Annotated in this window: 53 protein-coding genes, 3 pseudogenes and 1 other annotated feature (2 of these 57 cut by a window edge); of the genes and pseudogenes, 10 read left to right on the top strand and 46 right to left on the bottom strand. The window is 38.6% G+C overall.

Features of this window, described 5'->3' with window-relative positions:
* The 5 genes from dnaK to OS139_RS04660 all read right to left on the bottom strand — a co-directional run.
* Window positions 1–171 carry the beginning of a molecular chaperone DnaK gene (gene dnaK, locus OS139_RS04680; protein WP_002292134.1) on the bottom strand. 1,659 nt of this gene lie to the left of the window's left edge, so the window shows 171 of its 1,830 coding nt (coding positions 1–171); its start codon is at window positions 169–171; its stop codon lies off the left edge, out of view.
* 50 nt (window positions 172–221) lie between these two features.
* Window positions 222–785, bottom strand: coding sequence for a nucleotide exchange factor GrpE (gene grpE / locus OS139_RS04675; protein ID WP_002296525.1), 564 nt, complete (start codon window positions 783–785; stop codon window positions 222–224).
* A gap of 93 nt (window positions 786–878) precedes the next feature.
* On the bottom strand, window positions 879–1,922 hold the full coding sequence (gene hrcA / locus OS139_RS04670; RefSeq protein WP_002289532.1) for a heat-inducible transcriptional repressor HrcA: 1,044 nt from the start codon (window positions 1,920–1,922) through the stop codon (window positions 879–881).
* A 233-nt stretch (window positions 1,923–2,155) separates the two neighbouring features.
* Window positions 2,156–3,322, bottom strand: coding sequence for a radical SAM family heme chaperone HemW (hemW, locus tag OS139_RS04665; protein ID WP_002331458.1), 1,167 nt, complete (start codon window positions 3,320–3,322; stop codon window positions 2,156–2,158).
* 15 nt (window positions 3,323–3,337) lie between these two features.
* Window positions 3,338–3,565, bottom strand: a complete 228-nt coding sequence (locus tag OS139_RS04660; protein ID WP_002331459.1) for a hypothetical protein — start codon at window positions 3,563–3,565, stop codon at window positions 3,338–3,340.
* A gap of 483 nt (window positions 3,566–4,048) precedes the next feature.
* Between OS139_RS04660 and OS139_RS04655 the strand changes: the two genes are divergently transcribed.
* Both OS139_RS04655 and OS139_RS04650 read left to right on the top strand, forming a co-directional pair.
* A complete protein-coding gene (locus OS139_RS04655) occupies window positions 4,049–4,639 on the top strand; it encodes a type 1 glutamine amidotransferase family protein (protein ID WP_002331460.1) in 591 nt (196 codons plus the stop codon).
* A gap of 189 nt (window positions 4,640–4,828) precedes the next feature.
* Window positions 4,829–5,542, top strand: coding sequence for a hypothetical protein (locus OS139_RS04650; protein ID WP_325066814.1), 714 nt, complete (start codon window positions 4,829–4,831; stop codon window positions 5,540–5,542).
* A gap of 114 nt (window positions 5,543–5,656) precedes the next feature.
* Here the strand turns inward: OS139_RS04650 and OS139_RS04645 are convergent, their stop codons facing one another.
* Together OS139_RS04645 and OS139_RS04640 are read right to left on the bottom strand one after the other, a co-directional pair.
* Window positions 5,657–6,667 carry a S66 family peptidase gene (locus OS139_RS04645; RefSeq protein ID WP_002331462.1) on the bottom strand — a complete coding sequence of 337 codons (1,011 nt, stop codon included), beginning with the start codon at window positions 6,665–6,667 and terminating at the stop codon, window positions 5,657–5,659.
* A 36-nt stretch (window positions 6,668–6,703) separates the two neighbouring features.
* Window positions 6,704–7,186 (bottom strand): YbaK/EbsC family protein, encoded by a 483-nt coding sequence (locus tag OS139_RS04640; protein ID WP_002294466.1) that lies wholly within the window; start codon window positions 7,184–7,186, stop codon window positions 6,704–6,706.
* A 149-nt stretch (window positions 7,187–7,335) separates the two neighbouring features.
* On the opposite strand from OS139_RS04640, the gene OS139_RS04635 reads away from it, so the two are divergent.
* Together OS139_RS04635 and OS139_RS04630 are read left to right on the top strand one after the other, a co-directional pair.
* Window positions 7,336–7,704, top strand: a complete 369-nt coding sequence (locus OS139_RS04635; RefSeq protein WP_002294467.1) for an iron chaperone — start codon at window positions 7,336–7,338, stop codon at window positions 7,702–7,704.
* Window positions 7,705–8,168: 464 nt separating this feature from the next.
* Complete coding sequence (locus OS139_RS04630) at window positions 8,169–8,621, top strand: helix-turn-helix domain-containing protein (RefSeq protein WP_002296526.1); 453 nt, start codon at window positions 8,169–8,171, stop codon at window positions 8,619–8,621.
* A gap of 123 nt (window positions 8,622–8,744) precedes the next feature.
* On the opposite strand, the gene OS139_RS04625 is transcribed toward OS139_RS04630, so the two are convergent.
* From OS139_RS04625 to OS139_RS04605, 5 genes are all read right to left on the bottom strand, one after another.
* Window positions 8,745–9,596: a GRP family sugar transporter gene (locus OS139_RS04625; protein ID WP_002288523.1), complete on the bottom strand. Its 852-nt coding sequence runs from the start codon at window positions 9,594–9,596 to the stop codon at window positions 8,745–8,747.
* A 12-nt stretch (window positions 9,597–9,608) separates the two neighbouring features.
* The gene (locus OS139_RS04620; protein ID WP_002331464.1) at window positions 9,609–10,394 is read right to left on the bottom strand and encodes a glucose-1-dehydrogenase; all 786 of its coding nucleotides are present in this window, start codon (window positions 10,392–10,394) and stop codon (window positions 9,609–9,611) included.
* A 351-nt stretch (window positions 10,395–10,745) separates the two neighbouring features.
* Entirely contained in the window at window positions 10,746–11,687 is a 942-nt protein-coding gene (gene ribF, locus OS139_RS04615) for a riboflavin biosynthesis protein RibF (protein WP_002288521.1), read from the bottom strand.
* Window positions 11,688–11,690: 3 nt separating this feature from the next.
* Window positions 11,691–12,614, bottom strand: a complete 924-nt coding sequence (truB, locus tag OS139_RS04610) for a tRNA pseudouridine(55) synthase TruB (RefSeq protein ID WP_002331466.1) — start codon at window positions 12,612–12,614, stop codon at window positions 11,691–11,693.
* A gap of 367 nt (window positions 12,615–12,981) precedes the next feature.
* Window positions 12,982–15,345, bottom strand: coding sequence for a phosphoketolase family protein (locus OS139_RS04605; RefSeq protein WP_016628266.1), 2,364 nt, complete (start codon window positions 15,343–15,345; stop codon window positions 12,982–12,984).
* Between the two features lie 164 nt (window positions 15,346–15,509).
* On the opposite strand from OS139_RS04605, the pseudogene OS139_RS04600 reads away from it, so the two are divergent.
* A pseudogene (locus tag OS139_RS04600) lies at window positions 15,510–15,965 on the top strand (carbohydrate ABC transporter permease); the annotation flags it as partial.
* Between the two features lie 156 nt (window positions 15,966–16,121).
* Here OS139_RS04600 and rbfA read toward each other — a convergent pair.
* The 15 genes from rbfA to rpsB form a co-directional block, all read right to left on the bottom strand.
* Window positions 16,122–16,469: a 30S ribosome-binding factor RbfA gene (gene rbfA / locus OS139_RS04595; protein WP_002294142.1), complete on the bottom strand. Its 348-nt coding sequence runs from the start codon at window positions 16,467–16,469 to the stop codon at window positions 16,122–16,124.
* 26 nt (window positions 16,470–16,495) lie between these two features.
* Window positions 16,496–18,802 (bottom strand): translation initiation factor IF-2, encoded by a 2,307-nt coding sequence (infB, locus tag OS139_RS04590; RefSeq protein ID WP_002288511.1) that lies wholly within the window; start codon window positions 18,800–18,802, stop codon window positions 16,496–16,498.
* 12 nt (window positions 18,803–18,814) lie between these two features.
* Window positions 18,815–19,126: a YlxQ-related RNA-binding protein gene (locus OS139_RS04585; RefSeq protein WP_002288509.1), complete on the bottom strand. Its 312-nt coding sequence runs from the start codon at window positions 19,124–19,126 to the stop codon at window positions 18,815–18,817.
* On the bottom strand, window positions 19,123–19,416 hold the full coding sequence (rnpM, locus tag OS139_RS04580) for an RNase P modulator RnpM (protein ID WP_002288501.1): 294 nt from the start codon (window positions 19,414–19,416) through the stop codon (window positions 19,123–19,125). Before rnpM ends, OS139_RS04585 begins: the two co-directional genes overlap by 4 nt.
* Before the next feature lie 21 nt (window positions 19,417–19,437).
* Entirely contained in the window at window positions 19,438–20,613 is a 1,176-nt protein-coding gene (gene nusA, locus OS139_RS04575; protein ID WP_002288500.1) for a transcription termination factor NusA, read from the bottom strand.
* A gap of 23 nt (window positions 20,614–20,636) precedes the next feature.
* Window positions 20,637–21,110, bottom strand: coding sequence for a ribosome maturation factor RimP (rimP, locus tag OS139_RS04570; protein ID WP_002288499.1), 474 nt, complete (start codon window positions 21,108–21,110; stop codon window positions 20,637–20,639).
* Between the two features lie 143 nt (window positions 21,111–21,253).
* A complete protein-coding gene (locus tag OS139_RS04565; RefSeq protein WP_002331469.1) occupies window positions 21,254–25,606 on the bottom strand; it encodes a PolC-type DNA polymerase III in 4,353 nt (1,450 codons plus the stop codon).
* 211 nt (window positions 25,607–25,817) lie between these two features.
* Entirely contained in the window at window positions 25,818–27,527 is a 1,710-nt protein-coding gene (locus OS139_RS04560) for a proline--tRNA ligase (RefSeq protein ID WP_002297401.1), read from the bottom strand.
* 67 nt (window positions 27,528–27,594) lie between these two features.
* Window positions 27,595–28,863: an RIP metalloprotease RseP gene (gene rseP, locus OS139_RS04555; protein ID WP_002294136.1), complete on the bottom strand. Its 1,269-nt coding sequence runs from the start codon at window positions 28,861–28,863 to the stop codon at window positions 27,595–27,597.
* Between the two features lie 161 nt (window positions 28,864–29,024).
* The gene (locus OS139_RS04550) at window positions 29,025–29,825 is read right to left on the bottom strand and encodes a phosphatidate cytidylyltransferase (protein ID WP_002294135.1); all 801 of its coding nucleotides are present in this window, start codon (window positions 29,823–29,825) and stop codon (window positions 29,025–29,027) included.
* Window positions 29,822–30,634: an isoprenyl transferase gene (locus tag OS139_RS04545; protein WP_002294134.1), complete on the bottom strand. Its 813-nt coding sequence runs from the start codon at window positions 30,632–30,634 to the stop codon at window positions 29,822–29,824. Before OS139_RS04545 ends, OS139_RS04550 begins: the two co-directional genes overlap by 4 nt.
* Window positions 30,635–30,828: 194 nt before the next feature.
* Window positions 30,829–31,386 (bottom strand): ribosome recycling factor, encoded by a 558-nt coding sequence (gene frr / locus OS139_RS04540; protein WP_002293875.1) that lies wholly within the window; start codon window positions 31,384–31,386, stop codon window positions 30,829–30,831.
* A gap of 2 nt (window positions 31,387–31,388) precedes the next feature.
* Window positions 31,389–32,111 (bottom strand): UMP kinase, encoded by a 723-nt coding sequence (gene pyrH, locus OS139_RS04535; protein WP_002293877.1) that lies wholly within the window; start codon window positions 32,109–32,111, stop codon window positions 31,389–31,391.
* 135 nt (window positions 32,112–32,246) lie between these two features.
* Complete coding sequence (tsf, locus tag OS139_RS04530) at window positions 32,247–33,128, bottom strand: translation elongation factor Ts (RefSeq protein WP_002293878.1); 882 nt, start codon at window positions 33,126–33,128, stop codon at window positions 32,247–32,249.
* A gap of 98 nt (window positions 33,129–33,226) precedes the next feature.
* Window positions 33,227–34,009 (bottom strand): 30S ribosomal protein S2, encoded by a 783-nt coding sequence (rpsB, locus tag OS139_RS04525; protein WP_002293880.1) that lies wholly within the window; start codon window positions 34,007–34,009, stop codon window positions 33,227–33,229.
* 358 nt (window positions 34,010–34,367) lie between these two features.
* On the opposite strand from rpsB, the gene OS139_RS04520 reads away from it, so the two are divergent.
* The 3 genes and pseudogenes from OS139_RS04520 to phnX all read left to right on the top strand — a co-directional run bounded on the left by OS139_RS04520 (window position 34,368) and on the right by phnX (window position 36,934).
* On the top strand, window positions 34,368–34,847 hold the full coding sequence (locus OS139_RS04520) for an arginine repressor (protein ID WP_002293881.1): 480 nt from the start codon (window positions 34,368–34,370) through the stop codon (window positions 34,845–34,847).
* Between the two features lie 216 nt (window positions 34,848–35,063).
* Window positions 35,064–36,156: pseudogene (gene phnW, locus OS139_RS04515) on the top strand (2-aminoethylphosphonate--pyruvate transaminase).
* A pseudogene (gene phnX / locus OS139_RS04510) lies at window positions 36,149–36,934 on the top strand (phosphonoacetaldehyde hydrolase). Before phnW ends, phnX begins: the two co-directional pseudogenes overlap by 8 nt.
* Window positions 36,935–37,279: 345 nt before the next feature.
* Here the strand turns inward: phnX and argS are convergent.
* The 4 genes from argS to arcA form a co-directional block, all read right to left on the bottom strand.
* Entirely contained in the window at window positions 37,280–38,971 is a 1,692-nt protein-coding gene (gene argS, locus OS139_RS04505; protein WP_002317792.1) for an arginine--tRNA ligase, read from the bottom strand.
* 76 nt (window positions 38,972–39,047) lie between these two features.
* Window positions 39,048–39,245: a binding site (T-box leader), on the bottom strand.
* A gap of 147 nt (window positions 39,246–39,392) precedes the next feature.
* Complete coding sequence (gene arcC, locus OS139_RS04500; protein ID WP_002288434.1) at window positions 39,393–40,340, bottom strand: carbamate kinase; 948 nt, start codon at window positions 40,338–40,340, stop codon at window positions 39,393–39,395.
* Window positions 40,341–40,454: 114 nt separating this feature from the next.
* Window positions 40,455–41,474, bottom strand: coding sequence for an ornithine carbamoyltransferase (argF, locus tag OS139_RS04495; RefSeq protein ID WP_002288437.1), 1,020 nt, complete (start codon window positions 41,472–41,474; stop codon window positions 40,455–40,457).
* A 90-nt stretch (window positions 41,475–41,564) separates the two neighbouring features.
* Window positions 41,565–42,794: an arginine deiminase gene (arcA, locus tag OS139_RS04490; protein WP_002288439.1), complete on the bottom strand. Its 1,230-nt coding sequence runs from the start codon at window positions 42,792–42,794 to the stop codon at window positions 41,565–41,567.
* A gap of 460 nt (window positions 42,795–43,254) precedes the next feature.
* On the opposite strand from arcA, the gene OS139_RS04485 reads away from it, so the two are divergent.
* Window positions 43,255–43,956, top strand: coding sequence for a Crp/Fnr family transcriptional regulator (locus tag OS139_RS04485; protein ID WP_002288442.1), 702 nt, complete (start codon window positions 43,255–43,257; stop codon window positions 43,954–43,956).
* A gap of 609 nt (window positions 43,957–44,565) precedes the next feature.
* Here the strand turns inward: OS139_RS04485 and tsaD are convergent.
* The 7 genes from tsaD to galE form a co-directional block, all read right to left on the bottom strand.
* A complete protein-coding gene (gene tsaD, locus OS139_RS04480) occupies window positions 44,566–45,582 on the bottom strand; it encodes a tRNA (adenosine(37)-N6)-threonylcarbamoyltransferase complex transferase subunit TsaD (RefSeq protein WP_002306427.1) in 1,017 nt (338 codons plus the stop codon).
* Complete coding sequence (gene rimI / locus OS139_RS04475; RefSeq protein WP_002331473.1) at window positions 45,579–46,043, bottom strand: ribosomal protein S18-alanine N-acetyltransferase; 465 nt, start codon at window positions 46,041–46,043, stop codon at window positions 45,579–45,581. Before rimI (OS139_RS04475) ends, tsaD begins: the two co-directional genes overlap by 4 nt.
* A gap of 6 nt (window positions 46,044–46,049) precedes the next feature.
* Entirely contained in the window at window positions 46,050–46,592 is a 543-nt protein-coding gene (gene rimI, locus OS139_RS04470; RefSeq protein WP_002293890.1) for a ribosomal protein S18-alanine N-acetyltransferase, read from the bottom strand.
* Complete coding sequence (gene tsaB, locus OS139_RS04465; protein ID WP_033655690.1) at window positions 46,576–47,298, bottom strand: tRNA (adenosine(37)-N6)-threonylcarbamoyltransferase complex dimerization subunit type 1 TsaB; 723 nt, start codon at window positions 47,296–47,298, stop codon at window positions 46,576–46,578. Before tsaB ends, rimI (OS139_RS04470) begins: the two co-directional genes overlap by 17 nt.
* Before the next feature lie 189 nt (window positions 47,299–47,487).
* Complete coding sequence (locus OS139_RS04460) at window positions 47,488–48,468, bottom strand: LacI family DNA-binding transcriptional regulator (protein WP_002288449.1); 981 nt, start codon at window positions 48,466–48,468, stop codon at window positions 47,488–47,490.
* A gap of 22 nt (window positions 48,469–48,490) precedes the next feature.
* Window positions 48,491–49,975: a UDP-glucose--hexose-1-phosphate uridylyltransferase gene (gene galT, locus OS139_RS04455; RefSeq protein WP_002288451.1), complete on the bottom strand. Its 1,485-nt coding sequence runs from the start codon at window positions 49,973–49,975 to the stop codon at window positions 48,491–48,493.
* Window positions 49,976–49,986: 11 nt separating this feature from the next.
* Window positions 49,987–50,976: a UDP-glucose 4-epimerase GalE gene (gene galE / locus OS139_RS04450; RefSeq protein WP_002331476.1), complete on the bottom strand. Its 990-nt coding sequence runs from the start codon at window positions 50,974–50,976 to the stop codon at window positions 49,987–49,989.
* A 248-nt stretch (window positions 50,977–51,224) separates the two neighbouring features.
* Between galE and OS139_RS04445 the strand changes: the two genes are divergently transcribed.
* Window positions 51,225–51,392 (top strand): DUF3042 family protein, encoded by a 168-nt coding sequence (locus tag OS139_RS04445; protein ID WP_002288457.1) that lies wholly within the window; start codon window positions 51,225–51,227, stop codon window positions 51,390–51,392.
* A gap of 61 nt (window positions 51,393–51,453) precedes the next feature.
* On the opposite strand, the gene OS139_RS04440 is transcribed toward OS139_RS04445, so the two are convergent.
* The 8 genes from OS139_RS04440 to OS139_RS04405 form a co-directional block, all read right to left on the bottom strand.
* On the bottom strand, window positions 51,454–53,265 hold the full coding sequence (locus OS139_RS04440) for an FAD/NAD(P)-binding protein (protein WP_002331477.1): 1,812 nt from the start codon (window positions 53,263–53,265) through the stop codon (window positions 51,454–51,456).
* Entirely contained in the window at window positions 53,262–53,627 is a 366-nt protein-coding gene (locus tag OS139_RS04435) for a DUF488 domain-containing protein (protein ID WP_002330097.1), read from the bottom strand. The genes OS139_RS04440 and OS139_RS04435 overlap by 4 nt, the downstream gene beginning before the upstream one ends.
* Window positions 53,628–53,789: 162 nt before the next feature.
* Complete coding sequence (locus OS139_RS04430; RefSeq protein WP_002293900.1) at window positions 53,790–54,185, bottom strand: rhodanese-like domain-containing protein; 396 nt, start codon at window positions 54,183–54,185, stop codon at window positions 53,790–53,792.
* Window positions 54,186–54,202: 17 nt separating this feature from the next.
* Window positions 54,203–55,165 carry an ROK family glucokinase gene (locus OS139_RS04425; protein WP_002293901.1) on the bottom strand — a complete coding sequence of 321 codons (963 nt, stop codon included), beginning with the start codon at window positions 55,163–55,165 and terminating at the stop codon, window positions 54,203–54,205.
* On the bottom strand, window positions 55,165–55,377 hold the full coding sequence (locus OS139_RS04420) for a YqgQ family protein (RefSeq protein ID WP_002293902.1): 213 nt from the start codon (window positions 55,375–55,377) through the stop codon (window positions 55,165–55,167). The genes OS139_RS04425 and OS139_RS04420 overlap by 1 nt, the downstream gene beginning before the upstream one ends.
* A gap of 20 nt (window positions 55,378–55,397) precedes the next feature.
* Window positions 55,398–56,096 carry a rhomboid family intramembrane serine protease gene (locus OS139_RS04415; RefSeq protein WP_002331478.1) on the bottom strand — a complete coding sequence of 233 codons (699 nt, stop codon included), beginning with the start codon at window positions 56,094–56,096 and terminating at the stop codon, window positions 55,398–55,400.
* Between the two features lie 19 nt (window positions 56,097–56,115).
* The gene (locus OS139_RS04410) at window positions 56,116–56,658 is read right to left on the bottom strand and encodes a 5-formyltetrahydrofolate cyclo-ligase (protein ID WP_002289886.1); all 543 of its coding nucleotides are present in this window, start codon (window positions 56,656–56,658) and stop codon (window positions 56,116–56,118) included.
* A 131-nt stretch (window positions 56,659–56,789) separates the two neighbouring features.
* Window positions 56,790–57,671, bottom strand: the 3' portion of a protein-coding gene (locus OS139_RS04405) for a FecCD family ABC transporter permease (protein ID WP_325066813.1). It continues 123 nt past the right edge of the window; the window shows 882 of its 1,005 coding nt (coding positions 124–1,005); its start codon lies off the right edge, out of view — the gene reads right to left on this strand; it ends in the stop codon at window positions 56,790–56,792.

The raw sequence follows: 57,671 nt of genomic DNA, 5'->3' as shown, positions 1-57,671 counted from the left end.
AGCTTGACGTTTTGCAACTTCCCCTACTTGGATTTCTCCATTTTTGAATGATACAACAGAAGGTGTTGTACGGTTTCCTTCTGGGTTAGCGATGATTTTTGCTTCGTTTCCTTCCAATACTGCTACTGCAGAGTTAGTCGTACCTAAGTCAATACCGATAATTTTACTCATAATTAACGTCTCCTTCTTTAATTGAAAGTGTAAGTTTTATATCCGCACAATTATTGTGCAACAATGACCATAGTTGGTCTTAACACGCGATCATGTAATTTGTAGCCTTCTTGTAGTACTTCTACAATCGTATCGGCTGGTGTATCTTCAGTCGCTGGAACAGTTTGTACTGCTTGATGAAGATTAGGATCAAAGGCTTCTCCTTTAGCAGGGATTTTTTCAATTCCTTCTTCTTCCAGTGCGTTACGCAAACTTTCCAAGACCATTTCCACGCCTTTTTTCAAACCTGCCCCTTGATCATCTGACACTTCTGTGGCTAATGCACGTTCCAGGTTGTCAATTGATGGAAGTAATTTTTTGGCTAAATCTTGTGAACGGTATTTTTGTAATTGCTCACGCTCATTTTTTCCTCGATTTGCCATATTTGCGATTTCAGCACGAGCCCGCAAGTATTTATCTTCCATTTCTTCTAACTCAGCTTTTAATTTCGCTGTTTCGAATTCTTCCGCTTCAGCTTCTGAAATACCCGAATCTTCTGCAGCTTCGACATCGATTTCCGGTTCTGGCTGAGCATCTGTCATTTCTTTATCTAGTTCTTCTTGATTTTCTTTCACGATACAGTCTTCCTTTCATTATTCAGTCAGCTGTTTGATTGCTCTTACTAAGAAAGAGAGAACGATCAGCTGCAAATAGCTTCGTTATTCACATTACGAGTTTGACAAGTCAAGCGAACGGTAGTAATCAGCAAGTTTAGCTGCTAGTTCTCTTCGATAAACATCGACTAGACCGAACATCCGAGAATAAGGCATACTAGTAGGCCCTAACAAGGCTATTGTACCTCTTCCATGACCATCTATCTCGTAACTTGCTTGAATCATACTCATATTCTGCAATAAATCATTGCCTAATTCAGCACCAATCTTGATATGAATATTGCTATCCATCGGAGTGATCATTTGTGTAAGTCCGTCTGAGTCTTTCATAAAAGAAAACATCGATTTGAACTGATCAAGATCTTGACGGGGCTCATAATCCAAGAGATTCATTTGTCCACTGACATAAACCTTATCTTCAAAAACATGACCAAGAACGGTGTCAAATAACTGAGACATCCCTTCTGTCGTTTGGAAATATTTATGAAGAATCATCGGAATCTCCGTACGAAGTTTATGGTACACCGTCATCAGAGGATCTCCGACTAGACGGTCGTTTACAATCTGTACCATTTTTTCTAGTTCCTGACTTCCCATATATTCGGGAAGAGTGAACACTTGGCTTTCTACATTCCCCATATCTGTTACGACGATAGCAATAATCTGTCGATTATTCAAGGGTACGATACGAAAGCCAGTCAGTCGGCGGTCTTTTATTTCAGGTCCCAATGAAAAAGTCGTATAGCTTGTCAGCTCAGATAATATCTCAGCAGATTGCTTAATAATCTCATTGATTTCATGAAATTCTCTGCCTAGAGACTGACGAATCAGCAGCAAATCATCTTCTGCTACGCGAGCAGGTTTTAACAAATGATCCACGTAATAACGATAGCCTAAAGCAGATGGAATCCGCCCAGAAGAAGAGTGAGTCTTCAACAGCAATCCTTCATCTTCTAATGCTTTCATATCATTGCGAATCGTTGCTGAGCTGGCCTTGACTCCCTCAGACATCAATGTTTTGGAACCAACGGGCACGCCACTACTCGTATAGTGTTGGATGATCAGACGTAAAATGTCGTTTTGTCGCTTTGTTAACATCTTCCTCACCTCTCATTAGCACTCATATATTCTAAGTGCTAATCCACTTATAAATATAGCAAGAAGCCCTTCTCCTGTCAAGAGAAAGACTCCATTTTTTAGCACTCTAAACACAAGAGTGCTAATTCTAAATAATTGATGTAAATCCAGTTATATCAACGTTTCAATAGTCCTTTATTGTATTTTTGAACTTTTTTTATTTAAATTCAGATAAAAAACAAATATTCTTTAAACTATTTTTCAAACAAAAAGCGCTCAAACACATTGTTCCCCAAAAAGGTCCCTCTTGGTGTCAAATAAACACGGTCTTCTTCATTAACAAGTAACCCTTCTTGCTCTAATTCCCTTAGCACATCACCGTACACCGATTCAATTGTTTTTTGATAGCGATCATAGAAATGTTTTTTAGTAATCCCTGTTTTTTTTCTTAGTCCTAAGAACATTTCTTCTTCTATTTGATTTTTTCGTGTCAATTTTTCTTCTTCCAATACCGGGCGTTCATTTGCTCGTAATGGGCGTAAATAGTGTTGGATTGGTCCTTTGTTGCGGTAACGAATATCTCCAAGATAACCGCTAGCACCAGCTCCAAACCCAAAATAGTGGTCATTGTTCCAGTACATGAGGTTATGTTGAGATTCATGTCCGGAGAGCCCAAAGTTACTTATTTCATATTGGTGACGTCCATGCTTTTCCATTGCTTCAATCGTCTCTTCAAACATTCTGGTTTCCGTTTCCTGATCAGGCAGTTCGAGTCTACCTTGTCGTACCCAGTTCATGAACATTGTTTTGTTTTCAAGGATCAATGAGTACAAAGAATAATGAGGCAGATCCAAAGCCAAAGCTTTTTCCAAAGTATCCCGATATCCTTCTAGTGTTTGTCCCGGTAATGCATAAATCAAATCGATGCTTACATTGGTAAAATTTTCTGCTTCTAAAAATTGCATTGTTTGATACACATCTTCTGCAGTATGTTTACGTCCAATTTTTTTCAATAAGCGATTGTCAAATGTCTGCACTCCCATGGATAAACGATTGACGCCATAGTTTTTCATCACTTGAAGTTTTTCACGGGTCAAATCACCAGGATTCGCTTCTACAGTAAACTCATTACCATTTTGAAAAGGCAGGATCTCTCTAGCACCTGATAATAGTCGATCAAGTTGTTTAGCAGATAAAGAAGTTGGTGTTCCGCCTCCTACATAAAGTGTTTCCAAATTCGCTGTAGGATGACTTTCCAGCATTATTTTCATTTCATTCAGCAGCATTTCCACATACTCATCTACTGGCTGCCCTTCTAAAAAAACTTTATTAAAGTCACAGTAATAGCAGATATGCTCGCAAAATGGGATATGAATGTACGCAGAAACCTTGTTTTCTGCGGGATTTATTGTTTCTATCATTGAAATTCTTTCTCCTTACGTCGAAAAGTCGTGCCTGTTTTCGACCTTCTTAAAATCGCGTTCAAGCACCAACTCATTGAAATAAGCCGCATATTTAGAATCAAGGAAACCTAGCTCTAAAAATGCTTGCTTATTGTCATCGGAGCTACACGGTGCTTTTACAGCCTCTCGATAAACGGTAATCGCAAAGCTGACCTTCGGCATTAACTCAAAATCTGCAAAAATATGAAAAGCTATTTTCACAGATTCCTCCTTAAGTGCTCAGGTCACAACGCTTTGCTTACAACCTCTCATATACGCATACTAAACGTATTTGGCGAACAAATCCACTAAAAAATCCAAGAATCGACTTCTTGGATGATTTTTTCTTTCATTAAACTGGTTACCTAGTTATATATTTCTAGGGTTGTTTTCATGTCTGAGTGCCCGATATGATTTATTTTTCGTTTCTATAATTACTTTTTGCCTTCCAGTTTCTTTTAATATTGTACTCAAGCAAGTGGGAATTGGTTCTTTTGTCATCCATGTATGCAAAATGTTATAATGCTGGTAAACAAAAATGATTACCTGTCATTTTTATTTAGTTCGTATTTAATTAAGTTGACTGTCTGTATACTCTGTCTAAAACTTAAGAATTGTTGTTTTCGCTGTCGCTATCCAAATTTAATGAATGTCTGTATGTTAAAACTGTTGTCCTTGTCATAGATAGTAAAGGAGAGCTTGAAAATGAAAACTGCGATTACGTTTCTATTAGAGGAATATGCCGATTGGGAAGGTGCTTATATTACTAGCACACTAAACCAAAATGAGAAATGGCAAAACAAAACTGCTTCTATCCAATCAGAGGTCACTTCCATTGGAGGATTAAAAACAAAAATCGATTACTTAATCGAACAAATACCTGAAAAAGTTGACCTCTTTATTATGATCGGTGGCAATTCATGGGACATAAAAAATCATCATTTATATCAAATAATCGATAAATTGTTAAAAACAGACGTACCAGTAGCTGCTATTTGTGGGGCAGTTGATTATTTAGCTCAGAGCGGATTATTGCAAGGTTACAAACACACCGGAAATGCGCAATTTCCTTGGTTAGAATCGAAAAATTATCAGAATAAAGAAGATTTTATAGAACAACAAGCTGTGAAAGATCGTAATTTGATTACTGCGAATGGAACAGCTCCTATAGAATTCACAGACTTGATTCTTCAAGCAGTCCATTTTGAAACAGAAGAAATAAGAGAAAAAACGATTCGTCTATACAAACTCGGATTCTATGATTACTATAAAAAGTACGGAGATCCTTTCTCCTAATCATTCTCTTCAATTAAATACTCCTTATCAATAGTGTGACAAGTAATTTTACTGATGATTATTTGTCACACTTTTTCTGACATTTATCAAAGAAGATACACTCTATTTATATTCATAGACAAGGTTTTACGGATTCAAAAATTCAGGATTATGCTATACTGGTATTAAAAAAATAATGAGGTATTTTATATGAAAAAGTTAGGTTTTATTTTATTGTTGGTCTCTTTATTCCTTGTAGGATGTACGTCTCCTAGTAAAGAAAATAGTGATCCATCTGCGACCACAGACAAAAGTTCAATCAGACAAACCAGTTCAGCTGAAAAATCAAGTACTCAGAAATCAGCTTCTACTGAAACGAATACATCTTCAACAAGCAGTAAAGTCTCAGAGCCCAATACTTCTTCTACATCTAGTAGTACAGTTGAGACAAATATTTCTTCTTCAACAATAGACACAACCTCCTCACAGTCTTCTCAGTCAATAGATCCGTTAGCAGGATATTCTGATCTACAAATTGAGTACGCACGTGTTTGGCTAGCTATTAGAGGTAATACTTTTAGAGATACATCGGGTGATTTCGAATTACATGTTATTGATTATCCTGCAGGAACACCTATCGCCCCTTATGATGCAGGGAGTGCAGTCTATCCGAAAGATGTGGTTATGCTCACTGGGAAATACAGTTACCAGGAAGTTTTAGTGTATTCAAGTAACCATGACGGGACAATCACTAGTTATCCAGTTCCTTCACATTGGCAAATGCCTGCAGATCAAACATCTTATCCAGCGTTCATTAGAGAAACAACTCAAGAAATCATTGATAATGCATCTGTAGTAGCTATTCCTACAGGAAATCCAAATGATGTGAAACAGCTGATCAATGTGATAGTTATGGATAATTAAAATTTCTAATAGATCATACAAAAAGAAGCTGGCAAAATACTGTCAGCTTCTTTCATTTTCTTTTCTATTTAGATTTGTTGGTCTTTGATAAACTCCAAGGCAGGAAAAAATTTTTTAAATAAACGTTTGCAAAACAGTCGCTTTTCTATCTTCTACCGCTACTTCTGCATAGGCACCATTGATCAATGTCAGTTGTGGCGGTACATGACCACAATCAATATCATACAAGATCGGTAGCTTTAATTCCTTTGACAGATCTTCGTATACATCCTTCATTTTATAATCTAACAAATCCTCTGCCGCACTTCTACCGAACATGATCCCCGAGCTGCCATCAAACCATCCTGCCAGTTTCATCTGAACAAGTGATCTTCTTAAATCAACTGACGATAGCTCACAGTTTTCTAGAAACCACAAGATCGGCTTTCCATCATTATACTTTCTTTTAAAAGATTGGACATCTCCATAAGGGGTACCGATTAAATGCCTGATCGTATCAATACAGCCACCTAATAATCGTCCCTTCATCCTTACTGCATCTCCGCTGACTGATTGCCAATTTGTTGGTTCAGTGAGATGGAAAACAGAAGATGATGAATGCTCATGGGGCCACTCTTTTTGATACTTTTCAGAAGGTTGCTGTAGAATCGATTCTCCTTCTCTTGTTTTCAGTACACTTTCCCACATTGCTGTCGTTTCATCCAAGTACTCTCCTCTTAAATCAATAAGGTTAGTTCCATGTGCAGTGGCTATCCCTGTTTTTAATGTGACAGCAAGTAGCAACGTACTAATATCTGAATAACCTACTATCCATTTTGGTTGTAGAGCATCAAAATCGACAAAATCGAGAATCTCAATCAATAATTCTCCTCCCCAAGGCGGAAAGATCATTTGGATATTTTCATCTTGCATCATTTGATTGAATTCATCTGCTCGTTTTCTTGCTGGACCTGATTTTTCCTTATCTTGCGTCCAAAGCGTCTTTCCAGTAACTACTTGGAAAGATTTTTCTTCCATTCTCTTTAAAGCTGATTCGAGTAACGAATGGTGTTCCTCTGATACGCCTGAGGATGGTGCAGTAACCCCAATCGTTGCATTTCTTTCTAATAATGGATAACTTATCATGTTGCTTCACCTCCAAGTATGCACTATTTTACTTGGTTAATTGTTTTTTTCGTTTGCCGGCATCAAAAATATCGGCATCTCAAGTAGCTGGATGATTTTGTTTAAGTCAACCGTTTGGATGACCATCGTTTGATCTGGTCTACCTGGTGCAAAAACAAGTTTTTCATTTGATAAGAGCTCTTCATCAATAATAATCGGAATCTGTTTTTCATAACCAAACGGAGAAACAGCGCCCTGCTTTTGTCCCGTTTGTTCTTCCATGCGTTCTGATGAAACAATAGAAAGCCTTTTACCGACGATCTTCCCTAATGCTTTGAAATCCGTTTGTTTCGTAGTAAAAGTCAGATATACGTAGTTATTATCTTTTTTATCTTTTAAGAATAAGCTTTTGGTCTCTGTACCTGTAAATCCTTGTTCTTTCTTTATTACCAAAGCATCTTCATTTGTATAAATGGCTCGATGATGATACAACTCAAAATATATATTTTCGTGTAAGAATTTCTTTGCCAAGTCAATCATTTTTATGTCTCTTTTCTATTTTATTATTTGAGACATCTTATCATATAAATATAGCGGTTACAACATTACTTGTGTTTTGTTCGTTTTTTATACATAACTATTGTTTTTCTGGTAAAATAAATCAAACCACTTAATGGAGGCGTTTTATAATGGAAAAATTTCAGCCGATCATCAATCAGATCAAAGAAAAAGAACATCAACAAAAGATCAAAGACCTTTTTGCTAAGATAACAGAAACGTATCCCCAGCTAGACACAACTGTAAAATGGAACCAACCTATGTTTACTGACCATGGTACCTTTATTATTGCATTTAGTTTTGCTAAAAATCATTTTTCTATCGCACCGGAAAAAGCAGCGATTCGTGCCCTTGAAAAAAATATCCAAGAAGCAGGCTACGTATATACGGATAACGTCATCAAAGTTCCTTGGAAAAGTGTAATCAACTGGGAATTGATTGAACAATTGATTTCATTTAATATTGAAGATAAAAAAGGTCATGATAAATTTTGGCGATAAAGCTTTATACGAATAAACCTTTTACTGGCGAGGAAACTATTCATCATCTTATACAGGTTTTGTTCAATCCTATCCTTTTTATCATCCCTGGTTAAACACTTAATTGACAAAGTATCTGCTATTTTTATAAGGAGTCTTTCTTGTGCTGAAAAAAATCACTGATTGAATGGCTTTGAATTTTCCACTTAGTAAAATTATTTTTTCAGCAATTTTCCTGCAAAACTTTTGAATAAGGAAAAAATACGAGAAAATATCAGTGATCTTTCATAATACTGCCCATTATTTTTAGGTATATTTAAATATAATATCACTTTAGGAGAGAACGAATTTCTTTAGAGAAATAAAAGTTAGAATTTTCTGACTTGATTTTTACAATGACCTTAATTAAAATCGTTCTTTCTACATTTCGTGATTAAGCAAATATCAACTAAGTCAGTAGAACCATTCACATAGGAGGGTGAACATTGAAAGATTTTTACTCAGTAAATGAATTAGCCGAACAATTAGGTGTTACTACACGTTCTATCAGAAATTATCTTCATGAAGGAAAACTAAAAGGAACAAAGGTTGGCGGGCAATGGAAATTTTCTGAACGTAATCTTTTTGAGTTCCTATACGGAGATCAAGCAGAGGAAGCAGCAAAAGAAATGCAGCGATTCATGCTAAATGCACCAATCACGATGCGTTTCAACCTTCAATATCGTGATTTTACAGCAATCAATCAATTCCGAGAACAATTAGTCCAGTACCATAACGATGTTTACGCAAATAAAAAAGACCGTCTTTTACAATACGATCTTTATAAAGACAATCATGCGGAGATACTAATCGGTGGTAACTTCAATTATGTCGTAAACTTTAGTCAATGGATCAATGAAAAATTATTGATCCAGACAGATATTTCCCTTGTATCTTAAACAATTAAAAAGCGCTAGAAATTCCAGAGATGTTGGAAATTCTAGCGCTATTTTTTTATAAGTACTTACTGTTTGGTTCAAACAAATATTTTTTTAATAAATGAGATTTTACCATCTTTATCCTCAAATAAAGACCGTGACCATGCTTCCTACTACGATCAGCAATAATCCGATAATCGTTAATTTTTTTTCTTTTGGTGTCTTATTTTCATGTAGGATGTACATACCGCCTAATGTAGAGATAACTACGTTTAGCTGTGTAATGATATATGCAGTAGCAACCCCATTTTCATTTGCTGAAAAAATATAAGCCAATGCTGACACACTAAAGATGGCTCCAACGATCGTTGCTTTCCAACTCTTGTCTTCAGAAAATGCGGTTGGTTTACGGAAAATCACATAAATCACTGCCCCTAAAAAGACACCGATCATTTGCGGAAAGAAAATGGAAAGTCCGCTTGCATCAACTAGTTTAGGCAATGCACTGTATACCCAATAACCAATACTTGTTGATGCTAATAGACTAATTCCTTTTGTGATACCGCCTTTTTTTCCAGGATCATCACTGATTGCCGTTAAAGCAGAACCAAATACAAGAAGAATGATTGCTGCTGCTCCAATGATTTTCCCCATACTTCCAGACCATTCTCCAAAAGCGAAGACACCAATCAACGAGGTTCCGACTAACTGTAATGCAGTCGAAATTGGCATCGTTTTAGAAACACCAATCAAGTTGAAAGATGTATACTGTCCTGTTTGTCCAATAACCCAAAATGCACCAGAAAGTAAACTAATCAAAAATGTAGTCACTGAAATACCAGCTGGAGAAGCGAATAATTGAACGAGTAAGCCGACAAGCACCGCTCCAATACCAGTTCCTAATATCTCATTTGTTGGTCTGCCACCAATCTTTTTCAAAATCAGTGGCTGGATCCCCCAGCCAACTGCCGGGATCAATGCAATCAATAAACCCATTTTTATTCACCCTTATCCTTTTCCACCTTGGAAAGAAGGATATAAAGTCATCCCACCATCTGCAAATAGTGTAATACCTGTAACATAACTGGATTCGTCTGAAGCCAACCATGCAGCTGTCGCCGCTATTTCTTTTGGTTCACCTACGCGTCCTAGTGGGATCATACTTTCCAAGAGTTCTTTTTGTTCAGGATCATCAAATTTTGCCGCATTAATAGGTGTACGGATAGCACCAGGGCCTATACTATTGATTCTGATTCCCTTCGGTGCATACTCCATTGCTACCGTTTCGGTAAATAATTTTACCCCGCCTTTTGAAGCAGCGTAATGAGCAAAAGTTGGCCATGGGATCTGTTCATGAACAGAAGACATATTGATGATATTTCCTTTTTTATTATTCTCTGTAAAGTAATTTAAAGCCGCTTTCGTTCCGATAAAAACGCCAGTCAAATTGACTTTTAACACTCTTTCCCAATCTTCAAGGCTAAGTTCATGGGTTGGATGCTGATTTTCCATCCCAGCATTATTAACCCAAACGTCCAGTGTCCCAAAATTTTCTAAAGCCGTATCAAGTAAACGCTGTATTCCTTTTTCAGAACTGACATCTGCTTGTACAGAGACTGCTTTTCCGCCTGCCTCTTCGATTGCTTTGACTGCTTTTTCTGCTCCTTCTTTATCCGAGTTATAGTTGACAACTACATTCATTTTTTCTTTCCCGAATCGTTGAGCAATCGCTGTTCCAATCCCCTTTGAGCCACCAGTTACTACTGCGACTTTGTTTTCTAATTCCTTGTACATAGTACCCACTCCTTTTTCATACCTAAACCTGTTATTACGGATAACTTTTATTTCCGTCTTAAAGTGAGTGTACACCAAGATATATAGTCTAAAGCAAATGATACGCTCTGGCAATCGTTTTCATGAATTGCTAGTGTCCTTTTATTTCTATAAAGAAAGAGGTTGTGACAGAAGTGGTCAGCTTCAAGAAATTTCGGCTTATTTCCGAAGAAGCTACTTCTGAAAAACCATTTATTTGGAAAAAAAGGCTGTGACAAGACTTTTGTCACAGCCCCTTTCCTGGGCTTATTTATCACCCATTTTATTGTAATTGCTAGTTATACATAAACAAGAGATTTTATGCATAATGTTTTATTGCTGAGAAAAATATTCAGCTGTTGCTTGTTCATCCTCTTTGAGTTGTTCAATCAATTCCTCTACACTAGAAAATTTCACTTGATCTCTTAAAAATTGATTCCAGCGTACTGCGACATGTTCACCATAGATATCTTGATTAAAGTCCAAAATATACAATTCTACAGTCAGCTCCCGTCCTTCACCGAATGTATCATTATGTCCAATTGAACCCATGGCTGGATACCAAGTTTCCCCAATTTTTATTTCCGATACATAAACACCTTCTTTAGGCAAATGAACTGTGCTCTTTACTTTGACATTTGCTGTAGGGAATCCTAGTAGTCTGCCTCGTGCATCGCCATGGACAACTACCCCTTCTACCTCATATGTGCAACCTAATAGTTTTGCTGCTTCTTTTACTTGTCCGCTGTCTAGTAATCCTCGAATACGGGTAGAGCTGATTTTTTCACCTTGTTCTTCTTCTTTAGAAACTGTGACGATTTTGAATCTTCCTTTGGCATATTCAGGAAAATGAGCGACATCTGCAATGTCTTTTGGTCCATACGTATAATCAAAACCGGAAACAGCATATTTTGCATGTAACCCTACGATGTATTGATCAACAAATTCCTGCGGTGCTAAATGAGCAAAAGAAGAAGTAAAATCAACTTCATATAAATAATCTATACCCAAAGCGGCCATTTTTTCTTCTTTTTGCTTAAGGCTAGTCAAATATTTCACGCTGCTAGGATCGATCTTTTTAAAGACAATAGATGGATGCTGATTGAAAGTCATCAATGCTAATTTCAATCCTTCTTTTTGTGCAATTTCCATACCTGTCTTTATGACTTTCTGGTGTCCGATATGCACGCCGTCGAAAAATCCCAGCACTAAAACGACATCGTCTTCTGGAATTTGTTCTGATTGGTAAGGATGTCTGATCTTGATGATATTCATTCGTTATTCCTCATTTCTCAATACTTTACTAGGTTTTAATTTGTTTTTTTCTTTCGGGTTTGGCTGATAGATACTGACAACTTTTCCTTTATAAAACAAAGCAATTTCTTCTGACGGCATTTCTGGGAGCGCAAATACAGTATAATTAAGTCTCATACCGTTTTTTACTTTCTGCCATACTTTATCAGTAATATCTACTCGTTTGAACCGTTCCACTCCTTTTTCTATTGGCAGCAAACAATCATCGATTGTCCCATTTTTCACAGCTTGAGCTACTTCTTCTAATGTCAGAGCATCCTTCTGGGACATACCGGCACTTGCTGTTCGGGTCAGATCAGACATGTGCGCAGGGTAACCAAGTTTCTTGCCTGTATCTACAGCTAATGTGCGGACATAGGTTCCTTTCCCGCATTCTACTTCGAAGCGCCAAGAAATGGTTCCTGTCACTTCGTCTCTTGTCAATTCACTTGTCCGGATAAAACGGTAAATCTGAGCCTTTCTAACAGGCCGCTCCACTGTTTCATTATTGCGGGCATATTCATATAACCGCTTACCGTTGACTTTTACCGCTGAGTACATTGGTGGTATCTGGGTGATCTCACCAATAAATGAAGCCATCACTTCATCTATTTTTTCTTCAGATAAAGACATATCTACTGGTTTTGTTTCTACCCGTTCTCCGGATCGATCTTCCGTCGTTGTACTGAAACCTAGAGTTATCTCGCCTACATAGATTTTCCCAGAATCTGTCAAATATTCGATAACTTTTGTGGCTTTTCCAATACAAATGGGCAACACACCGTCTACGTCTGGGTCAAGCGTACCCCCATGTCCGATTTTTTTCGTATGTAAGATTTTTCTTAATTTGAATACGCAATCATGACTTGTCATTCCGCGTTCTTTCCATAAAGGTAATAACCCGTCCATGTCTTTTCTCCATTTCATTTTTGATTTAACTGAATTATTATAACACATTGCATCAATTACTGACGAATTTGACATCATAATGAACGGTTTTTATTTTTCGGCAATAAAAACGTAACAAAATTCATGCTCACGTAAATAGAAATCATGTTATGCTTTTTTAAAGGAGGGAATAGAATGGAAGATTTTTTCTTTGCACCATTTGATTGGATTTATGGGTGGCTTACAGGTAAATAGTTTGGTTTTCACTTCCCAAAAACGAAAAAAAAGACTGGCCATTCTTCCAGTCTTTTTTCCGTTTTTTTTATTTATTTTTTCAGTTTCTTAATCAATGTAAAAAATTCTGTTTTGCGGGATCGATTTTATCATTTTATTGGTCAAGTTTTTTCCATTTCCAATCCAATACTTCTGGCAGATCAATACCATTTTCACGAATATAGTTTTGATGTTCTTGTAATTTCTGATCCATTTTTTTCGCAAAATCTTCTGCTTGACTTCCTTTGATTTTTAAAGCTGCGTCTTTTGCCAAATGATAACGATCAAGTTCATTTACTACACGCATGTCAAATGGTGTCGTGATATCTCCATTTTCTTTGTAGCCATGAATCATTAAATGATGGTTATGACGATCAAAGAAAATCGTGCGGACCAATGTTTCATAACCGTGGAAAGCAAATAAGATCGGTTTGTCTTTTGTAAAATATTGATCAAATTCTTCATCGCTCAACCCACGCGGATCTTGACTTGGATGACGTAATTTCAATAAATCTACGACATTGATGAACCGAATTTTTAGTTTTGGGAATTCTTCCAGCAGCAAAGTTACAGCTGCTAATGCTTCTAAGTTAGATTCCGTTCCTGCAGCAGCAATGACCAATTCAGGTTCCTCCTCTTTTGCTGTCGAAGCCCAATCAATGATTTTCAAGCCTTCATTCACTAAGACGGCTGCTTCTTCTGCTGAGTAAAATTGAGCACGCGGATGTTTGGAAGAGATGATCAAATTGATTTTTTCTGACGAGCGGAATGCTTTATCCATGACTGCGAGCAATGTATTTGCATCCGCAGGCAGATATTCACGGATGAACTCCGCCTTCTTTTCTGCCAAATGTGTCAATATTCCTGGATCTTGGTGGCTATATCCATTGTGATCTTGCTGGAAGACTGTTGAGCTTGCAATGAGATTCAGCGAAGGATAATCCTTTCGCCAAGAAAGGTCATGTGATTTCCGCATCCATTTGAAGTGCTGAGTCAACATAGAGTCAACCACTCGCAAGAATGATTCGTAACTTGCAAAAAAACCATGCCGTCCAGTCAGAACGTACCCTTCTAAGAACCCTTCATCTTGGTGTTCCGATAATTGACTGTCGATGACGCGACCAGATGGCGAAAGCCATTCATCATTTTCTGATTCGATTTTTTCCATCCATTGGCGATTTGTCGTTTTGAAAACTTGATTCAATCGGTTTGATTTTGTTTCATCTGGTCCAAATATACGGAAATTTTCTGGATTTTTCTCAATGATCTCGCGAACGAATTTACCAAGTTCGGTCATATCTTCTGCTTTAACGGAGCCTGGTTTTTCAAATTGCAAAGTATATTTTTTCCAATCTGGCATAATAAGCGGTCTTGGATCGATTCCACCATTGATGATAGGATTTTTTGCCATTCTTTGGTCACCAGTAGGCGCGATTTCTCTGATTTCTTCTAAAATACGTCCTTGTGCATCAAATAATTTTTCTGGTTCATAGGATTTCAGCCAACGGAGTAAAGCATCTGCATGATCCATATGTTCTTGATCTACAGGAATCGGTACTTGGTGTGCTCGGAAGGTGCCTTCAATTGGTTCCCCGTCCCATTCTTTTGGACCGGTCCATCCTTTTGGTGTGCGTACGATCAATACTGGCCATTTTGGCATCACGACATCTGTTGCTGTCTTCAGGCGAGCTTCTTTTTGGATGGATTTAATTTTCTCGATTGCTTGATCCATTTTTTCAGCCATAACAGGATTTAATTTTTCTGAATCATTTCCTTCAATAAAGAAAGGTTCCCAGCCAAGTCCGTTAAAGTAATTTGCTAATTCTCCATCTGATTTACGTGCCAAGATCGTTGGGTTGGCTATTTTTGCACCATTTAAATGAAGGATCGGTAAAACAGCTCCATCTATCACTGGATTGATAAAGACATTTGAGAACCAGCTTCCAGCTAAAGGACCGGTTTCTGCTTCACCATCACCAATCACGACAGCAGAGATTACTTCAGGATTGTCTAATACAGCTCCTACTGCATGTGAAAGAGAGTATCCAAGCTCTCCGCCTTCATGGATAGAACCTGGTGTTTCTGGTGCTGCATGAGAAGCAATGCCTCCAGGAAATGAAAATCGCTTGAATAATTTTTGCATTCCTGTCTCATCTTCCGTTACTTCTGGATAGATCTCTGTGTAACTTCCATCTAAATAAGCATTCGATACCATGACTTGTCCGCCGTGTCCTGGCCCTTCAATATAAAACATGTTCAAATCATATTTATTGATGACTCGGTTCAAATGGACATAAATAAAATTTTGGCCAGGAATCGTTCCCCAATGACCGATTGGATGTTTTTTGACATCTTCTGGTTTCAGTGTGCGTCTCAGTAAGGGGTTATCTTTAAGATAAAGTTGCCCAACAGAAAGATAATTAGCAGCACGCCACCAAGCCGTCATTTTATCAAAGTATTCTTTACTAGAATAATCCATACATAACACTCCTTTTCATTATTACTCTTATTCTAGCGCAGATACTCCCAATTGAAACCTAATAAGCACTTCTGTTCATTTGTTTGGATTTTATATCTAGCCAAATGAACAGGTATAAAAAACCACGAAATTTTTCCTTTCGCTGACGTTTTTTACATTGATCCAAAAAACTTGTCGTTATCACAATGGCTGTTCCGCAGTTCATTTCGCTCCTCATCATGCATAATTTGCTGAATGACGCTGGGCCAGTTAACACATTGTTGGAAAACTGGGGCTGGATCGAGCAATTCCTTTCCTGATTGATCCGTTTTATGTAAAAGTCTCTGTTATCTTTGTCAATATGTGAATTGGTATCCCAGCTACTATGCTAATTTCTACAGGGATTATCCAAAATTTGGAGTGTGACCAAATCAAAGCGGCGTAATCGGAAATATCAATAACTTCAACGTGATTTTTCTTTTAACTGTCAACGGACCGACAATTCAAACTTTTATGGTGCAGGTTCCACTGATCTTCTAGTTACTTGGCTATACCTGACTGTCACTAAAATAGATTACAATCTAGCTTCCGTTATCGGTATCTTGATCTTTATCTATATGCAAAAATTTATATACTGCTAGAAAAAAGAAAGTCGAATTTTTTACTTTTCTTTTTCTCTTTTTTGGTTAGCTGACACGCTACCAGACTAAAGTCATGGAACTCTTAGGTAATACGTCTTAATGAAAACAAAAAAATCCCGCAACCCCTGATTTCACAGGATTTGCGGGAATTTTTGATTAGTCTTTGTTCAAGTCGCGAAGCAATTCATCGATATGGTTCCCATAGACAACTGATTCATCAAGTTCAAAGAACAATTCAGGTGTCTTATAAATACTTAGATTGTGCCCTAACTCTCGACGAATCAATCCTGATGCTTTATTCAATCCATCTTGTGCTTTTTTCTTATCTGATGCTAAGTCAGATAAAATGCTGTAATAGATCGTTGCTTGCTGTAAGTCCCCCGTAACTTTCACATCTGTGATCGTTACGTTCTCCACACGAGGGTCACGGACCTTTTTGCGCAAAATATCATTGACTTCTTTTAAGATTTCTTGACCGACTCGGCGGTCACGGTAGTTAGCCATAATGATTGGCCTCCTTTTATCAGTTTTTAGTCATTTTTGACTTCTTCCATGATAAATCCTTCAATTACGTCATCTACTTTGATGTCATTGAATTTTTCAATCATTGCACCACATTCATAACCCATTTTGACTTCTTTCACGTCATCTTTGAATCGTTTCAGACTTGCAAGTTGGCCTTCATAGATTACGATTCCGTCACGGATTACACGGACACCGCTATCTCTACGAATATATCCTTCTGTTACATAGGCACCTGCAATCGTACCAACTTTAGAAACTTTGAAGGTTTCACGAACGATCATTTGACCGGTGATTTTTTCTTCAAATTCAGGGTCTAGCATCCCTTTCATCGCAGTTTCGATTTCTTCGATGGCTTTATAGATGATACGGTGAAGACGAATATCGACTTCTTCAGTATCAGCTTGCACTTTTGCCTGCGGTGTAGGACGAACGTTGAAACCGATGATAATAGCGTTGCTGGCTGCTGCTAAGGTTACATCACTTTCATTGATTGCTCCGACAGCTGAATGGACGATTTTTACACGGACACCTTCCACATCAATCTTCTTCAATGATGCAGCCAGTGCTTCTGCTGAACCTTGTACATCTGCTTTGATGATTACGTTAACTTCTTTCAATTCGCCTTCTTTCAGGCTTTCAAATAAGTTATCCAAAGTCACACGGCTTGTGGCAGCACGGTTTTCTAATAATGCACGTTTCGCGCGTTCTTCACCCGCTGCACGTGCTGTCTTTTCGTCTTCGAAGACTACGAAACGGTCACCTGCTTGAGGTACATCATTCAAGCCAGTGATTTCTACTGGCGTTGCAGGTCCTGCTTCTTTATCGCGACGGCCAAGATCGTTTGTCATTACACGGACACGTCCGTAAGTATTACCGACAACGATTGGGTCACCAACATGAAGTGTTCCTTCTTGGACAAGTAAGGTTGACACAGGACCTTTACCTTTATCAAGACGTGCTTCGATCACTGTTCCGATTGCGCGTTGTGTTGGATCTGCTTTTAAATCTTCTACTTCTGCGACTAACAGGATCATTTCCAGCAATTCTTCGATGTTTTGGCCGAATTTCGCTGAGATCTCAACAAAAATCGTTTCTCCACCCCATGCTTCAGGAATTAATTCATACTCACTTAATTCTTGCATAACATGCTGAGGATTTGCACCTGGTTTATCAATTTTGTTTACAGCGACGATGATTGGAACGCCTGCAGCTTTGGCATGGTTGATTGCTTCAACTGTTTGTGGCATGACGCCATCATCTGCAGCAACAACTAAGATCGTGATATCTGTGATACTTGCTCCACGTGCACGCATACTTGTAAAGGCCGCATGTCCTGGTGTATCCAAGAAAGTGATTGGTTTACCATCAATATCGATCTGGTAGGCACCGATATGCTGCGTGATTCCGCCTGCTTCGCCGCTTGTTACACGTGAATGGCGCAATGTATCCAATAAGGTTGTTTTCCCGTGGTCTACGTGTCCCATAATCGTTACTACTGGCGGACGTGAGACTAATTTATCTGGATCGACTTCTTCTGCCTCGAAGAATTTATCGATATCAGCAATGTCAACTTGGACTTTTTCTTGTGGTTCCATGCCATAGTCCGTCGCTAACAGTTCAATCGTATCTTTATCCAGTGCTTGGTTTTGATTGACCATGACACCAAGCATAAATAATTTTTTAATGATTTCTGCTGGCTCACGATGAATTTTTTTCGCAATATCTGCTACGTTCATACCTTCAGTATACTCTAATACATCTGGCAATTCACGGAATTTGCGTGGTGGTACAGCTGGTTTAGTTGATTGTTGCTGTTTGCCTTTTTTACCTTTTTTATTATAACGATTACGGTTATTATTATTAAATTTGCCGCGATTGTTATTGTTTGGTTTGTTGTTATTGTTAGTACGGTTTTGATTGCCGCCTTGGCTCGTTCCTTGACGATTTTGGCTGCTGGTATTTCCCGTATTATTTTGGTTTGTTGTTGGTTTTTTTCCTTGATTCACTTGACCGCTCCCTTGACCGCGATCTTGATAACTGCGGTTATTTTTATTTTTTTGTTGATTGTTCGTTGTTTCTTTTTTACGTTGATCGTTCGGCTGTTGATTGGCTGGTTTTCTGCTTGCTTGTTGTGCAGCTTGTTGTTTCGTGCTTGGGTTTTTGAACGCTTGTTGCAATTTCTTCTCATCATTGCTAGTAATCGCACCCATATGGTTTTTCACATCGATGCCAAGTTGTTGTGCTTTTTCCACGACGTCTTTACTAGATTTTTTGAGTTCTTTTGCTAATTCATAGATTCTTTTGTTGCCCATGCAATCACCTTCCTAACCTTCAATTAGCTCCTTGGTCTTCTTCGCAAATCCGGCATCCATTATTCCGAATACCTTGCGAGGTTTTCCGATCATCTGCGTGATTTCTGCTTCAGAAAATAGCTCAAAGCAAGGAACTTCATAATATGAACTCTTATCTTTTATCTTTTTTCTTGTATTCTCGCTTGCATCGGTTGCCACAAACACCAATTTTGCTTTTTGTTTGCGGATTTCAGCAATGGTCAGTTCTTCACCCGTGATTAGTTTTCCCGCGCGCATCGCTAGACCGATGAGATTCATGGCTTTTTGCCGATTAACTGTATTCATTTTCCAAATAACTCTTTACGTGCTTTTTGGTGAGTGACATAGTCAAGAAGTTCTTGATAAAACTCATCTGTTAATGTTGTTTCGAGTACTCGATCGAGAATTTTTTTATCCCAAGCTTGTTGTACTTCTTCCGGCTCAAGTGAGACATACGCTCCTCGTCCAGGCATTTTTCCAGTTGGATCGATCGATACTTCCCCTTCTTTTGAACGGGTGATTCGGACCATCTCTTTTTTAGGTTTCATTTCACCTGAAACCACGGATTTGCGTAAAGGAATTTTCCTTTGTTTCATCTCTTTGCCTCCTTACTAAAGTTAAGCTTCTGGTTTTTCTTCGACCGTTTCATTGTTGAATGCAATTGTTTCATATTCATCGTCTGTTAAATCTGACTGAACGATTGCTTCATCATGCAGTTCTTCTGTTTCTTTTTGTTGTTCTTGATTTTCATAAAATTCCGTCATGTCAGATTCTGATTTGATATCGATTTTATGGTTAGTCAATTTAGCAGCTAAACGTGCATTTTGTCCGCGTTTACCGATTGCTAGCGATAATTGGTAGTCTGGAACGACAACTGTGCAGGCCTTTGGATTTGTCTCATCGAAGATCACATCCATGACTTGTGCAGGATTCAATGCATTTGCAATGAATACAGCTGGATCTTCATTCCATTCGACGATATCCATGTTTTCGCCTTTTAATTCATTGACGATTGCTTGAACTCGTTGTCCCTTTGGCCCGACACATGTACCGACTGCATCGATATTTGGATCATTTGAGCGAACTGCCACTTTTGAACGATCGCCAGCTTCACGGGCGATGCTGACAATTTCAACGATTCCATCATAGACTTCTGGTACTTCTTGTTCAAATAAGCGACGCAATAGGTCTGGATGGCTGCGGCTAACAAATACTTGCGGACCTTTAGACGTATTTTCTACTCGGGAAACATAAACTTTGATTCGATCATGTGGTTGATAAAATTCATTTGGCATTTGATCTTGTTTAGAAAGAACTGCCTCAATTTTACCAAGATTGACATAAATATAACGTTTATCCTGGCGTTCGACGATTCCTTGCATGATGTCTTTTTCATAAGCACTGAATTCGTTATAAATAATCGTTCTTTCTGCTTCACGTACACGCTGTAAAATAACTTGTTTAGCCGTTTGCGCAGCGATCCGCCCAAAATCTTTTGGTGTTACTTCAAAACGGATCGTATCACCGATCTCATATGCTGGATTGATTAAAAGTGCATCTTTCAATGAGACTTCCAACTGTGAATCCATCACTTCTTCCGTTACTTCTTTTACCGCATAGACATGGATCTTTCCTTTTTTCTGATCAAATTCCACTTCGACGTTTTGTGCTTGGCCATAGTGACGTTTGTATGCAGAAACCAATGCTGCTTCTAAAGCATCGATCACGATTTCTTTTGAGATCCCTTTTTCAGCTTCTAAAGCGTCTAACGCATTTAACATTTCTTTACTCATTTTTTTCTGATTCCTCTCCGTGATTAAAATTGGATAGCTAAGCGAGCTTTTGCAATATTTTTTCGGTCAAAAGTCAATTCTTTTTCTCGTGTTTTTATGCGTATTTTCAATGTAAGCTGTTCAGCATCAAATGATTGAAGAAATCCTTCATATTGTTTTTCGCCATCTACTGGTTGGTATAAGGAGACATGGACATAATCACCAAGTGCCTTTTCATAGTCGCTTTCTTTTTTCAATGGCCGCTCTGCTCCCGGGGAGGATACCTCCAGGAAATAAGCTTGAGGAATCGGATCTGGATCTGCTGCATCAAGTTTTTCACTCAGTTTCTCACTGACAAAGGCGCATTCTTCGATATCGATACCGCCTTCTTTGTCAATAAATACTCGTAAGAACCAGCTTTTTCCTTCTTTTACAAATTCGACTTCGACAAGTTCAAAATTTTGTTCATCTAAAATCGGTGTCACCATTTCTGTGACTGTTTCAACGACGCTACTCAAAAGTTTCGCCTCCTTAAAAATTAAGTGCGTAATTCCATTAAAAAGAGTGAGCGAAAAATCCGCTCACTCACAGTTAGTATCATTACCTATAAGAACTATACCATACTCTGCTTAAAATTACAAGCAGACAGGAAAACAGATGCTTATAGCATATCGAATAACGATAATTGATTTTCATCTGGTAGATCTTTCAATACGCCATTGTCGTTCATATATTCGATCAATGTTTTTGAAACTTTACCGCGGGTGGCAAGATCTTCTTTGGATAAAAATGGACCGTCTTTTCTTGCTTCAACGATTTGTTTTGCCACGTTGGTTCCCAAACTTGGGACAGCTCTAAATGGTGCGATCAACGTATCACCTTCAATAACAAAGTTAACGGCATCCGATTTATACAAATCAATCATTCCAAATTTGAATCCTCGTTCCAGCATTTCATTGGCTAACTCCAGCACTGTCAGTTGATTCTTTTCTTTTACGGAAGCATCTAATCCTTTGTCCGTGATTTCTTTCATTGCTTGTTTCACAGCATCTTTTCCTTTGCACATGGAGACTAGATCAAAGTCGTCTGCACGTACAGAAAAGTATGCACAGTAATACAAAATAGGGAAATAAACCTTGAAATAAGCGACACGAAGAGCCATCAATACGTAAGCTGCAGCATGGGCTTTCGGAAACATATATTTGATTTTTGAACAAGAATCGATATACCAGTCGGGCACATTATTTTCTTTCATCGCCGATAGATAGGTTTCTCGCAATTCATCAGGGATCTTGTTCCATTGTCCTTTACGAACAGTTTCCATGATTTTAAATGCCATCCCGCTATCTAATCCAGCATGGATCAAATAAACCATAATATCATCACGACAGCCGATTACTTCCGCCAGTGTCGCATCTCCTCGTCGAATCAATTCTTCCGCATTTCCTAACCATACGTCTGTACCATGAGATAGTCCGGAAATTTGCAGTAGTTCTGCAAAAGTTGTAGGATGCGTTTCTTCTAGCATCCCTCGAACAAAACGAGTGCCGAATTCTGGAATACCTAATGTCCCTGTTTTGGAATAAATTTGTTCCTGACTTACTCCAAGTACTTCAGGACCGGCAAATATCCGCATCACTTCCGGGTCATCCGTAGGGATCGTTTGTGGATCGATCCCTGATAAATCTTGAAGCATCCGAATAACAGTTGGGTCATCATGCCCTAGAATATCTAATTTCAATACATTATCGTGAATCGAGTGGAAATCAAAATGAGTCGTTTTCCATTCCGAATTTTGATCGTCTGCTGGGTATTGGATCGGCGTAAAATCATAGACATCCATATAATCGGGAATAACGATGATCCCCCCTGGATGCTGGCCGGTTGTCCGTTTGACTCCAGTAGCGCCTTTTGCTAATCTGTCGACTTCTGCACTTCGAAACTGCAGATTATTGTCCCTTTCGTATCCTTTTACATAGCCATATGCTGTTTTGTCGGCGACTGTACCAATCGTTCCGGCACGGTAAACATAGTCTTCGCCAAACAATACTTTCGTATAGTTATGGGCTTCTGCTTGATAATCACCTGAGAAGTTCAAATCAATATCGGGCACTTTGTCTCCATGGAATCCTAAAAATGTCTCAAATGGAATATCATGACCGTCTTTGTTTAAGCGTGCACCACATTTTGGACATTGTTTTTCTGGCATGTCAAATCCAGAACCATACGTACCATCTTCAAAAAACTCGGAATATTGGCACTCTGGACAATAATAATGAGGGGCTAACGGATTAACTTCAGTGATTCCTGTCATCGTCGCAACAAAGCTAGAGCCAACAGAGCCACGTGAACCTACTAGATAGCCATCTTCATTACTTTTATGCACTAGTTTTTGGGCGATCAGATAAATAACCGAGAAGCCATTACCATTAATAGAATTCAACTCTTTTTCTAATCGTTTTTGAATGATCTCAGGTAACGGATCTCCGTACATTTGTTTTGCTTTTGTGTAACTCAATTCTGATATTTCATCTTCTGAACCTGGAATCTTCGGTGTATAAAGTTCATCTTTGACTGGAATCACTTCTTCGCAGATATCTGCGATTTTATTCGTATTTTCTACTACGATCTCTTTCGCTGTTTCTTCCCCTAAAAAGTGAAATGCAGTTAGCATCTCATCGGTTGTTCGGAAATGGACATCCGGCAAACTATGACGATTCAACGGATTCGCTCCGCCCATAGAATTGATCAAAATTTTTCGGTAAATGGCATCTTCTTCGTTCAGATAATGTACATTACCTGTTGCAACAACGATTTTATCCAAACTTTTTCCGATTTCTACCAAATTTTGGATAATTTCTTCCAAATCATGTTCATTTTTTACCAATTCTTGCTCGATCAAAGGCGCATAGACCGCTTTTGGCATAACTTCAATATAATCGTAGAATTTTGCTCGGTTTCTTGCCTCTTCTACCCCTTTTTGCATCATGGCTTCGAATATTTCTCCCTTATCACAAGCTGAGCCGATCAATAGATTTTCACGCATCTTTTTCAATTGGGAGCGTGGTATTCGTGGGACGCGTTCGAAGTATTCGACATTCGACATTGAAATCAGTTTGAATAAATCTTTCAGTCCTGCCTGATTTTTTGCTAAAATCGTTACATGGAAAGGTCGAGCCCTTTTGTAAGAATCTCCTTCTCCGATATGCTCATTTAGCTGATCATGATAAAGCATGTTATGATTGTCCATTGCCTCTTTCACAAAGATCCATGCTAAGTGACCAGTTGCTTCAGCATCATAGATTGCTCGGTGATGCTGTTCCAAGCTGACACCAAATTTTTTAGATAACACACCTAATCCGAAACGTTTGAATTGAGGATACAGATATCTAGCTAATTCCAACGTATCAATAACTGGATTGGCTGCTTCAGGAATACCATACCTTGCGTAGCTAGTATTCAAGAACCCCATATCAAAAGCCGCGTTGTGGGCTACCAAAATTGTATCTTTTGAAAATTCAAGGAACATCCGCAATACTTCTTCTTCCGACTTTGATCCTCGAACCATTTCATCTGTGATACCAGTCAGATCTACCGTTGTTCGTGACAAAGGATGTCCTGGATCGATAAATTCATCAAAGCTTTCGATCACATTTCCTTTATACATTTTGACTGCGGCTAGCTCGATGATCGTGTCATATACTGCAGACAATCCTGTCGTTTCCACGTCAAATACGACATATGTGGCTTCACTCAATGCTTCATGTGCATCATTATAAGCAATTGGGACACCATCATCTACGACATTCGCTTCCACGCCGTATAAGATTTTCACACCTGCTTTTTTTCCAGCACTATGTGCTTCCGGAAAGGCTTGCGCACCACCGTGGTCTGTAATGGCGATAGCTCGATGTCCCCATTTCCCTGCTTGTGCCACAAGATCAGAGATGCTGTTTGTTGCATCCATCGTACTCATATTGCTATGAACATGAAGCTCTACTCGTTTTTCCCCTTCAGGAGCATAATCTTTGCGAGGTGTATGTTTGACTTCTATGATATCTTGCGCATTCATGACCAAATCACGGACAAACGTATCTTCTTGAATACTTCCTCGTACCTTTAACCAGCTACCGACACTGATCGCATCAAATACTTGTTCATCTTTTTCGCCGTTCGAGAATTTTTTGACGATAAATGATGAAGTATAATCTGTGATTTTCAAAGTCAAGATCTTGCGTTTTGAACGTAGTTCTCTGACTTCTTTGTCGAATACGTACCCCTCAAGTGTAACTCTTCGTTCTTCTTCAACGATACTGATCATTGGTGTCGTTGGTTCATCGGCTGGAATATTTCGTCCTAGCTGGATGGGTCCTTCAAGAGCTGGCGATTGCTCTTTTCTTTCCTTTTTCTTTTGTTCGTGGACAACTAGACTTTCAGCTGCTTGCTTCATAAAGGCTTCTGCCTGTTCTTGTTTGCGTTCTTCAAAAAGTTTCAATACTCGTTCCGCTTGCTGCTCATCCACTTCTGGTTCGATACGAAATTTTGGGAATCCGTAACTGACGAACAACTCTTCTACTAATGGCAAGTATTGTTGCTTCAAATAAGAAATAGCTCCTGTACTGTCGATTGGCAAGATGACTTTACGATCTTTTATCACAGGTACCTGCGTTTTCAATACTTGCTGTGCTAGTGGTGTATCGCATTGCTGATTTTCCAAAGCTTGGGCCCAGTAATCTTGCAAGAGCTGTTCATCGAATGTCTGGTTATCTGCTAAGATATTCAGTTTGACTTGTGCAATATCTTTAAAAGCGATAGTCAGATGCTGAATCAATGACCGATATAGCATAATAGGCAAAATTTTGGAAAAATGCAGCGTAAATTCCCATAAACGCGATTTACGATGGACCACTACACTATCCATTTCACCAGCAGTAAGCAGTGGATGATTTCTTTCTGCTTCCTCTAGTTGGATTTGTTCCAACAGTTTTTCAAATAAATCTCGTTTTTCTGACAAAGATATACGCCCTTTCTGATGAGAAACAATGCAATTGATCGCATCTTATCCTCTTCTTTTTCAGTACCTTTTAGTATACTCGTTTTTTCTGAGTTTTACATTAAAAAATTGGAACTGCGATTTGAATCGCAGTTCCAATTTTAAAAGCGAATCATCAGATTGTCAAAAACAGCTGATTCAGCTATTTTTATTTTCTGTGTTTTAACGCTTATTATTCGCCTTGGTTCAAGAGGATTGGTAAAGTATTCGCCAATTCTTCTTTACGTACTTCAACCATTTCGCCAGTTTTCTTGATTTTCACTTCTACGATTCCATCCACTGCTTTTTTACCGACAGTGATTCTTATTGGACAGCCAATCAAATCAGAATCCGCGAATTTCACTCCTGCGCGTTCATTTCTGTCATCAACCAGTACTTCATAGCCAGCTTTTGTCATCGCTTCTTCTAGTTCATTCGTCAGGTTTGTTTGGTATTCGTCTTTTAGATTCATTTGGACGATATGCAGATCAAATGGCGCAATTCCTTTTGGCCAATTGATTCCTTGTTCATCTGAATGTTGTTCTACGATTGCTGATAATAAACGACTTACACCGATACCATAACAGCCCATAATCACAAATTTTTCTCGTCCGTTTTCGTCTAGAACGGTTGCTCCCATAGATTCACTGTAACGAGTGCCGATTTTGAAGATATGTCCGATTTCGATTCCTCGAGTAAAGGCAAGAACACCGTTGTTGTCTGGTGAAGGATCTCCTTCTTGTACAAAACGAAGATCTTCATAAGAAAGCACAGTGAAATCGCGTTCTGGATTCACATTTTTATAGTGGAATCCTGTTTCGTTCGCTCCAGTAATGGCATTCGCTAAATCTTGGACATAACGGTCTGCATATACTTTTACGTCATCTGAAACACCGACTGGTCCGACAGAACCAAACTCAGCACCTAGATATTTTTGTGCTTCTTCTTCTGTTGCTTCTTCTAAAAAGTCAGCAGATAAAAAGTTTTTCAGTTTTACGTCATTGACTTCATGGTCTCCGCGTACCAAAACAAGGACAGGTTGTTCATCCGCAATGAACAATACAGACTTGATGATTTTTTGAGGTTCAACAGAAAAGAAATCTGCTACTTCGTCAATTGATTTTACGTTAGGTGTAGCTACTTTCTCCAATTCAAGCTGTGTTTCATGCGATTTTTTTGATACATAGTAGCTTGTAGCCATCTCCAAGTTTGCAGCATAATCACTTTCAGTCGAATAACAGATCGTATCCTCCCCGATTTCTGAGATTGCCATGAATTCTTTTGAGTCTTTCCCGCCCATTGCGCCGCCGTCTCCGATGATCGAGCGAAATTCTAAGCCACAACGCTTGAATACTTCGGTATAGGCTTTTTCGTAATCTTTATATGTCTCGTCCAAACTTTCTTCCGTTGCATGGAAAGAATACGCATCTTTCATGATAAACTCTCTTCCGCGAAGCAAACCGAAGCGAGGTCGTTTTTCGTCACGATATTTAGGTTGGATTTGATAAAGATTTAAAGGTAATTTCTTATATGAATTGATTTCATTACGCATCAAATCAGTAAAAGTTTCTTCGTGAGTTGGTCCAAGGATCATTTTTCGATCATTGCGGTCTTTGAAACGATACAAGTTTGGTCCATATGTTTCGTAACGCCCGGATTCTTCCCAAAGTTCTGCTGGCAAGATGGCAGGCATCAGCATTTCTACCGCTCCGATTTTTTCAAATTCTTCCCGCATAATGCGTTTCAGTTTTTCCAATACACGATTTGCTAATGGCAGATATGAATAAATACCCGCTGATACTTGGCGGATATATCCAGCTCTTAGCAAGATTTGATGGCTTAATACTTCTGCATCATTTGGAACTTCGCGTAATGTTGGAATCAACATTTTTGATTGTCTCATTCTATATACTCCTTTATTTCCTCAAAATAGTTATCGTTTGTTATTATACCCTATTTGTCAACTTTTTCTAGAAAAAGAATCGTTGAATATCGTTCCATGTAACTAGCACCATCAACAACATTAAAAATCCAAAGCCAGCTAATGTCAATATTCCTTCTTTTTCTTGACTTAATGGTTTCCCGCGAATCCCTTCAAAAATATTCAAGACTAATTTCCCGCCATCTAAGGCAGGAATCGGAAGCAGATTGACGATTCCGAGATTCATTGAAAGAAGCGCCATCAAACTAATAACAGTTGTTACACCTTGATTTGCTGCTTCTGAAGACAATTGGTACATCATGACAGGCCCACCTAATTTATCTAAACTGAAACCTGTAAATAGTGATCCTAAGGCTTTGAAAATTTCCAATGAACCGCTGAAAGCTTGACGCGTCCCTCCAATAATCTTATCCATAAAACCTGTATTCATTGGGGCTTTTATACCAAGTTGGCCAACTTTTTCGCCATTTGACTCTACAGATTTCGGTGTCACGTCGACAGATTGCACCTGACCTTCTCGTTCGATCTTAAAGTCTAATGTTTTACCTGGATTTTTCGTAATGACTGTTGTCAGATCATTCCATGAATGGATTTCTTTTCCGTCCACACTGACTACCTCATCATTTTCTTTTAAGCCTGCTTCTGCCGCAGCTCCATTAGGCATGATCTCTCCTACGCGATTAGTGTTCGTCACTTGAACACCACCTTGCATAAATGCCAGAATGATGAATAACACGATTGCCAAAATAAAGTTATTCATGGGTCCAGCAAAGTTGGTCAGCATACGCTGCCACAATTTAGCCGATTGGAACTGTACGTCTTTTGGCGCAATTCTGATTTCTGTTCCGTCGTTTTCAATAATCGTCGCATCGTGATCAACAGGGTAGGTTACTACTTCTGTTTCGTCTCCATTCACATAACCAGTGATAGTCAGCTCATCTTCTAAATCATAACGGCTCAATTCCATCGGGATAGCATTTGTCAATTGGATTTTCTTACTTAAATTTATCTTCTCTACGATGCCGTCAGAATTTAGTAAAAGAGAAAGAGGCATTCCTGGTGCCATTTCTGTTTCATCATCCCCATTGCCTGCCATTCGAACATAACCGCCAATAGGTAATAGGCGAAGCGTATATGTTGTCCCGTCTTTTGCTTGATGCCCATAAATTTTCGGACCCATACCGATAGCAAATTCGCGAACGAGGATTCCTGATCGTTTCGCAAAGAAGAAATGACCAAACTCATGAACAATCACTAATATACCAAAAACGATGATAAATGTCAGAATCGTTTTCATAGCTTTTTTCTCCTTTACTTGTTTTTTTATGTTTTTTATAAAACAACGATAAAACACTATAATTTTACCATAGTATACCAAAGACACCAATAGTATCAATATAATGAAAAATAAAAACCTGCGTCTTTTATGAAATTCACAAAGAAACGCAGGTATACTTACTAAATAATGCCAAATAAATGCATGATAGGAAATACAAACAGCAAACTGTCGAAACGGTCTAAGATTCCACCATGGCCTGGTAAGATATTTCCCGAGTCTTTCACATCATAATGACGTTTGATTGCAGATTCGACCAAATCACCAAATTGTCCGACTGCTGAAAAAATAATCGTCATCAGAAGCATGACAAACATACCATGATTGAATAGTTCTTTTGCTGGGTATAGCAATAAATAAAGAAATGCGACTACAACAGCACTACCGATACCACCGAGCGCACCTTCAATCGTTTTGTTGGGCGAAATATCAGGACTTAACTTATGCTGACCATAACGTCGACCAACCATATATGCTCCGATATCAGTTGCCCAAACAATAAATAGACCAAATATCAAAACAGCCAAGCTTTCTGTTCGTGCATTGACAAAATTCTGGAAGCCTATTCCCACATACAAGCTGACAAGCACAGGAAAACCTGCTTCATCAATCGTATACGTATTTTTAGAAATAACTGATGTTCCTAAAAGAATCATAACTATAAGATAAAATAACATAAATGTACTTACATTCTCTGGAAGAAAGAAAAACCATCTTTCTTTTGGCAAAACAAGTAACACTGCACCAACGGCGGATAAAACTCCTTCAAAACTTAAGAGTGTCAATCCTTTCATCCGGAACAGCTCGTAAACTCCTACTACCGCTAAGATTGCTGCTGTAAGCTCAACCGCTATGCCTCCGATCCATATAATCGGAATAAACAAGACTAGCGCCACAGCTGCTGTGATCACACGTTGTTTCATGACTGATCCCCTTTCTCATCTTCTGTTTTTTTTACACCGCCGAATCGACGGTCTCGATTTTGATAAGAGGCGATTGCTTCTTCAAGATGCGCACCATCAAAATCAGGCCAAAGCGCTTTTGTAAAATACAGCTCACTATATGCGATCTGCCATAACAGAAAATTACTAATTCGCTCTTCTCCACTTGTACGGATCATCAGCTCAGGATCTTGTAACTCTTTAGGCAAGAAACCTGTCATTAAATGCTTAGCAATCAATTCATCATCGATTTCTTCTGCGTGTATTTCTCCTTTTGCTACTTCTTCGGCAATTTCTTGGACAGCAGTCACGATCTCTGCTCTACTTCCATAATTCAAAGCAAAATTCAATACCATTCCAGTATTGTTTTTTGTTTGCTCAATTGCACGTCTTACAGCATCTTGCGTATGTTCTGGCAATACGTTTTCATAACCCATGACATGAACTTTGACATTTTCTTTAATCAATTCTGGTACGAACGTATCAAAGAAGTCGACAGGTAGTTGCATGAGAAAACTTACTTCATCTTTTGGTCGCTTCCAGTTTTCAGTCGAAAAGGCATAAAGCGTCAACACTTTCACTCCAAGCCTTGATGCTTTTTTTGTGACTTTCTTTACTGTTTCCATGCCTTCTTTATGGCCAGCAACTCGTGGCAAACGACGGTTTTGCGCCCAACGACCATTGCCGTCCATGATGATGGCAATGTGCTGAGGAATTGGTCCATCGGTATTAAATTGAAATTCGCTTTTTTCTTGAATATATTTGTTTTTTTGCGGAAAAAAACGTAACATTCTTTTTCCTCCTATACTTAAAAGATTCCCACTATCTTAAGTATTATAGCAATATCTAACTGTTTTTCCTATGAAATCATTGTTTTTTTATTTAAAAACTGAATAATTTTTTCTTTTTTTAATTTTTAAATAAAAGAAATATAAATAAAAACAGAGGAAGCGGAATGATCCGCCCCTCTGTTTTTATGATTTTATTAAACTTCCAATAATTCTTTTTCTTTATCAGCAGCGATCTTATCTACTTCTTTGATGCTGTTATCTGTCAATGTTTGTACGTCTTTTTCTAATCCGCGCAAATCATCTTCGGTAATATCACCATTTTTTTGTTGTTTTTTATATTCATCGATCGCATCACGACGGATGTTACGAATCGCGATTTTTGCATTTTCTGCTTCTTTTTTAACATCTTTAGCTAATTCTTTTCTGCGTTCTTCTGTCAGTTGCGGGATAACTAAGCGAATGACATTTCCATCATTGGTTGGACTGATTCCGATATCACTTGCCATAATAGCTTTTTCAACATCTTGAAGAATGCTCTTGTCAAAAGGTGTGATCATTAAAACACGTGCTTCTGGAATTTGGATTGATGCCATTTGGTTCAATGGTGTTGGCGCACCGTAGTAGTTCACAGTAATACGGTCCAAAAGGCTAGCGTTCGCACGGCCTGCGCGGATTTGCCCAAGTTCACGTTGAAGATTTTGTGCTGCTTTTTTCATTTTTTCTTTTGCTTCTGTCATAATTGCATCTGCCATTTTTATTTCCCCCTTACAGTTGTTCCGATATTTTCGCCTAAGATTGCACGGCGAATATTTCCGTGTTCATTTAAATTGAAGACAAGCAGTGGAATATCATTATCCATGCTTAGTGAACTTGCAGTTGAATCCATGACTTGTAATCCTTTGGCAATAACTTCCAGATGAGTCAGTTCTTCAAATTTTACTGCATTTGCATCTACTTTCGGGTCAGCAGAATAAACACCGTCTACATTGTTTTTAGCCATCAGGATAACATCTGCGCCGATTTCTGCCGCGCGTAATGCTGCTGTTGTGTCTGTCGAGAAGTACGGGTTGCCGGTACCGCCTGCAAAGATAACGATCCGTCCTTTTTCTAAATGACGTTCTGCTTTACGGCGAATATATGGCTCTGCGATTTGACGCATTTCAATCGAAGTTTGCACGCGTGTCGGTACACCCACGTTTTCCAACGTATCCTGTAAAGCTAAGGCATTCATAACTGTAGCTAACATACCCATGTAATCAGCTTGAGCACGTTCCATGCCCATTTGTGCTCCGATTTGTCCGCGCCAGATATTTCCGCCGCCCACAACGATTGCCATTTCAACGCCCAGCTCGTGAACTTCTTTGATTTCTTGGATGATTTCTTTGATTACTGGTGGTTTGATTCCAAATCCTGCATCCCCAGCTAAAGCTTCTCCACTCAATTTTAAGACTACACGCTGATATTTCGGTGTGACCATGTTCATTCCTCCAATATTTTCTATTGCCATTTTACCATACTTAGATGATTTCGACACTCTAAGACTGGTTTTTCTTGTTTTGCTTAAAAAAAGGGAGCGCACAAACCGTGCGTTCCCGTCTGTTATTCAACAGAATTATTTTTTCACTTGGCTCATAACTTCTTCTACAAAGTTATCTTCGCGTTTTTCGATACCTTCGCCAACTTCGAAACGTACGAATGTTTTAACAGTTGCGCCTTTTGATGCAACGTATTTTTCAACAGTCATATCAGGATCTTTAACGAATGGTTGGTCCACCAAAGCGATTTCTGCTTTGAATTTCTTCAAGCGTCCTTCTACCATTTTTTCAACGATATTCGCTGGTTTGCCTTCGTTCAATGCTTGTTCTGTAAGAACAGTTTTTTCATGTTCTAATTCAGCTTCTGGAATTTGTGATTCGTTTACATAACGAGGATTGATAGCTGCTACGTGCATAGCTACGTCTCTTGCAACTGTTTCGTCAGTTGTTCCATCTAGAACAGTCAATACGGCAATACGTCCGCCCATATGCAAGTATCCACCAAATGCAGCATTGTCGTCTTTTTCTACAACTTCAAAGCGACGGAAGCTGATTTTTTCTCCGATAACTTGAGTTGCTTCGATCAAGTCAGATTCAATTGTACCTTTATCTGTTTTGATTTTCATTGCAGCTTCCATGTCTGCTGGTTTGTTTTCAGCAACAAGTTCTGCAATTTCTTTTACTAAATCTTGGAACATTTCGTTTTTAGAAACAAAGTCTGTTTCTGAGTTTACTTCAACGATTGCTGCAGTGTTACCTTTCACAGCAACTGAAGCCAATCCTTCAGCTGCAATGCGGTCATTTTTCTTCGCAGCCTTTGCCATTCCTTTTTCACGTAAAAGATCAACTGCTTTTTCCATGTCGCCTTCTACTTCAACTAATGCTTTTTTCGCATCCATCATTCCTACGCCAGTCATTTCGCGTAGTTCTTTTACCATTTTAGCTGTAACGTCTGCCATGTTTAACTCCTCCTGTGTGTTTTTCTTTTTAAAAAAAGCTGCTTCAAAGGAGAGTGAGGCTTGTCGCCCAGCCTTTGAAACAGCTCCATCATTCAAAATTATTCTGCTGAAGAATTGTCGCCTTCAACAACATCTACGATTTCTTCGATTGATGTTGCTGTGTTTTCTTCTGTGAAATCTTCTTCAACTACTTGATCTTCACCTTGGTTTCCTTCGATGAAAGCATCAGCCATTTTTGAAGTAATCAATTTAACGGCACGAATTGCATCGTCGTTTGAAGGGATTACTACGTCGATTTCATCTGGATCGCAGTTTGTATCAACCATAGCTACGATTGGGATATTTAATTTGTGTGCTTCTTGAACAGCAATACGTTCTTTACGTGGGTCAACGATGTACATTACATCTGGGATTCTTGGCATATCAGCGATACCGCCTAAGAATTTTTCAAGACGTTCACGTTCTTTGTTCAAACCAGCAACTTCTTTTTTAGGTAGAACTTCAAAAGTTCCATCTTCTTCCATTGCATTGATTTGTTTCAAACGGCTGATACGTTTTTGGATAGTATCCCAGTTTGTCAATGTTCCGCCTAACCAACGATGGTTAACGAAGTATTGTCCTGCACGAGTTGCTTCTTCTTTGATTGCTTCTTGTGCTTGTTTTTTTGTACCTACGAATAATGCTACGCCGCCTTCTTCAGCAACGCTCTTCATGTAATCATAAGCTGCATCTACTAATTTAACTGTTTTTTGCAAGTCAATGATGTAGATTCCGTTTCTTTCTGTGAAGATATATTTCTTCATTTTTGGATTCCAGCGACGAGTTTGGTGACCAAAGTGTACGCCGGCTTCTAGTAATTGTTTCATAGAAATTACTGCCATGTTTGTTTCCTCCGATTTGGTTTTATTTTTCCTCTTCTTATCTTCTACCTTGCCGGCAAACTTTTTCAAGCACCTACCGACAATCCAATAAGAATGTGGATTTGCTGATGCATAAAGCACCCTCAGCTATTATACAGACAAAAGATCCGTATCGCAAGAGCAAATATACTTTTCTGCTCAACATTCAATAGTTTACCTGAAAGATAAAAAGAATTCAAGAAAAACAGTAGATTTCTCTTTGTTTCTTTATTATCCTTTTTCCATAAAATAATTTTAGGTATAAAAGACGAATATTATTGGGCAATCCTTCTTTTTTTTGTTATGATACATGTGAAATCTTTCGTAAAGGAGAAAGAAAATGCGCAAAGCTCAAAGACATTTGCTGATTAAACAAGTCATTGAAGAATTCCCGATCCGTACGCAAGAAGAACTATTAAACAAACTTGGGCATTATGGCGTTACCGCCACGCAGGCGACGATTTCTCGAGATATCCGTGATCTAAAAATCGTGAAGGCACCTGATGAAAATGGCGTTTCCCGCTTCGTATTGTTTCGCGAAAAAGGAACTCCTGAGACTAGGACTGAGGAAGAGGATCGGCTGGTTCAAATGATTGAAGACATTGTATTGAAAGTCGAACGAGTCCACTTTTTGACGATCGTCAATACCTTGCCAGACAATGCTCATTTATTTGCATCTGTTTTAGATGAGATCAAACCTCCCTCTATTGTCAGTACAATTGCTGGATTCGATACGATCATGGTCATCTCGGAAAATGAGGAGGACGCAAAACGAGTAGAAGAATTTCTTCACCATCCAACTGAAGTATCACTTTTTTAATCAGAGCACGTATTCCTAATATGGAATGCGTGTTTTTTTATTTTCAATATTTTCCTTATTAAATAAACCTTTACACTCTTTACAAAAATACATCATTTTTTATTCAAATTTTTCAACACCTTGATTGAATCACAATAATCATCATTTATATTGGATGTTAACAAGAGCAGCTTCTTGCTCTTTGTGTATTTCAAAAAAGAAATGAAAGGAAATCATATGTATAAATTATTAACTCCTGGACCATTGACGACTTCTGAAACAGTGAAAAAATTCTATGCTGATCGATCATTGTACTTGGGATCAAGAATACAAAGAAATTACACAATGGATAAGAAAAAAATTACTGGATCTTGCTCAAGTATCGGAAGGAATATACACAACGGTCTTAATGCAAGGTAGCGGCTCCTTCGGGGTAGAATCGGTATTAAGTTCTGTGATCAGGCCAGAAGATACTGTACTGATTTGTTCAAACGGCGCATATGGACAACGAATGATCAACATGTGCGAATGTCTGAAACTGAACTATACCGTTTATGAGGTATCGGAACATCAAATCCTCCAAGCTCATGTGATTACACAGCTGATTGAAGAGAATCCGTCTATCTCCGCACTAGCAATGGTCCATAGCGAGACTACTTCCGGTATTTTGAATAATTTGGAAGAGATTGCTGCTGTCACACAAGAAAGAGATCTTTTGTTTATAGTGGACGCGATGTCAAGCTTTGGTGGGATACCGATTCGTGTAGCCGAACTAGGGATTGATTTTTTGATTTCCAGCTCAAACAAATGTATTCAAGGTGTTCCGGGCTTTTCTTTTGTACTTGCTAATAAAGCGGAACTGGAAAAATGAAAAAATGTGAGTCGAAGTTTGTCACTTGATCTATATGACCAGTACCGCGTGATGGAAAACGAGAATGGCAAATGGCGTTTCACTTCCCCTACCCATACGGTTTTGGCTTTTCAACAAGCGCTGAAGGAACTAGAGGCAGAAGGAGGAATCGAAACTCGATATTCACGTTATCTCGCCAATAATCATGTGCTACGACAAAAAATGACAGAGATGGGGTTCCAGCCTTTCATTCAAGAATATCAGGGGCCATTCATCACCTCTTTTCTTTACCCTAAGGACTGGCGATTTGATTTTAATCATTTTTATCAGTATTTAAAGCAAAATGGATTTGTGATCTATCCCGGGAAAATCAGCGATCATGAATGTTTTCGTATCGGAAATATTGGCGAGATCTATCCGGAAGATATTTTGGAACTGACAGCAATTATCAAAGACTATAAGGAGAACGTTAATGATTAAAACTGTAATTTTTGATTGGGCAGGAACAACTGTGGACTTTGGCTGTATGGCTCCTGTCCACGCTTTTAGAAATGCTTTTCTAGAAAAAGGAATCCAACTGACTGACAAAGAAATCCGCGAACCGATGGGAAAATTAAAATGGGATCATATCCAATAGCTTCTTTCCCTCCCTTCTGTCAAAAAACAATGGATAGCTATTTATGGACAACTACCTCAGGAAAAAGAGGTAGAGGAATTGTATCAACAATTTGAACATTATCTGTTTAAAGATTTGGCCCAGCATTCTACCTTGAAACCCGACACATTGGAAACGATCGAACGGTTGAGAAACGCTGGGATCAATATTGGTTCCACGACTGGATTTACTGCTCCTATGATGGCAATCGTAGCAGAAACCGCAAAAAAAGAAGGGTATTCACCAGACTTCATAGCAACTTCTGAAGACGTCGAAGGGTATGGTCGACCGTTTCCTTATATGATCCATAAAAACATGCAGTACTTCAAAAACAAGTGGGTTGATGAAGTAATCAAAGTCGGAGATACGGTCTCAGATATCCAGGAAGGGAAAAATGCCGGAGTGTTGACAGTAGGTGTAATTGAAGGTAGTTCGCTAATGGGGATTTCTTATGATGAGCACCAAAAATTAGAGATGGGGAAAAAAGATCGTTTAAAACAGTCTGTTGCTCTTAGATTCCAACAAGCTGGCGCTGATATTTGTGTAAACAATTTAAAAGAGTTAACAGAATACATTTTGTACGCTGACAAGAATCCAGAATGACTTTTATACAAAATAAGAGGTTGTGAAAAAGCTGTCCTGCATCAAGTAATAAAAACAGCCAAGCAAAAATAGCTCCTCCTATTTTTCGTTTGTTTGGGCTTATTACCGCAGATGCAAGCTTTTGAACACCGTTTATTCGAAAAAAAAAGGGAGCTGTGACACGACTTTTGTCACAGTCCCCTTTTTTGCAAACAAACAGTGTTTAAGAGACAACCTCTCCACTAAACGGTGTTCATTCAGCTGACTCTCGGTATTTGCTCAAAAAACGATAAAATTTGAAAAGCTATTTTCTCTTTTGTTTCTCTAATACTCGGATCAGAACGCTGATTTCACATTCTCTTTTTCTTACATCTTATCTGGTGCATGAAGTCCTAGCAAACGAAGGTCTTCTTTCAATAATACAGTCACTGCATAAACTAGAGCTAAGCGTGCTTCTTTTTGTTCATCATCAGCTAAAATCTTCGTATGAGCATAGTATTTGTTGAATGCTTGTGCTAATTTGATTGCATGTTTCGCAATCACTGACGGTTCGTATTTTTCCCCAGCAGACAAGACCGTTTCAGGGTATTTTTGAACTAATTTAACCACTTCCCAGCTGGTATCGTCATTCAATGCATAGTCTGCTGTTTCTGAAGGGACAAATCCTGCTTTTTCCAACAGGCTGACTGCACGAGCATGTGTATATTGCACATAAGGTCCAGTTTCTCCTTCAAATCGAACAACTTCTTCCAGGTTAAAGTCAAATGTATTCAGTCGATCGTTTTTCAAATCGTGGAAAATGACTGCCCCAACCCCAACTTGTTTAGCTACAGCATCTTTGTTTTCCAAATCAGGGTTTTTCTCGCTGATTTGTTCTTTAGCAGATTGGATTGCTTCATTTAATACTTCTTCTAATAAGACGATCTTTCCTTTACGAGTTGATAATTTTTTACCACCTTGTGTGATCAAACCAAATGGAATATGGTGCATGTCGTCAGACCAGTCAAAGCCCATTTCCTTCAAGACAGCTTTCAACTGTTTAAAATGATAGCTTTGTTCATTCCCTACTACATATAGAGATTGTTTAAAGTCGTAAGTACGTTTACGGTACAATGCAGCAGCTAAGTCACGTGTAATGTATAGTGTCGCACCGTCTGACTTCTTAATCAACGCTGGATTCAGGTCATAAGCAGATAGGTCAACGATCTCTGCACCTTTATCCTCGTTCAGCAAATGTTTTTCTTCTAAAAGTTTGACGATTTCATCCATCTTGTCATTGTAGAAAGCTTCACCGTTCAACGAATCGAAACGTACTTCCAGCAGATCATAGATTTTATTGAATTCTTTCATCGATTCATCACGGAACCATTGCCATAATTGAATAGCCTCTTCATCGCCTTCTTCCAGACGTTTGAACCAAGCACGAGCTTCTTCATTTAATTCTGGTTCTGTTTCAGCTACTTCATGGAATTGGACATATAAACGAAGCAATTCATTGATTGGTTCTGCTTTAACAGCTTCTTCTGTACCCCATTTTTTGTAAGCGACGATCAGTTTTCCAAACTGTGTTCCCCAGTCACCTAAATGGTTGATGCGGATTGGCTGATAACCGATTTTTTCCATAATGAAACCGATCGAATTACCGATAACTGTCGAACGCAAATGTCCCATTGAGATTGGTTTGGCAATATTAGGAGAAGACATGTCGATTGGTACTGTTCCTTGATTCCCGATATTGCTATCCCCATAATGTTCTTTTTCTTTCACTACTGTTTGCAAAACTTTTTTGCTGATAAGTTCTTTATTCATGAAAAAGTTCAAGTAAGGTCCGACAACTTCGATTTTTTCAAAGTTGGCAGAATCGATTTTTTCTGCTAAATCTGCAGCGATTTGCTGTGGCGCTTTTCGGTAAACTTTTGCTAATGAAAAGGCTGGAAATGCAACATCTCCGTGTTCAGCTGATTTTGGATTTTCTAGTAATTGTTCGACTTGTTCCAGTGTTAAATCATCTTTGACAGCGTCATAGACAGCTTTTGCGACAAGATCTTTATTATTCATCTTTATTCCTCCTAAAGTGCTCCCTTGATTGTTAAACAAAAAAAATCTCTAGCGACGGCATACTTAGTATGCCATCACTAGAGACGAGATTTCCCGCGGTACCACTCCAATTGTCCTAAAAAAGGACCAGCTCCATCTGATATCGGTAGACGACCGTCTGTTTAAAACAGAATTCTCCAAGTGCGCTTCGTTGTATCTTCTTCATTCGGCTTCCACCATTTCCGAATTCGCTAGCCAAGAATGATACAAGTACTCTCTTGTTCAACAAATCTTAGTCTTATTAAACTTTCTTGAATTATATCAGAAAAAAAAACGAAAGGCTAGTCGTTTCTGATAAAAAAACAATCCAGATGGCCTAAAGGAGAAGAAATACCACCTGGATAGCTATAAATCATTTCGTAAATACGAAAGACTTAACAAATTAATCAGCTACGATAATCGTTCCTTCTTCAGAAGCTAAAAGATTCTCGATATTTTCTAAAGAAGTGATGATTGCCTTAGCGTTTGGTTTTGCTTCAACAAATGCAATAGCTGCCTCTACTTTCGGAAGCATGCTTCCTGGAGCAAATTGCTTTTCATCAATGTATTGTTTCATTTCTGAAACAGTAACAGTTTCTAATTTCTTTTGATCTGGTTTTTGGTAATTGACATACACATTGTCTACTCCTGTCAATACGATCAGCAAATCCGCATCGATGATTTCGGCTAATTTTTCTGAAGCAAAATCTTTATCGATTACGGCTTCTCGTCCTTCTAATCCAGTAGCTGTTTCTACAACAGGAATCCCACCGCCACCAACAGAAACTGTGATAACTCCTTGATCGACCAGCGTTTCGATGACACGTGCTTCTTTAATCGAGATGGGTTTAGGGGAAGCGACTACTTTTCTCCATCCACGTCCAGCATCTTCTTTGAATGTCACAGTGGAGTCAGCATTCATTTGTTCTTTGGCTTCTTCTTCCGTGTAGAATGGACCGACTGGTTTACTTGGATTTTTGAATGAAGGATCATTTTCATCCACAATAACTTGAGTGACTAAAGAAACCACATCTTTATCGATCCCTTTTTCCTTCAGTACTTCGCCCATGGCGTTTTGTAACCAGTAACCGATAGATCCTTCTGTCATTGCAACACATGTATCTAAAGGCATTGCCGGTGTTTTCTCAGAATCAGCAGCTTGCTGCTGAATCAATAGGTTACCGACTTGCGGACCATTTCCGTGGGAGATGATCAATTCATCTCCTTGTTCGATAAATTTCACTAAATACTTTGCTGTTTCCATTAACGCTTCTTGTTGGGCTTTTGCACTTGCATCCGTAGACAAGATAGCATTACCCCCTAAAGCGACAACTACTTTTCGTTTGGCCATTTCATTCGTCCTTTCTTCAGTTCTACCGAATTTTCTAGATAACAAAACGAGCCAGCGTTTTGTGATTTTCCCTCAATGCTGACTCGTTTTTTCGTGAGATGAATGTGGTTATGCTTAAACGCGAGGGATAAACAAGTTACCTAATGTTGCTGCCATGATCGCTTTGATTGAGTGCATACGATTTTCTGCTTGGTCAAATTGACGAGCATATTTGCTGCGGAAGACTTCATCTGTTACTTCCATTTCAGTGATGCCAAAGCGTTCTTTCATTTGTTCACCGTAAACAGTGTTTGTATCATGGAAAGCTGGCAAGCAGTGCAAGAAGATCAAACGATCTGTGTTGTGTGTTTTTTCTACCATTTCCATATTGATTTGGTAAGGTTTCAACAATTTGATACGTTCTTCGAATTTATCTTCTTCACCCATTGATACCCATACATCAGAATAAAGGACGTCTGCTCCGTCTACACCTTTATCAACATCGTCGGTAATCATCAATTGTGCACCGGATTTTTCAGCAAAGCCTTCTGCCATTTTGACGATTTCTTCTTCAGGTTGTAATTCTTTTGGTGCAACGATACGCATATTCGCTCCTAAAATTGCACCTGTGACTAATAAAGAGTTAGCCATATTGTTTCGACCATCTCCGCAGTAAGCAACAGTGATACCTTCTACTGTTCCAAAGTTTTCTTGGATAGTTAAAAAGTCAGCGATCATTTGTGTTGGATGCCATTCATCAGTCAAGCCATTCCAAACTGGAACACCAGAGAATTCTGCTAATTCCTCTACCATTTTTTGACTGAATCCACGGAATTCGATTCCGTCAAACATACGTCCTAGTACTTTAGCTGTATCTTCTGTGGATTCTTTTTTACCTAATTGGATATCATTTGCACCTAAATATTCAGGATGTGCACCTAGATCGATCGCTGCAGTAGTAAATGCAGAACGAGTACGTGTAGATGTTTTTTCAAATAAAAGCGCAATATTTTTTCCTTCTAGATAGTGATGTGGGATACCACGTTTTTTCAAGTCTTTCAAGTGTTCTGAAAAATCGATCAAATATTGTAATTCTTCTTTTGTAAAGTCTTTTTCTGCTAATAAGCTTCTTCCTTGGAATACTGATTCTTTCATATTAAACATTCTCCTTTAGATTGTTTTTATTTAAGATTAAAGAGGAAATCCCGACGGCAGCTGACAGTAAGACCGCCGTCAGGAAACAAATTACTTCAAGTCTTCACGGACAAGTGGTTGGCTCATGCAGCGTGGACCACCACGGCCTCGTGACAATTCACTTGAATTGATTTCTAACACTTTGATGCCATAGCTACGAAGCAATTCGTTCGATACATAATTTCGGTTATAAGTGACTACAACACCTGGAGCGATTGCCAATGTGTTTGATCCATCATTCCATTGTTCTCGAGGTGCAACGATCTCATCTCCATTACCAGTTGGGATCAGTACAAGATCATCTAATCCAAGAGCAGCTTTCATCGTTTCGTGTAAGTTATCTGAATGAGTAATCTTGATATCATCACCATCTGGTTCGATTGTAAAGACATCCATCTTACCGTCTTTACTTTGAATTGCTGGATGGATAGTGAATTTATCGTGATCTACCATTGTAAATACGGTATCCAAATGCATCATTGCACGGTTGTTTGGAATTTTGATTGCTAACACTTTTTCAAATCCTGAATTTTTTGCGAATAGGTGGCGTGCTAATTTTTCTAAAGCTTTCGCATTAGTTCGTTGAGAAATCCCAACAGCTACTACTTTATCGCTTAAGATCAATTCGTCTCCGCCTTCGATATGATCTGGATTTTCACGATCCAACCATACTTCGATTCCTTTATTTGCAAATCTTGGATGATGTTTCAAAATATATTCTGTAAACATCGATTCACGACGACGTGCTTCAAAAGTCATCTTATTGACTGTCATCCCATTTCCCATTGATGCGGAAGGGTCGCGTGTAAAGTACAAGTTTGGCATTGGGTCCATGTAAAATGGATAGTCATCGTCTGCTGACAGATCGTATAGACTGCTAGAACGTACTTCGATATCTTTTGTACGAACCCCAGCCATGATTTTATCTACCATTTCTTGCGTTTCCATTGATAGAAGGAACTCATGAAGACCCTCTCTTACAGCATTCGATGCAATATGAGATTCATCCAACATTTTATTCAAGAATTGTTCTTTGACATTGCCTGCGTCAATCGCTTCTGCCGCTAATTTTTCCAAGTAAAGAGTCTCGACGCCTTCATTTTGCAATGTCTTTGCAAAGTTGTCATGTTCTTCTTGAGCAATCGGAAGATATGGAATATCATCGAACAACAGACGATCCATAATATCTGGTGTCAAATTTTCCACTTCTTGTCCAGGCCTTTTCAGTAAAACTGTCTTTAATTTCCCTATTTCTGAGAAAACGTGAATAGGTTTATCCATGTTGTGTTGCCTCCTTCTTTTTGATTACATGTATAGGATATCCTCCTTTTGTAATCACTTTCATAATTTTGTCTCATTCAAAATGAGACATTCCTCACATTAATATTCGATAATTAAATAATTAAACGTTTTTCTATTTTTAAGCGTAATTTATTCATTTTTTATTCTGTATACACTTTCAAAAAAATATTTATTCATTGAAAAAATTTTTTTGAATAAATTAAAAAAATAAATTATATTAGCGTTGTTAGCGTTTACTATATGTATTATTGTTGTTTTTTATACACAAATCATTCGCTTCAAAACAAATTATTCAATACCATTGTATATTTTTTACATAATAACAAATTATATTTGTAAAGTATTAAAACTTGTTTCTAATGTTGGTATTTTAAAACTTTACAAATTCTTTAAAAAAAGTGACAATAAATATAGTGAACAATAAGGAGAGGACTTTTTAATGCGTGTTAATAAAATCGATTTTCACTTTTCAAAACTCAGATATCAACCTGATTTTGAACATTTCTCGGATGAAGAGTTCCAACAGATCAAGGAACATACTGTTCTTCGTTCTTATAAAAAAGGACAGATCCTTTTCGACGATGGTGATCCCAGACAACGGTTGTATATCTTGACCAAAGGACTCGTTCGTTTAGAACGTTATGATGAAAGTGCAACTTATTACTACTATGACTATGTGAATACAAATAACCTTTTTCCTATGTCAGGAATGTTTGGAGAAGAGACCTACACTTATACAGCTCAAGCGATGACTGATATTGAAACATTCTACCTTCCTGTTTCCTACTATGAAAAATTAGCACGAAAAAATCCCGAACAGTTGATCTATATGATACAAAAAATTTCTAAAGTAGTTGAAATACATGAATTGCGTATCCAAATCGGATTGACCTCTAGCGCCTTTGACCGGGTAAAACAAAATTTATTCATTTTGAAAGAAGAATTGGGCGTACCAACAAAAGATGGTCATATCACCATTCCTTATCCGATCACCTTAAAAGAATTAGCAGTGAATAGCGGCACGACACGTGAAACTGCTGGACAAGTAATCAAACAACTACGTGATTCCGGACTGTTAGATTATGACAAAAAGCGTTTTACTTTCTGTAAGACAGCTACTACTCCAGCTATGAGAGAATAACGCGAACAAAAATAAGCAGTGACCCTGATATTTATCAGGGTCACTGCTTATTTTCCTCCCTAAAACTTCTGAAAGATCCGGCAGTTTTAGATAACTGGGCAAGACTCAAAGATTTTCTATGTGTGTTTCAGTTATGTAATATTCACTGTTTGCAAAAAATACTGATAGATTAACTAGAGGAAGCGTCTTGTCCTCATCCGACCTAGATTATTCGATATTCCTCGACAATAAACGATTAATCAGTGAGGGCAATCAGAGGAACGGATAATGATGAATAAGCTGTAAAAAATAGCAAAATAACAATAATGATTAAAAGTATGTAAAAAATAGGGCTTTGACAAAAGCGTGTCACAGCCCTTATTTCGATTAAACGGTGTGTACCTGTCAACTCTTCGGTCACAAGTCATAATGTTCATAAACATGAGGAGCTGTTTTTTGAAATTGTTCCTTGTGAATCAGAGTTAAACGACAGGCTTACGAACTCTTGATTAAACGGCGTTCAAAAGCTTGCATACGCGGTAACAAGAACAGCCAGGTCAAAAACATGAGAAGCCGTTTTTTCTGGGCTGTTCTTATTACTTGATGCAGGGCAGATTTTTCACAACCTCTTTATTCAGATAAAACCAAGCTTGGATCAGCATTCAACTGATAGCTAGCAAAATTTCTTTTTTGCATTTCCACATGTGCTGCTGCTCCAATCATTGCAGCATTATCTCCACAAAGTCGAAGAGGGGGAATCACTAGTTCTACCTCAGGGAGTTTAGTTGCCAAAGCATCCTGCAATCCTTTACGCAACCCTTGATTGGCCGCTACACCTCCAGCTACAATCAGTTGCTTGACTGGATAATTTTGACAAGCTCGAAGTGTTTTAGTAATCAATACATCGATCACACTTGCTTGAAAACTAGCTGCTAAATCATTTTTGTCTAGATCTTCTCCACGCTGTTGTGCATTATGCACCAAATTGATAAATGCACTTTTTAATCCGCTAAAACTGAAATCATAATTATCTTCATGGATCATCGCTCGTGGAAAATGGTAATTATCTTTTCCCTGATGAGCTAGCTGATCGATTTCTTTTCCGCTTGGGTAAGAAAGACCTAATACTCTTCCAACTTTGTCATAAGCTTCTCCTGCTGCGTCATCTCTTGTCTCCCCAATGATTTCATATGATCCATCTTCTTGCATATAGACTAATTCTGTATGTCCTCCGCTAACAAGAAGTGCCATCAATGGAAACTGGAATGGTTTAACCAGACGGGCTGCATAGATATGCCCTGCCATATGGTTTACAGGAATAAGCGGCAATTGATGTGCCCAAGCAAAAGCCTTAGCTGCAGAAATACCAATCAGCAACGAGCCGACAAGTCCTGGTCCATAAGTGACAGCGACTGCCGATAAATCTTCTGCCGACACACCAGCTTCTACCAGTGCATCTTCCAAGCATAAGGTGATTTGTTCAACGTGATGGCGGCTAGCTACTTCAGGAACTACGCCACCAAAACGTTTATGACTGTTTATTTGAGAAGCAACGATGTTAGATAAGATCTCTGTTCCATTTCTAACGACCGCTACACTCGTTTCATCACAACTTGATTCAATCGCCAGAATCAATTCTTCATTCATTTCATCGTCTCCGTTTTTAACTTTCTGCTCATAATGATCGCATCTTCCGTCGGATTGCGATAATATGATTTCCGTTTACCTAATATACGAAACTTTTCTGATTCATAAAGTTTTCTTGCTGCTTCATTAGATAGACGTACTTCTAAAAAAACATGCAGCGAATCTTTTATTTGTTCCGTAATCAGTAATTGTAGCAAATGCCGTGCATGCCCTTTTCCTTGTTCTGAAACTGCAACAGCAATATTTGTGATCTCGACTTCATCTATTACTTTCGAGTATCCAATAAAGCCACAGATCTGGTTATCTTCAACTAAAAGCAGATAATCAGAGTGAGGCTGTTGGATGTCTGCCAAAAACTGCATTTTCGTCCAAGGTGAACCATGTGGATAAGCATTTTCGCTAATCACCCATACGTATTCTGCCAAGTACGCTTCATCAAAATCTTTTTTTCTGCAAATCAACTAATCTCACTCATTTTCTAAAAGTTTTATCATATCCAATGCATCTTCTTTTGTTTCAGTGTAATATCTTTTTTTGATCGTTGTTGCTTGAAAACCTAACTTCCGATAAAGTCTTTGTGCATCTTGATTACTCATACGCACTTCTAATGACATCGTCTCACAGCGATTCATTATAGCAAAGTTCTCGATTTCGTCAATAAGCAGCGAACCGATTCGTTTACGCTGATATGCCGGTCGAACGGCAATATTCGTGATATGGCAATCTAAACCGAACGCTCTTGAACCGATAAACCCAATCATTCTTCCATTATCAAAGATACCTAGATATAGATGAGGAAGCGGTGACTTCAATTCTGATATAAAGGCACTTTTTGTCCATGGCAATTCGCCATTATAGACTTCTCGTTCGACATCCAGCAGCTCTTTGATATCTTCTGTAGTCAATTCTCTTAGTACGTAACGACGATCGATTTGTTCGATTGTTTTTTCTGTATAAATCATTTTATCTTGAAAAAAGCTTCTGGCATACGCTCTAAATTTTTTCAACATAACTTTCGTCTCCAGGTGTGTGCGTCTCCAACCATTTTTCTTCTGCTTCTACCCGTTTTAAATAGCGAGGAAGAAAAGCTTGTTTCTCTGCAACTGGTTCAGCTAAAGCACCTAATTGAGCCACAGTTACACCACTTGGAATATCCCATGCTGGAACTGTATTAATCATTGCACTAGGCAATATTTCCTTTATTTCAGAGAAGAATTTGTGACAATCACTCCCGACGAAATAAATAGCTTCATTCAGCTTTTGTAGTTGTGTGAACAAATCAGAAGCAGAAATATGTACATCTTCAAGTACAGTTTCTAATCTATTTTCTTTCCAGCGGTATGCCCCAGCGTATACATTTTTTCTTCGAGCATCAAACATGGGCACAATAATATTATCCATACCGATGCAATTAGCCGCGATGGTTTTCAGACTAGATACTCCTACTAGCTCTTTATCTAATGTATAAGCAATCGTTTTTGCTGTCGTTACACCTATACGAAGCCCTGTATAAGAACCGGGACCATCAGAAACCGCGATTCGGTCAATGTCTTTTGGACTTATTTGAAGATCTGCAAACAATTGGTCGATTGCAGGCATCAGTGTTACACTGTGGTTGCGTTTGATATTTGTTTGTATTTGTCCAAGAATTTGTTCGTCTTCTACCACACCGATCGCCAAAGTTTGGTTTGCAGTATCTATTCCTAATGTAATCATATATTTGATCCTTTCTGCTATGACATTCTCGCCTTCCATTGTAGCATACTTTTTTATTCTGAGGATGAAAATACCAAAGGCAAAACTAGTACAATGATACATGATTTTCTGCTGGCGGGCAAATTTTGCCCTTCCTGAAACACAAAAAAGCTGCGGTATCACTCCATTTCCCCACAGCTTTTCCATCTTTTATTTCGTTGATTCTCGAATAATCAACTCTGTTTCCACAATAATCTTTCTTGAAACCGGTGCTTTGGAATTACTTAATTGAAGAATCGTCTCCACTGCTAGCTCTCCCATCCATTCGGTATAAACTTTTACAGTAGAAAGAGAGGGCGTTACATATTTCGCTACACTGACATCATTGAAGCCCATCACAGAAATATCTTCTGGTACCACTAAACCTTTTTCTTGAATCGCTTTCAGTGCGCCAATCGCTAATGCATCATTAGCTGCAAAAAGCGCATCAGGAACATGCGGATTCGTTTTTAAATACTGCTTAACTGCTTGATATCCTGACTCGACAGAAAAATCTGCTTCGATAATTGGACCTTCGTCGTAGCCTTTTTCTGCCAAAACTTGTTGAAATGCCATAATTCTGGGATCTTTTAGCCGCTGATGGTTTTTCTTCGTATATTCTGTTCCAGCAAGCATAGCGATATGTTGCGCTTTATGGGAGACAAAGTGTTCAATGACTTTTTGAACACTTGACTTAAAGTCGACAACTAGAGAGTCGATTCCTTGAGAAGTGCCGTCAGAATCTACCAAAAGCAAGGCATTTTGGGATCCTTTCATTTCTAATAATTGAGCTTCGTCGAATTTTCCTAGTGCGATCGTTCCATCTGCCGGAAGATCACTAATGGAATCCCACGTTTCTTTCAATAAAGTAACGTTTGCTTCTTCTGCCTTTTTTTCGATTCCTAGGCGAATAGATAAATAATAAAGATCTTCAAGCTCTTCCGTATCGTCGTACCACTGGATCAGGCGAAGCGTTTGCTTAGTATTTGCTGCATTTTTACGATGTTTCGTATAATTTAAGCGTTCTGCTGCTTCAAAAATTTTTTGCTTTGTGGCTAAGCCAACGGAAAGATCAGGATCATAGTTGAGAACTCTTGAAACAGTAGCAGGAGAAACTCCTGCCAACTGCGCAATGTCTTTAATTGTTGCCATTTGTCTCTCCTCCTTTTTACGTTTATAAAATTGCAGTAAATCGTTCAAACGCTGCCTGTCCTTTTTCATCTCGCTTGAATACTCCAGCGTCTTCCAGTACACGTGCAAAAACCTGACCTACAGATTTTTGTACGACATCGGTGACCGTATCTTTCGTCAAATCAGGATGTTCTTTTTTTAATTGTTCTGCCCACGGACGATGATATTCAGCCATCTGGTTTTCTTCTCCTAATAAGAAATGCTCTACTTCTACTAGTTCTGGTTTCAAACGAGGTGGTAAAACAGCAAGCCCCATTACTTCGATCAACCCAATGTTCTCCTTTTTGATATGTTGGACATCTTTATGTGGATGAAAAATCCCATCAGGATGTTCTTCTGAAACATTGTTGTCTCGAAGGACAAGGTCCAACTCAAAGTAATTGTCCCTTCTTCGTGCAATTGGCGTAATCGTATGGTGTGGTGTACCATCTGCTGAAAAAGCTCTGATAGATACTGTTTCATCCGAATATGCTTTCCACTTTTCCAATACTGAGTTAGCTGCTTCAATCAGCAAGTTTTTCTCTGTTGATTGCAAACGGATCACAGACATCGGCCATTTCACGACTCCTGCGATGACTTGCGGATAATCTTCTAGTTTGATAAGTTTTTCTATCGGTGCTTTTGCCATAGGAAATTCATGACGTCCTGCCTGATAATGATCATGAGAAAGAATCGATCCTCCAACAATCGGCAAGTCAGCATTCGAACCAACAAAGTAATGAGGCAAGACTTCAGTAATCCGAAGCAGTCTAGCAAATGTTTCCTTTGTGATTTTCATCGGGCGGTGTTGTTCTGATAAAATGATCGAATGTTCATTGTAATAAGCATAAGGGGAATATTGGAATCCCCAGCTTTCACCGTCTAGATTCATTCGAATAATCCGGTGATTGGTGCGGGCTGGATAGTTCAAGCGACCTCTATATCCTTCGTTTTCCATGCAAAGCATGCAGGTAGGATAGTCTACTTTTACCGCCTCGCGTTCTGCTGCGATTTGTTTTGGATCTTTTTCTGGCTTAGATAAATTGATTGTGATTTCCAGTTCACCATACTCCGACTCTGCCGGAAATTTGATGTTTTTTGCGATGGCTCTTGTTTTGATGTAGTCATTTTTCTTACTTAAATTAAAGAAATACTCAGTTGCTTCCTCTGGGCTTTTCGAATAGTGCTGTGCAAAGAATGCATTGACGACTGAAGGTGGCGGTGTGAGAAAATCCATTAATTGCGCTTCAAAAATCTCTTGTTCTGCTGGCAATTCTGAAAGAACACCATTTTCTCTTGCCTTAGCGACAAGCTGATCCAATAAGTCTACAGATTCTTCCTTAACTGGTCTTACTTCAATGCTTTCTAGAGCATCTTCTCCTACCATCCCTAAAAGACGATTCTGTAAATATAAGCGGTCCATTTCCATCCATCCGCCAGCTTCGATCGCAAGTGTGGCAAAATCACAAATCGTTTGACTGATTGACATATCTCATTCCCCTATTCTTCATAACCATTTGGATGGCTGACATGCCAATCCCATGCTGTTTTGATAATTGCTTTGATATCTGTGTATTCAGGTTTCCAGCCCAGAATCTCTCTCGCTTTTTCACTTGAAGCGACTAATCGGCTAGGATCTCCAGCTCTTCTTGGTGCTATTTCTGCTGGAATTTCTTTTCCTGTCACTTCTCTAGCTGCTTCTAGCATTTCCTTGACTGAGTATCCTTTGCTGCTGCCTAAATTGAAGAAGTTGCTTTCATTTCCTTCTTTCATGTATTCCAAAGCTAAAATATGTGCAGCAATCAAATCTTCTACTTGAACATAATCTCTGATACATGTTCCATCTGGTGTATCATAATCGTCTCCATAAACAGCCAAGGCTTTTCTTTGACCAAGAGCTACTTGTAAAATGATTGGGACAAGATGCGTTTCTGGTGTATGATCTTCTCCGATAGATGCATCTGCTTTTGCTCCGGCTACATTGAAGTAGCGCAAAGCGACATAGCGCATGCCATATGCTTGGTCACACCACTTCATCATTTTTTCCATCATCAATTTACTTTCACCATACGGATTTTTAGGATTAGCTGGTGTATCTTCTGTGATTGGAGACTCTTTTGGTTCTCCGTAAGTTGCTGCAGTAGAAGAGAACACGATTTTATTCACATTGAACTCGTGCATGACTTCAAGTAAGATTTGCATACCGTATACGTTGTTGTTGAAATACATCAATGGTTTTTCGACAGATTCTCCTACTAAAGAGCTTGCAGCAAAATGGATTACTCCTTCAATCGGTTCCTTTTCAAATACGGAACGTAGAAATTCTTTATCCCGGATGTCTCCTTCATAAAAATGAGCATCTGGATGTACTGCTTGTTTGTGACCTGTGAGCAAATTATCTACCACAGCTACTTGATACCCCTTTTGAACTAGCTGGTCTACAGCGTGCGAACCGATATAACCGGCTCCGCCTAGTACTAAAATTGTCATAAAAAACACTCCTTTGATTAGTAAAATTGTGTTTGTTGATTCTATATAATTTAAAAAAACGAAGTTTACTTTTATGGTGAAAACAAACAAAGTAAAATTTCGTAAATTCATATGGTAAATTTATAATAAAACATTTAGTAAACATTTTCAAGGATTTTTTGCAAAGGTTTACAAACAAACGTAAAACTAGCCTTTTTTTCTCTTTTGTTCCATAATAGATATAACAAATAATAAATGAGGTGGATTCAATGAAAAAATTTGTATCTGGAATATTAGTAGGAAGTCTGGCAACAGCCGCTGCCGTTGCTGGTTTGGTCGCTTCTGTGAAAAAAACAGTGATCGATCCAATTGACGAAAAAGAAGCAATGATCGAAGAAAACCGTAAAAAAGCAATGCGCAAACGCGTTTCTCGTTAATAATTATTTAAAAATACGCATGAAGACTTTTGAAAGAACAGATAAGTCATCATGCGTATTTTTATTTGTCAGTCAATATAAGTTGTGCTATTTTATCTGCCTGTCTCAGATTCCATGGATCTGTATAAGGTCTAGCTACTGCTGCAGTTAGCCAATCCACACCTTCAACAGGTATTCCATAGCAATAAAAGTCAGACTGGATTTCCCCTGAAGCATCAATCACGCGATTCGTACCTCGCTCAACATCTATAGCTTCTGAATGATAACTTCCTGTATTATCTGAAAATGAAAAAGGGCGAACAAGTTTGTTTTCCTTCAAATTTTTTATGACAGGATTACTTGAACGAGAAAAGCTTGTTTGTGGCAATCGAGCTTCAATCAAATAGCGACTGCTGATTTCTTTATCTTGTAGAGAAATAACATAGCGGTTGTGCTTTTGCTGAATATCAAGTGGCGGTTCGATCAAATGAAAAATACCCGCATCTATCAGTGCTGCTAATTCTTTCGTCCGAATGACTGGCGGACCGATCGTTAAAAAGCTATTTAGATGAGTAAACCATCCCCATAGTATTTCTTTGTATTCCTTTGCAGAAAAAACGTGCCATTCAATGGCCTGCCGGATTGGATCACGCCAGTCTTTTAATGCATCAAATGTTGAAGCAAATGCTCCTGTGCAATTGCCTTTTTCCGCTTCTTTTATCTGCCCTTCAATAAATGCTCGGCTAGCTTCTGCAAAGGACTCATCCTGATAGGTAAGAGGAATTTCTAAATACGACCAATCCCATCTATAAGGGATTAGTGCTGGATGCTTTCCGAGACACTCCTCTGAAGAGACGGAGAGAAAATCATGCTCAAAATTTTTCTTTGGAATCGGCAAATGATATTCTTCGATGATTTTCTTGTAATAAAACAACTCAACGTCTTTTTTCAGATAGTCAAAAAATGTTTCGCCAGTCAAAAATCCCGACTGATGCCATTGCTCCAGGTTTTCTTTTGTTAGTAACCGTGGCCATGCCATTGCTCCGCCTTGCTTTTGGTTTCTTCCTCGAGGGTAATAAGGGAGCCCCCTTCTTGATCCACTGTATACAATCGGTTCCTTGCCTGATGGATGATAGACAAGTTTTCCCTTTTCGTTCTCGAAGCGCCCTCCTCTTGATACTGTAAACAATCCGACATAATCAAAAAAACTTAAGCCTAGACCTCTTAAAAAGACATTTTCTTTAGGCGGTATCTTCGAAAGATCGACATCTGCAGGATTAGAAGGAAGCTGATACAGTAAATCATTTTTCTTTGCGTAGTCTACCCACACTCTTTCTTCTTCTGTCTCATCATTTTCCCAGTGACCGCTTGCTAAAACAAGCTGATCGATAGAATAGCTTTGCTGATCTGTCTGTAAAAGATAACCATCTTTTCTTTTGCTGACTTTTTTTACTAAAGAATAAACAAACTGAATAGAAGCTGGAAATTCTTCTTGCAACTTTGAGAAAAACCAGCGTTGATAGAGTCCGTATAAACATCGAGTAGATTGCTGATCTTTTTCCAGACGATTGATTTCTTCTATAATTAGTTGCTTATTTTTGGTTACCGTCTGTTCGATATAATCTGTAGCAGGTCCTTTACTCCATTGAAACAAGTTGGGTCCCTGTGTTACCAATCCTCCACTGGACAATGTTTCATCTGTAAAAAGCGTCACTTGTTGAGAAACAGAATTCATTAATAACTCCGGTGGCTGATTCAACCGCCAAACTCGACCTCCAGGACCATTGGGATCGAAAAGAAAAAGTTCAAGAGAATGTCTGCCCTGATTATTATGGAGAATCCTTTCTGCTACACTTAATCCTCTAGGTCCGGCACCAATGATCCCTATTTTCATTTGCATGCCTCCATTTCGATAAATTTTTTCAATAAAACAGCATGGTTCTGATGTTCATTTTTTGCACCATAAACAAAAGTAATGACTGGATGTTCTTTCATAAGTTGACTGAGTTTAAGAATAGCTTGCTTCTTTTCTTCTTCGAAAATCAATTCTTGCTGGTATTTCTTTGCAAATGAAGCAAATCGTTCTGGTACATGGTCAAAAGTTTTGCGTGCTTCATTACTAGGTGCAATTTCTTTCAACCACAGATCTAACTGCGCTTTTTCTTTTGAAATTCCTCGGGGCCAGAACCTATCCACGAGTATTCTATAGCCATCCTCTTTTTCAGCATCAAGGTAAACACGTTTTAATTTGATCATAGTTGTTTCCTTCTTTCTGCCTTTTCGCTTAGCTTATATATGTAGATAATAGCACAAAATAAAAAAAATGAACGGCACAACTATTCATTGCGCCGTTCATGTGATCTTGGTCAAAATCTAATGATTGATTCGGTTTTTAAAGCTGTCATACAATCATCTGTTTTATACTTTTTTACTTTTGATTTTTCCAGACCATCCGTCATATCCACCCTTAAGTAAATAAATCTCTTGATAACCTGCTTTACGTAATTTATTTGCTGTACGGATGCTCAAACTTTTCTTTTGATCGTAAATATAAACAGGCTGGTCTTTTCGAATAGATCCTAATGAATCTTTCAAAACAGTGTAAGGGATGTTTCTTGCACCTAAAATATGCCCAGCATCAAACACATCTTTTTCGCGAACATCGATTACTTGTGCTTTTCTCATTCCTTCTCGAAATTCTTCTTCTGTCAAAGTCGTTGCTGAACGCTTGGCCATTACTCGTAGATAGACTTCCCAAAAGATGATTGCAAGCACAATCAATAGCAAAATGATATTAATTACCCATAAAACCATGTAATGCCTCCGTTTTTTTAAGCAAATTTCAAGGCTAATGAGGCAGCGCCAATGACACCAGCTTCATTACCAAGCTCTGCTAATTTGATTTTTGTTGATTCTCTTACTTGCGGGAAAGTAAATTCTTTAAAATATTTCTCTACACGGCTGCGTAAAAATTCTCCTGCTGCCGATACTCCTCCACCTAACACAATACTTGACGGATTCAATGTATTCCCCAAGTTGGCGCAAGCTAAACCTAAGTAGAAGCATACGCGATCAACAACCATCAATGCAAACGGATCGTCTTCTTGAGCCATTTCAAAGATATCTTTACTTGTTACTTCTTCACCGTTGTCTAACATTGCTTTCAGTTTTGAATCTCCTGCGTATTCTTCTGCCAAGTAACGACCTAGACGTACCACACCAGTAGCGCTAGACACAGTTTCTAAACATCCGCGTTTACCGCAAGTACATTCGAACCCTTCAGGATCCACAGTGATATGGCCGATCTCTCCGCCTGCTCCGCTCACGCCGTGAATCAAATTTCCGCCAGCAACGATACCACCGCCAACACCTGTTCCTAGAGTAACGAATACAACGTCTGGATCGTTTTCTCCAGCACCTTTCCATCGTTCACCTAAAGCAGCAACATTCGCATCATTATCGATAGCGAATTTGATTCCTGTTCCTGCCTCGATCAGTTTTTTCACAAATTGAACTTCTGTCCAGTTTAAGTTATACGCACCAATAACCGTTCCAGCTTCGCTGTCCACGCTTCCTGGGGTACCCATGCCGATTCCGATAAAGTCTTCGGCTTTCATATTATATAAATTCAAACGATGGTTGATTGATTCAATGATTTCAGGAACGATATGCTTACCATCATCCAAAATATTGGTATCGATGCTCCATTTTTGTTGAATCTCTCCTTCTGGTGTTAAAATTGCAAATTTTGCTGTTGTTCCACCTAAATCAATCCCAATAATCTTCTTGTCCATTACAAATTTCCTTTCTTTCGGCTTTCTTCAATTCGGTGCTCTCTTTTTAATATGCGCCACGCTGTCATGTATGTATCATGATCAATCAAACGGCTATCATACAGATTACGCAATTCGATAGTCATTAATTCAATGTCATAGATGCGTGCACCCACATAGATAAAGATGCCAAATTTTTTGAACAGCTGCTGTACATCATATAAGCTCTCCATCTTTAAGCACTTCCTTCATATTATACAAGTAAACCATATTTTTTTAAACCCAGTAAAATACATATTACAAAAAGAAATACAAAAACTAGTGTAGAAAGAATCCTTTGGTGTATCGAATAGCTTGTCTGTTGTTTCGGTAGACCCAAAACATTCCCTAACACTAATCCGCCAATTAGCCCACCGACATGTCCCCAAACATCTACAGAGGTATCCAGAAGACCAAAAACAAATGTCAACACAATAAATAAAAGAAAATGTCTGACTAGCTGCTGGATCGCTGGGTTATGTTTAAAATGAAACCCTAAGATAAACAACGCACCGAACAAACCGAATATCGAAGTACTCGCACCACCAGACAGAACATTCGCTTCGTTAAAAGCAAAGCTTGCTGTATTTCCCATTATCCCGCTGAACATATAAATCAAGAAAAAACGCCAATGGCCATAGATTGCCTCGATTTGCTGCCCCATAAAATACAATATCAGTGAGTTCATTACGAAATGCATCAGTCCAAAATGGATGAAGATTGGTGTCACTAAACGCCACCATTCATTGAAGTGAACAAGATAAGGACCATACATTCCGGCATAATAAGGGATCTCAAGTCGCGGAAATAATTCCATCATAAGGAAGACCACTGTCTGTATCTCTAAAAAAGCATAGGTCCATAACGGTCGTCTTAACCATGCACGCAATTTTATTTGCTGTTGATAATTCATGAAAACCTCCCATTTCATTTTAGTCAATAAACAATTGTTGGATCTTCTGATCAAAGCTCTCCGGTTGCCATTGTTCATTCAATTGTTCACGAAAAACAAGGCTACATGTTTTTTTATGAAAATTATTTAAATACCGGTCGTAATAACCACCGCCAAAACCGATTCGATAACCGGCTCTATTGTAGATAATACCTGGTACAATGAGGAGATCGATCATCTCCGGCAAATAGAGCTTCTCTGATTGTGGCTCAAGAACACCAAAACTCGAACGTACAAGAACGGACTGTTCATCCATTTCATAAAACGCCATCTGACGTTTCGGCAAAGTTTTAGGTACAACTATTTTCTTTTGTTCTTTTTCTGCTCGTTGGATAACCGGCTGTGTATCCAGTTCAAATTCATTCGATAAAGTCGTCCCTATCACTTTTGCTGACTTCCAGTACTCGCTGGCGAATAGCTGTTTATAGATTCGCTGTTCTTTTTCCTTTTTCTTGCCACTTTTGGCCAGATTTTTCAGCTTTTCGATTCCTTTCCGGCGTAATCTCACTTTCAATTGGTCCAAAAACTCACCCTTCCTTCTCTCATAAAATGGTATAGGAAAAAAAGAAAAATAGCAATCGAACTTTCAAATAAATGCATAAATAGAATAAAAAGAAGACCTAGAAATGATTGGCCTTCCTTTTTTAATGAATTTCAACTGTTCAGCGCGTGTTTTTGTCTGATAAAAAGTGCATACAGAAAATATGGCGCACCAAAAAGGGCAATCAAAATTCCTGTAGGTACTTCCCCACTTGGTAGAATCACTCTAGCAACCATATCTGCACTAAGCACAAAAATGGAACCGAACAAACTGCTCAGAACAAAGGTCCAGTTATTTTCTTTACGTACGACTAGCTTCGCAGCATGAGGAGCTAGTAGTCCTACAAAAGATAAACTACCTGTCACCGCTACACTACCGCTTGCCAAAGCAACAGCTAACAACAAAAGGATTTTTTGACTTTTAGCCACGTTAAGGCCTAATCCTTGCGCGCGTTCTTGACCAAATGATAGCAATCCAATCCTCTGTGCATAAAGTCCTCCTAGCGGAATTAAGATAACCGCCCATGGAAGCAATGCCCAAACATAAGGCCAGCTCGCACCCCAGATTGATCCCGCTAACCATGCATTCACAAATCCATAATTTTCCTTAGATAATTGGATCGTGCATAGCAATGTTAACGCAGAAAGGCCGGCATTAACGGCAATACCGGACAATAAGATTCGATTCATACCCAAAAAGCCATTTCGATCATAGGCCGCAAGATAGACACAGCAAGCAGCTAAAACACCACCTAGAAAGGCTACAACTAGCAATAGAAACGGCAGCGAATAGTGCGAAAAGAAACCTAAATAAAGCATCACTAAAAATCCAGCTCCGGCATTAATGCCCAATATACTAGAATCTGCCAATTCATTTCTTGTTACTCCTTGCAAGATATAACCAGAAACGCCAAGACAAGCTCCTGCTAATAAACTGATCAGTAATCGAGGAACTCGAAATTCTCTAACAATCAGCGCCAAAGAAGATGATTCTTT

The sequence above is a fragment of the Enterococcus sp. E4-223 genome, from assembly GCF_035727065.1.
In the GTDB taxonomy this organism is placed as follows: Bacteria; Bacillota; Bacilli; order Lactobacillales; family Enterococcaceae; genus Enterococcus_B; species Enterococcus_B faecium.
The sequence above is the reverse complement of the archived record's forward strand: the minus strand, read 5'-3'. Positions and strand labels throughout refer to the sequence as shown.

Coding starts and splice junctions, on each gene's coding strand:
- hemW (WP_002331458.1), bottom strand. CDS start 3,322: ATGATAGAAACAATAAATCCCGCAGAAAACAAGGTTTCTGCGTACATT.
- OS139_RS04415 (WP_002331478.1), bottom strand. CDS start 56,096: ATGAATTATCAACAGCAAATAAAATTGCGTGCATGGTTAAGACGACCG.
- OS139_RS04560 (WP_002297401.1), bottom strand. CDS start 27,527: ATGAGACAATCAAAAATGTTGATTCCAACATTACGCGAAGTTCCAAAT.
- OS139_RS04620 (WP_002331464.1), bottom strand. CDS start 10,394: ATGTACAAGGAATTAGAAAACAAAGTCGCAGTAGTAACTGGTGGCTCA.
- rimI (WP_002293890.1), bottom strand. CDS start 46,592: ATGTTGAAAAAATTTAGAGCGTATGCCAGAAGCTTTTTTCAAGATAAA.
- argF (WP_002288437.1), bottom strand. CDS start 41,474: ATGAAAGAATCAGTATTCCAAGGAAGAAGCTTATTAGCAGAAAAAGAC.
- ribF (WP_002288521.1), bottom strand. CDS start 11,687: ATGAATATCATCAAGATCAGACATCCTTACCAATCAGAACAAATTCCA.
- OS139_RS04605 (WP_016628266.1), bottom strand. CDS start 15,345: ATGGATTATTCTAGTAAAGAATACTTTGATAAAATGACGGCTTGGTGG.
- argS (WP_002317792.1), bottom strand. CDS start 38,971: ATGAATAATAAAGATCTTGTCGCAAAAGCTGTCTATGACGCTGTCAAA.
- frr (WP_002293875.1), bottom strand. CDS start 31,386: ATGGCAGATGCAATTATGACAGAAGCAAAAGAAAAAATGAAAAAAGCA.
- nusA (WP_002288500.1), bottom strand. CDS start 20,613: ATGAGTAAAGAAATGTTAAATGCGTTAGACGCTTTAGAAGCTGAAAAA.
- tsaB (WP_033655690.1), bottom strand. CDS start 47,298: ATGATTACATTAGGAATAGATACTGCAAACCAAACTTTGGCGATCGGT.
- rseP (WP_002294136.1), bottom strand. CDS start 28,863: ATGAAAACGATTCTGACATTTATCATCGTTTTTGGTATATTAGTGATT.
- OS139_RS04550 (WP_002294135.1), bottom strand. CDS start 29,825: ATGAAACAACGTGTGATCACAGCAGCTGTGGCGCTAGTCTTGTTTATT.
- OS139_RS04485 (WP_002288442.1), top strand. CDS start 43,255: ATGCGTGTTAATAAAATCGATTTTCACTTTTCAAAACTCAGATATCAA.
- arcC (WP_002288434.1), bottom strand. CDS start 40,340: ATGGCCAAACGAAAAGTAGTTGTCGCTTTAGGGGGTAATGCTATCTTG.
- galT (WP_002288451.1), bottom strand. CDS start 49,975: ATGTCAATCAGTCAAACGATTTGTGATTTTGCCACACTTGCGATCGAA.
- OS139_RS04655 (WP_002331460.1), top strand. CDS start 4,049: ATGAAAACTGCGATTACGTTTCTATTAGAGGAATATGCCGATTGGGAA.
- OS139_RS04435 (WP_002330097.1), bottom strand. CDS start 53,627: ATGATCAAATTAAAACGTGTTTACCTTGATGCTGAAAAAGAGGATGGC.
- hrcA (WP_002289532.1), bottom strand. CDS start 1,922: ATGTTAACAAAGCGACAAAACGACATTTTACGTCTGATCATCCAACAC.
- truB (WP_002331466.1), bottom strand. CDS start 12,614: ATGGACGGGTTATTACCTTTATGGAAAGAACGCGGAATGACAAGTCAT.
- OS139_RS04585 (WP_002288509.1), bottom strand. CDS start 19,126: ATGAATACAGTTAATCGGCAAAAAGCCATGAATCTCATCGGTCTAGCG.
- OS139_RS04445 (WP_002288457.1), top strand. CDS start 51,225: ATGAAAAAATTTGTATCTGGAATATTAGTAGGAAGTCTGGCAACAGCC.
- arcA (WP_002288439.1), bottom strand. CDS start 42,794: ATGGATAAACCTATTCACGTTTTCTCAGAAATAGGGAAATTAAAGACA.
- OS139_RS04460 (WP_002288449.1), bottom strand. CDS start 48,468: ATGGCAACAATTAAAGACATTGCGCAGTTGGCAGGAGTTTCTCCTGCT.
- rbfA (WP_002294142.1), bottom strand. CDS start 16,469: ATGGCTAACTACCGTGACCGCCGAGTCGGTCAAGAAATCTTAAAAGAA.
- infB (WP_002288511.1), bottom strand. CDS start 18,802: ATGGGCAACAAAAGAATCTATGAATTAGCAAAAGAACTCAAAAAATCT.
- tsf (WP_002293878.1), bottom strand. CDS start 33,128: ATGGCAGACGTTACAGCTAAAATGGTAAAAGAACTACGCGAAATGACT.
- OS139_RS04420 (WP_002293902.1), bottom strand. CDS start 55,377: ATGGAGAGCTTATATGATGTACAGCAGCTGTTCAAAAAATTTGGCATC.
- OS139_RS04520 (WP_002293881.1), top strand. CDS start 34,368: ATGCGCAAAGCTCAAAGACATTTGCTGATTAAACAAGTCATTGAAGAA.
- galE (WP_002331476.1), bottom strand. CDS start 50,976: ATGACAATTTTAGTACTAGGCGGAGCCGGTTATATCGGTTCGCACGCT.
- OS139_RS04425 (WP_002293901.1), bottom strand. CDS start 55,165: ATGGACAAGAAGATTATTGGGATTGATTTAGGTGGAACAACAGCAAAA.
- OS139_RS04625 (WP_002288523.1), bottom strand. CDS start 9,596: ATGGGTTTATTGATTGCATTGATCCCGGCAGTTGGCTGGGGGATCCAG.
- OS139_RS04635 (WP_002294467.1), top strand. CDS start 7,336: ATGGAAAAATTTCAGCCGATCATCAATCAGATCAAAGAAAAAGAACAT.
- rpsB (WP_002293880.1), bottom strand. CDS start 34,009: ATGGCAGTAATTTCTATGAAACAATTACTAGAAGCCGGCGTACACTTT.
- OS139_RS04640 (WP_002294466.1), bottom strand. CDS start 7,186: ATGATTGACTTGGCAAAGAAATTCTTACACGAAAATATATATTTTGAG.
- OS139_RS04645 (WP_002331462.1), bottom strand. CDS start 6,667: ATGATAAGTTATCCATTATTAGAAAGAAATGCAACGATTGGGGTTACT.
- OS139_RS04545 (WP_002294134.1), bottom strand. CDS start 30,634: ATGTTACGTTTTTTTCCGCAAAAAAACAAATATATTCAAGAAAAAAGC.
- tsaD (WP_002306427.1), bottom strand. CDS start 45,582: ATGAATGAAGAATTGATTCTGGCGATTGAATCAAGTTGTGATGAAACG.
- OS139_RS04650 (WP_325066814.1), top strand. CDS start 4,829: ATGAAAAAGTTAGGTTTTATTTTATTGTTGGTCTCTTTATTCCTTGTA.
- OS139_RS04440 (WP_002331477.1), bottom strand. CDS start 53,265: ATGAAAATAGGGATCATTGGTGCCGGACCTAGAGGATTAAGTGTAGCA.
- rnpM (WP_002288501.1), bottom strand. CDS start 19,416: ATGAAACAAAGGAAAATTCCTTTACGCAAATCCGTGGTTTCAGGTGAA.
- pyrH (WP_002293877.1), bottom strand. CDS start 32,111: ATGGTCACACCGAAATATCAGCGTGTAGTCTTAAAATTGAGTGGAGAA.
- OS139_RS04430 (WP_002293900.1), bottom strand. CDS start 54,185: ATGGTTTTATGGGTAATTAATATCATTTTGCTATTGATTGTGCTTGCA.